Source organism: Nocardia sp. NPDC001965 (assembly GCF_053594175.1).
Genome location: NZ_JBSFDZ010000013.1, coordinates 56351 through 112213, shown reverse-complemented (window position 1 = coordinate 112213; position 55863 = coordinate 56351). Strand labels below are relative to the sequence as shown.

At 67.4% G+C, this 55863-nt stretch carries 56 protein-coding genes, 1 tRNA gene and 1 pseudogene (2 of these 58 only partly in view); 21 read left to right on the top strand and 37 right to left on the bottom strand.

Translation table 11 applies throughout. The features are described 5' to 3' along the window. A protein-coding gene (locus tag ACWCPQ_RS19890) for a HelD family protein (RefSeq protein WP_449900976.1) crosses the window boundary here: on the top strand, positions 1 to 1840 show its 3' portion. Its footprint begins 455 nt before the window's first position; 1840 of the gene's 2295 nt are visible here — the last part of the coding sequence; its start codon lies off the left edge, out of view; it ends in the stop codon at positions 1838 to 1840. Between the two features lie 66 nt (positions 1841 to 1906). Here ACWCPQ_RS19890 and ACWCPQ_RS19885 read toward each other — a convergent pair whose 3' ends face one another. The 3 genes from ACWCPQ_RS19885 to ACWCPQ_RS19875 all read right to left on the bottom strand — a co-directional run bounded on the left by ACWCPQ_RS19885 (position 1907) and on the right by ACWCPQ_RS19875 (position 4121). Next, positions 1907 to 2359 carry a universal stress protein gene (locus ACWCPQ_RS19885; RefSeq protein ID WP_449900821.1) on the bottom strand — a complete coding sequence of 151 codons (453 nt, stop codon included), beginning with the start codon at positions 2357 to 2359 and terminating at the stop codon, positions 1907 to 1909. Between the two features lie 336 nt (positions 2360 to 2695). After that, positions 2696 to 3130 (bottom strand): DoxX family protein, encoded by a 435-nt coding sequence (locus ACWCPQ_RS19880; RefSeq protein WP_449900818.1) that lies wholly within the window; start codon positions 3128 to 3130, stop codon positions 2696 to 2698. A gap of 112 nt (positions 3131 to 3242) precedes the next feature. Next, positions 3243 to 4121: an AraC family transcriptional regulator gene (locus ACWCPQ_RS19875; protein ID WP_449900815.1), complete on the bottom strand. Its 879-nt coding sequence runs from the start codon at positions 4119 to 4121 to the stop codon at positions 3243 to 3245. Positions 4122 to 4189: 68 nt separating this feature from the next. Between ACWCPQ_RS19875 and ACWCPQ_RS19870 the strand changes: the two genes are divergently transcribed. Next, positions 4190 to 4660: a VOC family protein gene (locus ACWCPQ_RS19870; protein ID WP_449900813.1), complete on the top strand. Its 471-nt coding sequence runs from the start codon at positions 4190 to 4192 to the stop codon at positions 4658 to 4660. A 29-nt stretch (positions 4661 to 4689) separates the two neighbouring features. Here ACWCPQ_RS19870 and uvrB read toward each other — a convergent pair whose 3' ends face one another. After that, positions 4690 to 6882 carry an excinuclease ABC subunit UvrB gene (uvrB, locus tag ACWCPQ_RS19865; protein ID WP_449900811.1) on the bottom strand — a complete coding sequence of 731 codons (2193 nt, stop codon included), beginning with the start codon at positions 6880 to 6882 and terminating at the stop codon, positions 4690 to 4692. A 103-nt stretch (positions 6883 to 6985) separates the two neighbouring features. Between uvrB and ACWCPQ_RS19860 the strand changes: the two genes are divergently transcribed. Next, on the top strand, positions 6986 to 7510 hold the full coding sequence (locus ACWCPQ_RS19860) for a DUF402 domain-containing protein (RefSeq protein WP_449900808.1): 525 nt from the start codon (positions 6986 to 6988) through the stop codon (positions 7508 to 7510). A gap of 68 nt (positions 7511 to 7578) precedes the next feature. Here ACWCPQ_RS19860 and coaE read toward each other — a convergent pair whose 3' ends face one another. Beyond that, entirely contained in the window at positions 7579 to 8781 is a 1203-nt protein-coding gene (gene coaE / locus ACWCPQ_RS19855) for a dephospho-CoA kinase (protein WP_449900805.1), read from the bottom strand. 182 nt (positions 8782 to 8963) lie between these two features. Between coaE and ACWCPQ_RS19850 the strand changes: the two genes are divergently transcribed. Beyond that, positions 8964 to 9176, top strand: a complete 213-nt coding sequence (locus ACWCPQ_RS19850; RefSeq protein ID WP_449900803.1) for a hypothetical protein — start codon at positions 8964 to 8966, stop codon at positions 9174 to 9176. 136 nt (positions 9177 to 9312) lie between these two features. Here ACWCPQ_RS19850 and ACWCPQ_RS19845 read toward each other — a convergent pair whose 3' ends face one another. After that, on the bottom strand, positions 9313 to 10014 hold the full coding sequence (locus tag ACWCPQ_RS19845; protein ID WP_449900801.1) for a TetR/AcrR family transcriptional regulator: 702 nt from the start codon (positions 10012 to 10014) through the stop codon (positions 9313 to 9315). Positions 10015 to 10105: 91 nt separating this feature from the next. Here ACWCPQ_RS19845 and ACWCPQ_RS19840 point away from each other — a divergent pair, with 91 nt between their 5' ends. Continuing rightward, entirely contained in the window at positions 10106 to 10783 is a 678-nt protein-coding gene (locus tag ACWCPQ_RS19840; protein WP_449900799.1) for an NAD(P)-dependent oxidoreductase, read from the top strand. 80 nt (positions 10784 to 10863) lie between these two features. On the opposite strand, the gene rpsA is transcribed toward ACWCPQ_RS19840, so the two are convergent. Next, the gene (rpsA, locus tag ACWCPQ_RS19835) at positions 10864 to 12330 is read right to left on the bottom strand and encodes a 30S ribosomal protein S1 (protein WP_449900974.1); all 1467 of its coding nucleotides are present in this window, start codon (positions 12328 to 12330) and stop codon (positions 10864 to 10866) included. 167 nt (positions 12331 to 12497) lie between these two features. On the opposite strand from rpsA, the gene ACWCPQ_RS19830 reads away from it, so the two are divergent. Next, complete coding sequence (locus ACWCPQ_RS19830; RefSeq protein ID WP_449900796.1) at positions 12498 to 13388, top strand: class I SAM-dependent methyltransferase; 891 nt, start codon at positions 12498 to 12500, stop codon at positions 13386 to 13388. A gap of 74 nt (positions 13389 to 13462) precedes the next feature. Here ACWCPQ_RS19830 and ACWCPQ_RS19825 read toward each other — a convergent pair whose 3' ends face one another. Continuing rightward, on the bottom strand, positions 13463 to 13636 hold the full coding sequence (locus tag ACWCPQ_RS19825; RefSeq protein ID WP_449900794.1) for a hypothetical protein: 174 nt from the start codon (positions 13634 to 13636) through the stop codon (positions 13463 to 13465). Continuing rightward, entirely contained in the window at positions 13636 to 14520 is an 885-nt protein-coding gene (locus ACWCPQ_RS19820; protein ID WP_449900792.1) for an SPFH domain-containing protein, read from the bottom strand. The genes ACWCPQ_RS19825 and ACWCPQ_RS19820 overlap by 1 nt, the downstream gene beginning before the upstream one ends. 138 nt (positions 14521 to 14658) lie before the next feature. On the opposite strand from ACWCPQ_RS19820, the gene ACWCPQ_RS19815 reads away from it, so the two are divergent. Further along, positions 14659 to 15744 carry an isocitrate/isopropylmalate dehydrogenase family protein gene (locus ACWCPQ_RS19815; RefSeq protein WP_449900790.1) on the top strand — a complete coding sequence of 362 codons (1086 nt, stop codon included), beginning with the start codon at positions 14659 to 14661 and terminating at the stop codon, positions 15742 to 15744. A gap of 99 nt (positions 15745 to 15843) precedes the next feature. On the opposite strand, the gene ACWCPQ_RS19810 is transcribed toward ACWCPQ_RS19815, so the two are convergent. Genes ACWCPQ_RS19810 through ACWCPQ_RS19800 form a run of 3 tightly spaced genes read right to left on the bottom strand, consistent with a single transcriptional unit; the run spans position 15844 to position 18406 of the window. Next, on the bottom strand, positions 15844 to 16620 hold the full coding sequence (locus ACWCPQ_RS19810) for an amino acid ABC transporter ATP-binding protein (protein WP_449900787.1): 777 nt from the start codon (positions 16618 to 16620) through the stop codon (positions 15844 to 15846). Next, positions 16617 to 17537: an amino acid ABC transporter permease gene (locus ACWCPQ_RS19805; RefSeq protein WP_449900785.1), complete on the bottom strand. Its 921-nt coding sequence runs from the start codon at positions 17535 to 17537 to the stop codon at positions 16617 to 16619. The genes ACWCPQ_RS19810 and ACWCPQ_RS19805 overlap by 4 nt, the downstream gene beginning before the upstream one ends. Then, on the bottom strand, positions 17534 to 18406 hold the full coding sequence (locus ACWCPQ_RS19800) for an ABC transporter substrate-binding protein (protein WP_449900972.1): 873 nt from the start codon (positions 18404 to 18406) through the stop codon (positions 17534 to 17536). The genes ACWCPQ_RS19805 and ACWCPQ_RS19800 overlap by 4 nt, the downstream gene beginning before the upstream one ends. A 213-nt stretch (positions 18407 to 18619) precedes the next feature. On the opposite strand from ACWCPQ_RS19800, the gene ACWCPQ_RS19795 reads away from it, so the two are divergent. Together ACWCPQ_RS19795 and trxA are read left to right on the top strand one after the other, a co-directional pair. Next, positions 18620 to 19150, top strand: coding sequence for a 2'-5' RNA ligase family protein (locus ACWCPQ_RS19795; protein WP_449900783.1), 531 nt, complete (start codon positions 18620 to 18622; stop codon positions 19148 to 19150). Between the two features lie 122 nt (positions 19151 to 19272). Next, complete coding sequence (trxA, locus tag ACWCPQ_RS19790) at positions 19273 to 19656, top strand: thioredoxin (protein ID WP_449900781.1); 384 nt, start codon at positions 19273 to 19275, stop codon at positions 19654 to 19656. 119 nt (positions 19657 to 19775) lie between these two features. Here trxA and ACWCPQ_RS19785 read toward each other — a convergent pair whose 3' ends face one another. Further along, positions 19776 to 20216: an alpha-isopropylmalate synthase regulatory domain-containing protein gene (locus tag ACWCPQ_RS19785; RefSeq protein WP_449900780.1), complete on the bottom strand. Its 441-nt coding sequence runs from the start codon at positions 20214 to 20216 to the stop codon at positions 19776 to 19778. A 255-nt stretch (positions 20217 to 20471) separates the two neighbouring features. Between ACWCPQ_RS19785 and ACWCPQ_RS19780 the strand changes: the two genes are divergently transcribed. After that, complete coding sequence (locus ACWCPQ_RS19780; protein ID WP_449900778.1) at positions 20472 to 20609, top strand: hypothetical protein; 138 nt, start codon at positions 20472 to 20474, stop codon at positions 20607 to 20609. Between the two features lie 294 nt (positions 20610 to 20903). Here the strand turns inward: ACWCPQ_RS19780 and ACWCPQ_RS19775 are convergent, their stop codons facing one another. The 8 genes from ACWCPQ_RS19775 to ACWCPQ_RS19740 form a co-directional block, all read right to left on the bottom strand. Beyond that, positions 20904 to 21638 (bottom strand): MspA family porin, encoded by a 735-nt coding sequence (locus ACWCPQ_RS19775; protein ID WP_449900776.1) that lies wholly within the window; start codon positions 21636 to 21638, stop codon positions 20904 to 20906. Positions 21639 to 22070: 432 nt separating this feature from the next. Next, on the bottom strand, positions 22071 to 24812 hold the full coding sequence (polA, locus tag ACWCPQ_RS19770; protein ID WP_449900774.1) for a DNA polymerase I: 2742 nt from the start codon (positions 24810 to 24812) through the stop codon (positions 22071 to 22073). A gap of 186 nt (positions 24813 to 24998) precedes the next feature. Then, positions 24999 to 25760: an ABC transporter ATP-binding protein gene (locus tag ACWCPQ_RS19765; protein WP_449900772.1), complete on the bottom strand. Its 762-nt coding sequence runs from the start codon at positions 25758 to 25760 to the stop codon at positions 24999 to 25001. Then, positions 25757 to 26803, bottom strand: a complete 1047-nt coding sequence (locus ACWCPQ_RS19760) for an ABC transporter ATP-binding protein (protein WP_449900770.1) — start codon at positions 26801 to 26803, stop codon at positions 25757 to 25759. Before ACWCPQ_RS19760 ends, ACWCPQ_RS19765 begins: the two co-directional genes overlap by 4 nt. Continuing rightward, positions 26800 to 28200, bottom strand: coding sequence for a branched-chain amino acid ABC transporter permease (locus ACWCPQ_RS19755; protein WP_449900768.1), 1401 nt, complete (start codon positions 28198 to 28200; stop codon positions 26800 to 26802). The genes ACWCPQ_RS19760 and ACWCPQ_RS19755 overlap by 4 nt, the downstream gene beginning before the upstream one ends. Further along, on the bottom strand, positions 28197 to 29234 hold the full coding sequence (locus tag ACWCPQ_RS19750) for a branched-chain amino acid ABC transporter permease (protein ID WP_449900766.1): 1038 nt from the start codon (positions 29232 to 29234) through the stop codon (positions 28197 to 28199). Before ACWCPQ_RS19750 ends, ACWCPQ_RS19755 begins: the two co-directional genes overlap by 4 nt. A 92-nt stretch (positions 29235 to 29326) precedes the next feature. Next, on the bottom strand, positions 29327 to 30517 hold the full coding sequence (locus ACWCPQ_RS19745) for a branched-chain amino acid ABC transporter substrate-binding protein (RefSeq protein ID WP_449900970.1): 1191 nt from the start codon (positions 30515 to 30517) through the stop codon (positions 29327 to 29329). A gap of 242 nt (positions 30518 to 30759) precedes the next feature. Continuing rightward, positions 30760 to 31356, bottom strand: a complete 597-nt coding sequence (locus tag ACWCPQ_RS19740; RefSeq protein WP_030523743.1) for an ANTAR domain-containing response regulator — start codon at positions 31354 to 31356, stop codon at positions 30760 to 30762. A gap of 222 nt (positions 31357 to 31578) precedes the next feature. On the opposite strand from ACWCPQ_RS19740, the gene ACWCPQ_RS19735 reads away from it, so the two are divergent. Next, positions 31579 to 31662 (top strand) — tRNA-Leu (locus ACWCPQ_RS19735). 88 nt (positions 31663 to 31750) lie between these two features. Here the strand turns inward: ACWCPQ_RS19735 and ACWCPQ_RS19730 are convergent. The 3 genes from ACWCPQ_RS19730 to ACWCPQ_RS19720 are packed head-to-tail and all read right to left on the bottom strand — an operon-like array spanning position 31751 to position 34116. Then, complete coding sequence (locus ACWCPQ_RS19730; protein WP_449900764.1) at positions 31751 to 32392, bottom strand: hypothetical protein; 642 nt, start codon at positions 32390 to 32392, stop codon at positions 31751 to 31753. Beyond that, positions 32389 to 32703 (bottom strand): PadR family transcriptional regulator, encoded by a 315-nt coding sequence (locus ACWCPQ_RS19725; RefSeq protein WP_449900762.1) that lies wholly within the window; start codon positions 32701 to 32703, stop codon positions 32389 to 32391. Before ACWCPQ_RS19725 ends, ACWCPQ_RS19730 begins: the two co-directional genes overlap by 4 nt. A gap of 48 nt (positions 32704 to 32751) precedes the next feature. Continuing rightward, positions 32752 to 34116 (bottom strand): DUF1254 domain-containing protein, encoded by a 1365-nt coding sequence (locus tag ACWCPQ_RS19720; RefSeq protein ID WP_449900759.1) that lies wholly within the window; start codon positions 34114 to 34116, stop codon positions 32752 to 32754. 367 nt (positions 34117 to 34483) lie between these two features. Between ACWCPQ_RS19720 and ACWCPQ_RS19715 the strand changes: the two genes are divergently transcribed. Both ACWCPQ_RS19715 and ACWCPQ_RS19710 read left to right on the top strand, forming a co-directional pair. Further along, positions 34484 to 35113 carry an arsenate reductase/protein-tyrosine-phosphatase family protein gene (locus tag ACWCPQ_RS19715; RefSeq protein WP_449900756.1) on the top strand — a complete coding sequence of 210 codons (630 nt, stop codon included), beginning with the start codon at positions 34484 to 34486 and terminating at the stop codon, positions 35111 to 35113. 287 nt (positions 35114 to 35400) lie between these two features. Then, entirely contained in the window at positions 35401 to 35769 is a 369-nt protein-coding gene (locus ACWCPQ_RS19710; RefSeq protein WP_449900754.1) for a hypothetical protein, read from the top strand. A 21-nt stretch (positions 35770 to 35790) separates the two neighbouring features. On the opposite strand, the gene ACWCPQ_RS19705 is transcribed toward ACWCPQ_RS19710, so the two are convergent. From ACWCPQ_RS19705 to ACWCPQ_RS19665, 9 genes are all read right to left on the bottom strand, one after another. After that, complete coding sequence (locus tag ACWCPQ_RS19705) at positions 35791 to 36684, bottom strand: acyl-CoA thioesterase (RefSeq protein WP_449900752.1); 894 nt, start codon at positions 36682 to 36684, stop codon at positions 35791 to 35793. A gap of 25 nt (positions 36685 to 36709) precedes the next feature. Further along, on the bottom strand, positions 36710 to 38128 hold the full coding sequence (gene pyk / locus ACWCPQ_RS19700; RefSeq protein ID WP_449900750.1) for a pyruvate kinase: 1419 nt from the start codon (positions 38126 to 38128) through the stop codon (positions 36710 to 36712). Between the two features lie 287 nt (positions 38129 to 38415). Beyond that, a complete protein-coding gene (locus ACWCPQ_RS19695) occupies positions 38416 to 38925 on the bottom strand; it encodes a TM2 domain-containing protein (protein ID WP_449900748.1) in 510 nt (169 codons plus the stop codon). A 105-nt stretch (positions 38926 to 39030) separates the two neighbouring features. Continuing rightward, complete coding sequence (gene lgt / locus ACWCPQ_RS19690) at positions 39031 to 40308, bottom strand: prolipoprotein diacylglyceryl transferase (RefSeq protein WP_449900968.1); 1278 nt, start codon at positions 40306 to 40308, stop codon at positions 39031 to 39033. An 80-nt stretch (positions 40309 to 40388) separates the two neighbouring features. Next, the gene (trpA, locus tag ACWCPQ_RS19685; protein WP_449900746.1) at positions 40389 to 41189 is read right to left on the bottom strand and encodes a tryptophan synthase subunit alpha; all 801 of its coding nucleotides are present in this window, start codon (positions 41187 to 41189) and stop codon (positions 40389 to 40391) included. Beyond that, positions 41186 to 42481: a tryptophan synthase subunit beta gene (trpB, locus tag ACWCPQ_RS19680; RefSeq protein WP_449900743.1), complete on the bottom strand. Its 1296-nt coding sequence runs from the start codon at positions 42479 to 42481 to the stop codon at positions 41186 to 41188. Before trpB ends, trpA begins: the two co-directional genes overlap by 4 nt. Next, positions 42478 to 43296 (bottom strand): indole-3-glycerol phosphate synthase TrpC, encoded by an 819-nt coding sequence (trpC, locus tag ACWCPQ_RS19675; protein WP_449900741.1) that lies wholly within the window; start codon positions 43294 to 43296, stop codon positions 42478 to 42480. The genes trpB and trpC overlap by 4 nt, the downstream gene beginning before the upstream one ends. Before the next feature lie 143 nt (positions 43297 to 43439). After that, positions 43440 to 44354, bottom strand: coding sequence for a TIGR02234 family membrane protein (locus ACWCPQ_RS19670; RefSeq protein WP_449900738.1), 915 nt, complete (start codon positions 44352 to 44354; stop codon positions 43440 to 43442). Beyond that, complete coding sequence (locus ACWCPQ_RS19665) at positions 44351 to 45934, bottom strand: anthranilate synthase component I (RefSeq protein WP_449900966.1); 1584 nt, start codon at positions 45932 to 45934, stop codon at positions 44351 to 44353. The genes ACWCPQ_RS19670 and ACWCPQ_RS19665 overlap by 4 nt, the downstream gene beginning before the upstream one ends. A 78-nt stretch (positions 45935 to 46012) precedes the next feature. Between ACWCPQ_RS19665 and ACWCPQ_RS19660 the strand changes: the two genes are divergently transcribed. Together ACWCPQ_RS19660 and ACWCPQ_RS19655 are read left to right on the top strand one after the other, a co-directional pair. After that, positions 46013 to 46477, top strand: a complete 465-nt coding sequence (locus ACWCPQ_RS19660; RefSeq protein WP_449900736.1) for a peroxiredoxin — start codon at positions 46013 to 46015, stop codon at positions 46475 to 46477. A 142-nt stretch (positions 46478 to 46619) separates the two neighbouring features. After that, positions 46620 to 47111 (top strand): MarR family winged helix-turn-helix transcriptional regulator, encoded by a 492-nt coding sequence (locus ACWCPQ_RS19655; RefSeq protein ID WP_449900733.1) that lies wholly within the window; start codon positions 46620 to 46622, stop codon positions 47109 to 47111. A 106-nt stretch (positions 47112 to 47217) separates the two neighbouring features. On the opposite strand, the gene hisI is transcribed toward ACWCPQ_RS19655, so the two are convergent. The 4 genes from hisI to priA all read right to left on the bottom strand — a co-directional run bounded on the left by hisI (position 47218) and on the right by priA (position 50112). Continuing rightward, a complete protein-coding gene (hisI, locus tag ACWCPQ_RS19650; protein WP_449900731.1) occupies positions 47218 to 47586 on the bottom strand; it encodes a phosphoribosyl-AMP cyclohydrolase in 369 nt (122 codons plus the stop codon). Further along, positions 47586 to 48359 (bottom strand): imidazole glycerol phosphate synthase subunit HisF, encoded by a 774-nt coding sequence (hisF, locus tag ACWCPQ_RS19645; RefSeq protein ID WP_449900729.1) that lies wholly within the window; start codon positions 48357 to 48359, stop codon positions 47586 to 47588. The genes hisI and hisF overlap by 1 nt, the downstream gene beginning before the upstream one ends. Before the next feature lie 132 nt (positions 48360 to 48491). Continuing rightward, on the bottom strand, positions 48492 to 49355 hold the full coding sequence (locus tag ACWCPQ_RS19640; RefSeq protein ID WP_449900727.1) for an inositol monophosphatase family protein: 864 nt from the start codon (positions 49353 to 49355) through the stop codon (positions 48492 to 48494). A gap of 25 nt (positions 49356 to 49380) precedes the next feature. Then, complete coding sequence (gene priA, locus ACWCPQ_RS19635) at positions 49381 to 50112, bottom strand: bifunctional 1-(5-phosphoribosyl)-5-((5-phosphoribosylamino)methylideneamino)imidazole-4-carboxamide isomerase/phosphoribosylanthranilate isomerase PriA (RefSeq protein WP_449900725.1); 732 nt, start codon at positions 50110 to 50112, stop codon at positions 49381 to 49383. A gap of 291 nt (positions 50113 to 50403) precedes the next feature. Here priA and ACWCPQ_RS19630 point away from each other — a divergent pair, with 291 nt between their 5' ends. The 6 genes and pseudogenes from ACWCPQ_RS19630 to hisB form a co-directional block, all read left to right on the top strand. Next, a complete protein-coding gene (locus tag ACWCPQ_RS19630; protein WP_449900723.1) occupies positions 50404 to 51978 on the top strand; it encodes a serine/threonine-protein kinase in 1575 nt (524 codons plus the stop codon). A gap of 140 nt (positions 51979 to 52118) precedes the next feature. Continuing rightward, positions 52119 to 52631: pseudogene (locus ACWCPQ_RS19625) on the top strand (maleylpyruvate isomerase family mycothiol-dependent enzyme); the annotation flags it as partial. A gap of 119 nt (positions 52632 to 52750) precedes the next feature. Then, positions 52751 to 53182, top strand: a complete 432-nt coding sequence (locus ACWCPQ_RS19620) for a hypothetical protein (protein ID WP_449900721.1) — start codon at positions 52751 to 52753, stop codon at positions 53180 to 53182. Positions 53183 to 53279: 97 nt separating this feature from the next. Continuing rightward, entirely contained in the window at positions 53280 to 54617 is a 1338-nt protein-coding gene (hisD, locus tag ACWCPQ_RS19615; protein ID WP_449900719.1) for a histidinol dehydrogenase, read from the top strand. After that, positions 54614 to 55771 (top strand): histidinol-phosphate transaminase, encoded by a 1158-nt coding sequence (locus ACWCPQ_RS19610; RefSeq protein ID WP_449900718.1) that lies wholly within the window; start codon positions 54614 to 54616, stop codon positions 55769 to 55771. The genes hisD and ACWCPQ_RS19610 overlap by 4 nt, the downstream gene beginning before the upstream one ends. A 20-nt stretch (positions 55772 to 55791) precedes the next feature. Next, positions 55792 to 55863, top strand: partial view of an imidazoleglycerol-phosphate dehydratase HisB gene (gene hisB, locus ACWCPQ_RS19605; protein WP_449900716.1) — the 5' end (the start) only. It continues 561 nt past the right edge of the window; only the first 72 of its 633 coding nucleotides appear in the window; it begins with the start codon at positions 55792 to 55794; its stop codon lies beyond the right edge, outside the window.

The window sequence follows — 55863 nt, the reverse complement described above, 5'->3', positions numbered from 1 at the left end:
CGACGAATACCTGGATCTGGAGGTGGCGCGGCAGGCCGGGGTCACCGGCTCGGCGGGCGGGGTCGGCAGCGAGAGTGCGCTGCTGGCGGCGCTGAACGCCGCGCGCACGGGCCAGATGGCCGACATCGTGGAAACGATCCAGAGCGAACAGGACGCGATCATCCGGGCCGAGCACAAGAGCGTGCTCGTGGTGCAGGGCGGCCCGGGCACCGGCAAGACCGCGGTGGCGCTGCACCGCGCGGCCTATCTCCTGTACACCTACCGCCAGCAACTGGCCAAGAGCGGTGTGCTCATCATCGGCCCCAACGCGACCTTCCTGGACTACATCGGCCAGGTGCTGCCGTCGCTCGGTGAGACCGGGGTGCTGTTGTCCACCATCGGTGATCTGTACCCCGGGGTGAAGGCCACGCTCGCCGATTCGCTCCGCGCCGGGGAGATCAAGGGTGCGACGAGCGTGCTGGAGATTCTGAAGAACGCGGTGCGCGACCGCCAGCGGGTACCCACCGAACCGATCACCCTGAGTTTCGACGGATACCCGGTGACACTGGACCGCAAGATCGTCACCCGGGCCCGGGGCCGCGCCCGTTCGTCGCGCCGTCCGCACAATCTGGCGCGTCCCGTCTTCGCGTCGATGGTGATCGAAGCGCTCACCGATCAGCTCGCGCAGACCATGGGCGCCGACCCCGCCGGTAACGGGCGCAGCCTGCTCAGCGCCGCCGATCTGTCCGAGATCAGCGACGAACTGCGCGCCGATCCGAAGGTGCAGCGCGTACTGGCCGAGCTGTGGCCGTTGCTCACCCCGCAGCAGGTACTGGGTGATCTGTTCGCCGACGCCGATCGTCTCGACCGCGCCGCGGGTAAACTGCTCGATCCGGCCGACCGGGCGGAATTGCTGCGCACCGGTACCGGTGAATTCAGTGCCGCAGACGCCCCGCTGCTCGACGAACTCGCCGAACTGCTGGGCACCGACGACGCCGAGGAGCGCGAACGCGCCCGGCGCCGCTGGCGGGCCCAGCTCGCCGAAGCCCAGGACGCCCTGGACATCCTCACCGGATCGGCGCCGCAGGATCTCGAGGACGAACTCGATCCGGAGATCCTGATGGCCTACGACCTCATCGACGCCGGTCAGCTCGCCGAACGCCAGCAGGTGCGCAATCGGCAGACCACAGCCGAACGCGCCGCGGGCGATCGCACCTGGACCTACGGCCACGTGATCGTGGACGAGGCGCAGGAGCTGTCGGAAATGGCCTGGCGCATGGTGATGCGCCGGATCCCGAACCGGTGGATCACCGTCGTCGGCGATATCGCGCAGACCGGCGATCCGGCGGGCGCGAGCTCGTGGTCGGACATGCTGGAGCCGTATGTGGCGAAGCGGTGGAAACGCACCGAGCTCACCGTGAACTACCGGACCCCGTCGGAGATCATGGCGGTGGCCGCCGATGTCCTGGCCGCCATCGATCCCGGTGCCGAGGTGCCGCGCTCGGTTCGCGATTCGGGCCGCCCGCCGCGCGCGCATCGGGTGGCCGCGGCGGAACTGGTGACGACCCTGGCGGGCCTGCTCGCCGCGGAGCAGGGCCCCGGCACCGCCGCTGTCTTGACACCTGCCGAGCTGGTCGCCGAATTCTCCGGTCTGGCAAGTGAATCCGTACGGGTGTTGACGGTGACCGAGGCCAAGGGATTGGAATTCGACGCGGTGTATCTCGTGGAACCGGCCTCGGTGATCGCCGAATCACCGCGTGGGCGCAACGATCTCTACGTCGCGATCACCCGCGCCACCCAGCGGCTCACCGTCGTTCACAGCACGGAGCTGCCGCCGGAACTGCGGCGTCTGGCCGACTGACCCACCGCCGGAACACGTCCGCCCCACCCGGAAGCAATACCGGGCGGGGCGGGCGCGATCGCGGTATCAGCGCACGGTGTGCACGATCAGCACATCGGACTTCGATTTACGCGCCACATCCGAGGGCACCGAACCCAGCAGGCGGCCGGCCAGCGTGTTCAGGCCGCGGTTACCGACCACGAGCAGATCCGCCTGGGTTTCCCGGACCAGATCCAGCAAGGATTCGACCGGTTCGCCGACGATGGCCTTCTCGACGATCTCCTTGGCCCCGGCGGCGGTCGCCCGGTCACGGGCGGTACGCAGGATCTCGTTGGTGGGCGCCGAACCGCGGACCTGGTACGCCTCGTCCTTGAGCATATCGCTCGCGGCGGCGACGTCACGGTCGTCGGTCGGGTAGTAGGCGCAGGCCACGATGAGCGTCGAACCCGCGGCGCCGGCCAGCGAGGCGGCCTTCTCCACGGCGACGTACGACGAGTCCGAGCCGTCGGTACCGACGACAATGGTCCGGTAGGCGGTCATTCTCTCCTCCAACTGTGCGGGGTATAAACGCGGCCGCGCCGGAAGCTCGACGGAAAGTCGGGCAGCGGCGCAGCGACTGCGTAGACCATAGCCGGAAACCCGGGTCCGAATATCCGGATTCGTTGTACATCACATACGAACGCGGCTACGGTGGTGTTTCACATTTCGATCCGGCCGAAGTGCGCAGATGCCGCCGACCTGCTGATTCCTCCCCGGGCCGGGGTAAACCTGTGAGCGATCACAAGGAATTCGAACATCGTTGTCGCTCTGGGATTTTCCTCACAGTACCGGCGCCCGCGCGGGCGGTGGCGGGCACCGGCACCAATTCTCGGGGGATCAGAGCGAGAACAGCGGTCCCGTTATCGTCAGACCCAATTCATCGGTGTGCGCGAAAAACGCGAACAGCATGACGCAGGCGCCCGCGAGCGCGAGGTCCTTGTTGAACTGGATCGTCTCCATCTGGGTCGCCTCGGCGTCTGTCTCCTTCCAGAAACTGTGCATCATGATCATGGTCGGGACGAGCATGATCAGCAGCAGCAGCGCGCCGAGGTCGGCCCAGATCCCGAACAGGATGCTGATACTTCCCAGCAGCATCAGCAGTCCGGACCCCTGGACGGCGAGCTCGGGCATCGGTACGCCCTTGGCCTGCGCATAACCGGCCATCGCCTTGGTCTGGGTGAAATGGCCCAGCGCCGAACTCAGGAACAGAATGACGAACATCACCCGGCCGATCAACACCACGACATCCATGTCCAGCTCCTCAATATTCATTGAGGCATCAGCGAGGGCCCTGCGTGGTCACGCCGCGCTACCGACTCCGGGCCCGACTCGCTCATGCCGACTGTCGCCGACGGTACTGCTCCGATCGAGATGCCATCTTCGATTATGAGGCCGGCAGGACCTTGGAGGTCACCTCATCGCGCGAGCGTAACGAATTCTTGGCATATTCCAGCGGCGCCATTCCGACCTCGGCGGTGAACTCACGAGTGAAATGCGCTTGATCGAAATAGCCGAGTTCGGCGGCGAGCGCCGCCAGATCCGCGATACGACCGCGGGCGAGCAGATCGGCTCCGTCCTGTAATCGATAGCGGCGCAGCACCCATTTCGGGCCGGCGCCTATATAGCGACGGAACAGCCGCTGCAGTGTCCGTACCGGAACCCCGAACCGCGCGGTCACCTGATCGACCCGGGTCAGTTCGGGATCACCGGCCATCGCGGCGGCGATCGTCAGCACGAGCCGGTAGTTCGGGTCCTCCCGGCGCGCACGCCCGCCCAGATGTTCCTCGACCAGTCGACGACGGCCGGAATCGGCGGGCTCGGCGAGGACCCGGGCGACGAGATCGCCGGTATCGGGCAGCACCTCGCCGAGCGGAACCGCGCGATCCCGCAGCGCCCCGACATCGAGCCCGGTGAAGGCCCCGAATCCGCCGGGGCGGAACCGGACACCGAACGTCTCCCCCTGTCCGGTGAGTTCGCGGACGAATTTGCGGGTGCAGACGCCGTTGACGAAACCGCCGTATCGGTCACCGTCGCGTTCGAAGGTGATGTGTACGCACGGATACGGCAGCACCTCCGCCGCATAGGGAGCCCGGCCGCGCATATCCCAGCGCACCGACCAGTACCACTCCACGTAGTCCGATACGGCCGCGCCCGCAGCAAGGCGGTTCAGAGTGCGGAACCGTTCCTGTTCGTGCGGATGCAGAATCGCCTTGCGGTCGCCCGTGGCGGGCACCTCCGGCGCCGGGATCCCCGCATCGCTCACGGCCGTCCTTTCCCGGGTTGTCGCTTTCTTACAAGAATCGGCGGCCGGAACCCGGCAGAGTCGCACATATGAGCGAAACAGTCGATCCCATCCCCGCGGGCTACCACTCCATCACCGTGTTCATCGCGGTATCCGACGGCAACGCCGCCATCGACTTCTATTCGGCGGTGTTCGGCGCGGAGGTGATCTCGCGCAACGATATGCCCGACGGTCAGCCGGCCCACGCCGAGCTGAAGATCGGCGATTCCACCATCCAGCTGGGGCTCCCGGTGGCCGACCAGAATGTGCTCGCCCCCACCGGCGACTGGGTGCACACCTCTCTGGTCCACTACTGCCCCGATGTCGACGCCGTGATCGCCCGCGCCCGCGAGCACGGCGCTACCGTTGCCGAGGATCCGGCCACCTTCGTCACCGGAGACCGCTACGGCGCCCTCAAGGATCCCTTCGGGCACCGATGGGTCGTCATGACCCGGGTCGAGGACGTCTCCCGAGAGGAAGCCGAACGACGCGTGAACGAGTGGATGGCCACCCAGGCCTGACCGGGCAGGGCGGCGTGGAACGGATCCGGTCACTGCAATCCGGCCGCATCCATACCGCGCAGCTCCTTCTTCAGATCGGCGATCTCGTCGCGGAGCCGGCCCGCGAGCTCGAACTGCAGCTCGCGGGCCGCGTTCATCATCTGATCGGTGAGCTCGGAGACCAGATCGGCCAGTTCGGCACGAGGCATGGACTTGATATCGCGACCCTCCACGATTCCCGCGCTGACCGCCCGGCCGGGTTCCCCCTGGGCCCGGCGGCCGCGACTGGCATTGCGGCCCGATCCGCCGACCTCGACCTCGTCGCCCGCCTCGGAATAGACCTGGTCGAGGATATCGGCGATCTTCTTGCGCAACGGCTGCGGATCGATGCCCATCTCCGCGTTGTAGGCGAGCTGCTTGGCACGGCGCCGTTCGGTCTCGCCGATCGCGTCCCGCATCGAATCGGTGATCTTGTCCGCGTACATGTGCACCTCACCGGACACATTGCGGGCGGCGCGGCCGATGGTCTGGATGAGGCTCTTCGTACTGCGCAGGAACCCTTCCTTATCGGCGTCCAGAATCGCGACCAGTGAAACCTCCGGCAGGTCCAGGCCCTCGCGCAGCAGGTTGATACCGACGAGCACGTCGTATTCGCCGAGTCGCAGTTGCCGCAGCAACTCGACCCGGCGCAGCGTATCGATCTCGGAATGCAGATAGCGCACCCGCACACCGAGCCCGAGCAGATAATCGGTGAGATCCTCGGACATCTTCTTGGTGAGCGTGGTGACCAGCACCCGTTCGTCGCGCTCGGTGCGCAGCCGGATCTCGTGCACCAGATCGTCGATCTGCCCCTTGGTGGGTTTCACCTCGACCTTCGGATCGACCAGACCGGTGGGGCGGATGACCTGCTCCACCACCTCACCGTTGACCCGGCCGAGCTCGTAGTCGCCGGGCGTGGCGGACAGATATACCGCCTGACCGATTCGTTCCGCGAATTCCTCCCAGGTGAGCGGCCGGTTGTCCACTGCGGACGGCAGCCGGAAGCCGTATTCCACCAGATTGCGCTTACGCGACATATCCCCTTCGTACATACCGCCGATCTGCGGCACGGTCACATGGGATTCGTCGATAACCAGCAGGAAATCGTCCGGGAAATAATCCAGGAGGGTGGCGGGGGCCGAACCGGCCGGCCGGCCGTCGATATGCCGCGAATAGTTCTCGATACCCGAGCAGAATCCGACCTGCCGGATCATCTCCAGGTCGTACTGGGTGCGCATCCGCAACCGCTGGGCCTCGAGCAATTTTCCTTTGCGCTCGAGTTCGGCGAGACGTTCCTCGAGCTCGGCCTCGATATCGACGACCGCCCGTTCCATCCGCTCCGGGCCCGCCACATAATGCGTGGCGGGGAAGATACGCACCGTATCGACCTTGCGCACGACATCTCCGGTCAGCGGATGCAGATAGTAGAGTTCCTCGATCTCGTCGCCGAAGAATTCGATCCGTACCGCCAGCTCCTCGTACGAGGGAATGATCTCGACGGTATCCCCGCGCACCCGGAACGAACCCCGGGTGAACGACATATCGTTGCGCGTGTACTGCACATCGACCAACATCCGCAGAAATGCGTCGCGGTCGACCTCCGACCCCACCTCGAGCAGTACGGAGCGGTCCAGATAGGACTGCGGCGTACCGAGACCGTAGATACACGACACCGAGGCGACGACGACCACATCCCGCCGGGACAGCAGTGCCGAGGTCGCCGAATGGCGCAGCCGCTCGACATCGTCGTTGATCGAGCTGTCCTTCTCGATATAGGTATCGGTCTGCGCGATATAGGCCTCGGGCTGGTAGTAGTCGTAATAGGAGACGAAATACTCCACCGCGTTGTGCGGGAGCATCTCGCGTAGTTCGTTGGCCAGCTGTGCCGCCAGCGTCTTGTTCGGGGCCATCACCAGCGTCGGACGCTGGAGCCGTTCGATCAACCAGGCCGTTGTCGCGGATTTACCGGTACCCGTGGCGCCCAGCAACACCACATCGGGTTCGCCCGCGTTGATGCGGCGTTCGAGTTCCTCGATCGCGGCGGGCTGGTCACCGGCCGGGCGATGCGGGCTGACCACCTCGAACCGCCCACCCGTGCGTTCGATCTCACCGACCGGGCGGAACTCCGATTTGGCCAGCGGGGTCTCCCCGTCGGCTTCGGTCCCGGTGACGCCGGCCGCACGGAGTTCGGTTGCGAATGCCATGCCCCCAGACTAGGCGCGGTCACCGACAGAATCCCGGCGTCGTCCGGCACCCGGCGAGCGGTGACCCGCCGTTCCACCGGCGGAGTGGGTAGATTCGGCACCTGTGACACAGGTATCCAGCGTGGACGTCCACCGGCCCAAGGTGGAGTACTTCGATATCGCGGAATTGACCAATACCGACCCGAAGGGGTTCATCCGCGAGGTGGAGCGCTATCACCTCGAGCCCTGGGGCCTGTACATGGCCCGCACCGCCGACCACCCGCAATTCCATTATCTGGAATCGTGGCTGCTGCCCACCGTGGGCCTGCGCGCATCGGTGTTCCATTTCAATCCGGCGCATATGCGCGATCAGGACTACTACATCGATATCGGCGAATTCGGCGAATTCGAGCCGAAGAAATGGCGATCGGTCGACCATTACCTGGACCTGGTCGTACGGACGGGCCGGGAGACCGAACTACTGGATGTCGACGAACTGCTCGCCGCCCACACCGCGGGCCTGCTCGATGCCGATACCGCGGAGCAGGCGATCGCGACCGCCGTGCGCGCGATCGACGGCATCGCCGCCCACGATTACGATTTCCAGGCCTGGACGGCATCCCTCGATATGCAGCTGATCTGGATGTGAGGTAGCGGGGATCCGGCGCGGGGGTCCTCCCGTCCACCGCGGTCCGATCCCGTCCGCGCCGGCGGGCGTCACTCCGGATGCGCGGCGCGCCAGTCCAGAACCCGCTGATACACCGAATCGAACCAGGGTTCTTTCACCGCCAGATAGGCGGCGGACGCCTCGTCCCCGGCCGCACCCGACGCCGCGGCGGCGGCCTTTCGCTTCAGTTCGGCGTATTCCGCGCGGGCATCGGGTTCCGCGCGCAACCAGTCCCGGAACGCCGGTGCGAATTCCTGGCCGGGGCTACCGGCGGGCCGCAAGTGGATGTAGGCCGGCCGCCCCGGATCCGCGCTCCCGTGCAACCGTTTCTCCCAGCGCCGGGGATCGGTGTCCGGCTCGGCTCCCGCCTTCGGATTGTCACGAGTCCGGCCGGGGATCGCCGGGAAACCCGCCCCCGCCAGCGCCTCACGGATACCGTCGGCCGCGGCGAGGTCGGCGACGGTGATCTGCAGGTCGACAACGTCCTTCGCAGGCAGTCCCGGGACGGCGGTGGAGCCGATATGGTCGATCCGCAGGGCCGCCGCACCGGCCGCCACGCGCAGGCGCGCGATGAGCCGTTGCGCCTGAGCCGCCCAGTCCGGATCCGATTCCACGAGCCGGGGCACGGGACGCACCGCCGTGGCGGCGCGCATATTCGCTTCGAATGGAACCAGCCGCTCGTCCCAGAGCCGGGCCACGGCCGCGGCTGTCTGTTCGGCGGGCCCGTTGTTGTCCAGCAGCACATCGGCGGCCGCGCGCCGCTGTTCGTCGGTGGCCTGCGCCGCGATCCTGGCCCGGGCATCGGCCTCGGGTACCCCGCGGAAATCGACCAGGCGCCGGATCCGGGTCTCGACGGCGACATCCACGATCAGCACCAGGTTCATGAAGGGCGCCATATGGTTCTCCACCAGCAGCGGCACATCCTGCACCACGATGGCGTCCGGCGCTGCGGCGGTGAAGAGTTCGGCCGTGCGCCGACCGACCAGCGGATGAGTGATGGAGTTCAAGGTGGTGCGCGATTCGTCGTCGCGAAAGGCCTTGGCCGCCAGCGCCGGACGGTCGAGACTGCCATCGGCGGCCAGGATGTCGGTACCGAACGCCTCGGCCAGGGCAGCGAGACCCGGTGTTCCGGGAGCCACTACCTCGCGAGCGATGACATCGGAGTCGATGAGTACCGCGCCGCGCTCGACGAGCGCTTTCGCGACCGTCGATTTGCCCGCTCCCATACCGCCGGTGAGGCCGATTCGTAACATTCGCTCAGTCTCGCATCCACACGTGCACAACCGGCCGCGAGGCCGCCGCCTATACCCTCTCGACACGCCCAGCCACGGCGGAACGACACAAATGTCCTGATTACGCCAGGTATTGGACTAGTGTTCGGCCTGAGTGCACGCCCCGCTTCACAGCTTCTGTCACGGATAGCAAAGGAACGAGCATGCGCATCAGGTACTACCGCACAGGCCGGCACCGGCTGGGGGCGCCGGGCCGGGTGCACTGTCTCGCCATTCCGGCTGTCGCGGCCTCGCTGTCGACGAACCGGCGCCCCTGGTTCCGCGTCTTCGGTCTCACCCCCCGCCACAGTCTCGCTGCTCATCGCCCGCGTCCGTCGATCGTCTGGCCGCGCTGGGTCCCGGTCCCGGCAGGTTAGTTCCCGACGGACAACGGTGGCCCGGTCTTCGGACCGGGCCACTGTTGTATCGATAGGACCGATAGATAGTGCCGGATACCGGATCCATCGACCGCACGGCAGCGTCGCGCCGATCGAACGGCGTCGCTCCGGGCGGTCACAGACCCAGCTCGCGGACCAGCTCGAGCATCTCCGCACGGAACAATTTGCCCGGGTCCGCAGACGGCAGCCGTAGGTGACCGTAGACCTCGAGGGCGACCAGGCCGTGCATCCGGCCCCACATCCGCAGCGCGAGCGCGAGCCCGCCGGGAGGCAGCTCCGGGAAATCCGCTCGAACATGTGCCGTGAGCTCCGGTGCGAAATCGGCCCATTCGAAGCCGGAGTCCACAGCGCGGTCCGGCCGCCGCGACCACACCGCAGCCGCGAGACCGACCAGCCCGGTGCAGGCCCGCAGCTCCGCTTCGGCGGCGGGGCCGCCCGGTGGCGCCTGATAACCGGGAACCGGATCACCGTAGACCAGACGGAATTCCGCCGGACTCGCTACCGCCCATTCACGTACGGCTTCACCCCAGGCGACGATCCGGGCCCCGGGGTCGTCCGCGGCGACTCTGTCCCGCGCCGCCTCCAGACGATCGACCACAGCCGTGTACACCTCGGCGATCAGGGTCGAGATCAACTCGTCGCGGGTCGCGTAGTACCCGTAGACCGCGCCGGCGGTCATCCCCATCTCCCGGGCTATCGCCCGCAACGCGATCGCGTCCGGGCCGCCCCGGGCGAGTAGCCGCAGCGCGGTCGCTTTGATCTCCCGCGTGGTTTCCACCCGCAGACGTTCTCGGCGATTCATCACTCCCTCGGCCACGGCTTGACACTCTACCGCGCGCGATTACGCTTCAGCGTGTAGTTTCTGAACGCCGTGTAGTAAATGCACGCGGCATAGATCGGGAGTGGATATGCATATCGGAGTTTTCGGCGCCACCGGCGTCATCGGTTCCCGGGTGGTCGCGGAAGCGGTCCGTCGCGGGCACCTCGTACGGGGATTCAGCACCCACGAATCCCGCTTTCCCCGCGATCGGGGCGTAGTCGCCTGGCAGGTGGCGGACTGGCGCGACGCGGAGAGCATCGCCGCGACGATCACCGGTCTGGATGTGGTGATCAGCGCAGTCAACGCCGGATACGGAATCGACGATACGATCGCACGCGCAAACGATTTCGTCGTGGGGGCGAAAGCGATGGTGGATGCCCTTTCCCGGCATCCGCAAATTCGGGTTCTCGTGGCCGGGGGCGCGGGCAGCCTGGAAGTGGCACCCGGACGGCAACTCGTGGACGAGCCGGGCTTCGCCGAGAATCTGCCCCGCGACCTCGACGTACCCCGGGAGTATCACCGAGCAGTATCCGCGGGCCGAGACGCGCTGAACGTCTATCGCACGTCGAATCGCCGATGGACCTACCTCAGCCCGTCCTCGGGCCGGATCGAGCCCGGTGAACGGACCGGGCGCTTCCGGGTCGGCGGCGACCAGCTACTCGATACCGGCGGCCGCGATATCTCCGCCGAGGATGTCGCGGTCGCACTACTGGACGAAACAGAGTTTCCGCAGTACATCCAGCGCAGATTCACCGTCGGGTACTGACGGTCGGGTACCGACGCAGAAGACCCCGGCCCAGAAAGGGCCGGGGTCTTCTGTTCGGCTATTCGCTACCGATATCCGCCTCAGGCGTTACCGGACAGCTTCTCCCGCAGAGCCGCGAGCTGAGCATCGCTGGCCAGCGAACCACCGGCCGATTCCGGCTGGCTGGAGGCCGACTGCGCGCCGCTCTCGGAGGAGTAGTTCGACGAACCGCCACCGTTGACGGCCTCGGCCGCGGCGTCGGCCGCCATCTTCTCCATCTGCGCGGTGTGCATCTTGTGCCGGCGCTCCGCCTCGGCGTAGCGGCCTTCCCACTCTTCGCGCTGCTTGTCGAAACCGTCGAGCCATTCGTTGGTCTCGGGATCGAAGCCCTCGGGGAAGATGTAGTTGCCCTGCTCGTCGTAGCTGTCGGCCATGCCGTACTTCGACGGATCGAACTCGGCGCTGTAGTCCTCGTTGGCCTGCTTGAGGCTCAGCGAGATCCGGCGACGCTCGAGGTCGATATCGATGACCTTGACCATCGCGTCGTCGCCCACGACCACGACCTGGTCCGGGACCTCGACGTGACGCTCGGCGAGCTCGGAGATGTGCACCAGGCCCTCGATGCCCTCCTCGACGCGGACGAACGCGCCGAACGGCACCAGCTTGGTGACCTTGCCCGGCACGATCTGGCCGATGGCGTGGGTGCGGGCGAACTGACGCCAGGGATCTTCCTGGGTGGCCTTCAGCGACAGCGAGACGCGCTCGCGGTCCAGGTCGACGTCGAGGACCTCGACGGTGACCTCGTTGCCCACCTCGACCACCTCGGACGGGTGATCGATGTGCTTCCAGGACAGCTCGGAGACGTGCACCAGACCGTCGACACCGCCGAGATCGACGAAGGCGCCGAAGTTGACGATGGAGGAGACCACACCCTTGCGGACCTGGCCCTTCTGCAGCTGGTGCAGGAACTCGCTGCGCACCTCGGACTGGGTCTGCTCCAGCCAGGCACGGCGCGACAGAACCACGTTGTTGCGGTTCTTGTCGAGCTCGATGATCTTGGCCTCGATCTCCTTGCCGACATACGGCTGCAGATCGCGGACGCGGCGCATCTCGACCAGGGAGGCGGGCAGGAAGCCGCGCAGACCGATGTCGAGGATCAGACCGCCCTTGACGACCTCGATCACGGTGCCGCGGACGGCCTCGTCCTTCTCCTTGAGCTCCTCGATCGTGCCCCATGCGCGCTCGTACTGAGCCCGCTTCTTGGACAGGATCAGGCGACCCTCTTTGTCCTCCTTGGTGAGGACAAGAGCCTCCACCTCATCGCCCACGGAAACGACCTCGTTCGGGTCGACATCGTGCTTGATGGAGAGCTCGCGAGACGGGATGACGCCTTCGGTCTTGTAACCGATGTCGAGCAGGACCTCGTCGCGGTCGACTTTGACGATGGTTCCTTCGACGATATCGCCGTCGTTGAAGTACTTGATCGTGGCGTCGATGGCGGCGAGGAAGTCCTCGGCAGAGCCGATGTCGTTGACGGCTACCTGCGGCGAGGTGACGGTGGTGGGCATGTGGCGGTTTGCTCCGGACGGATTGTGATCGGTTGCGGACATTGAGACTTTCGGTACGCTGCGATACACCCAGCTGCTCCGGGTGTGATCACTTGCGCGTTCAGCGTACGCGACCCGGAACCGGGCGGGCAAACGACCCCCCGGAGCGGATCTATAGGCTTCGCGACGTGTCCGACGACCTCGTTCAAGATCGCCACGCTCAGGCCACCGAACTACTGGGCACCGCGGGTGCGGCGCGCCTGCGGGTCGGCTCGGCGGAGAGCGAACGCGCGAACCGGCGCTGGTGGGATGCCGATGCCGGTCAATACCACGATACCCACGGGGAGTTCCTGGGTACCGACAGCACCGGCGGTGAGTTCGTCTGGTGCCCGGAGGGCCTGCACGAAGGCGATATGCGCTTTCTCGGCGACCTCGCCGGCAAACGGATCCTGGAGGTCGGCTGCGGGTCGGCACCCTGCGCCCGCTGGCTGGCCGGCCAGGGCGCCACTCCGGTCGGGCTCGACATCTCGATGGGAATGCTCGCCCGGGGCCGCACGGCCATGGCGCAGGGCGGACCGCGGGTACCGCTGGTCCAGGCCGGCGCCGAGGCGCTGCCGTTCGCGGACGAATCCTTCGATCTCGCCTGCTCGGCATTCGGGGCGGTCCCGTTCGTCGCCGACTCCGCACTGGTGATGCGGGAGGTCGCCCGGGTGCTGCGACCCGGCGGCCGCTGGGTGTTCGCGGTGAACCACCCGATGCGCTGGATCTTCCGCGACGATCCCGGGCCGGACGGCCTCGAAGCGGTGATCCCTTATTTCGACCGCACCCCGTACAGCGAGATCGACGGCGAGGGTCGCTGCACCTATGTGGAACACCACCGGACGATCGGCGACCGGGTCCGGGAAACAGTCGGGGCCGGGCTGGTGCTCGACGATATCGTCGAACCGGAGTGGCCGGAATGGCTGGACCGGGAATGGGGCCAGTGGAGTCCGCTACGGGGACAACTGTTTCCGGGCACGGCCATCTTCGTCACCCACAAACCGTCCGGACCGGGATCGGACGTGGCCGGGCGGGCATGATCACGCGCCGCTGTCGCCCGGACGACGATCTCCCGGCCCGCGGAGTAGCCGCGGGCCGGGAGAGCACGGTCCGATCAGGAGTCGTCGCCGCGCGACTGCCGTGGCGAGCGTCCGGCCTGCTCCAGCGCGCGCCGGAGGGCGAACTCGATCTGCGCGTTGACGCTGCGCAGATCGTCGGCCGCCCATTTCGCGACCGCGTCGTACACCGCCGGGTCGAGCCGGAGCAGGACCTTCTTGCGTTCGGACATCAGTTGTACAGCGATCCCGCATTGACCACGGGCTGCGTCGGCCGGTCACCGCACAGCACCACGAGCAGGTTGGACACCATGGTGGCCTTGCGTTCCTCGTCGAGTTCCACCATGCCCTCGGCGGTCAGCCGGTTGAGCGCCAGCCCGACCATGCCCACCGCTCCCTCGACGATCTGGGTCCGCGCGGCCACCACCTGCGCCGCCTGCTGACGGACCAGCATCGCCTGTGCGATCTCCGGTGCGTACGCGAGATGCGTTATCCGGGCCTCGATCACCTCGATACCCGCGGTTTCGGTGCGGTCGCGCAGTTCCACCGTGAGCTCTTCGGCGACCTCGGCGCCGTCGCGCAGGCTGGTGCGGTCGGCGTCGTGCGCGTCGTAGGGGTGGGTGGTGGCCAGGTGCCGGACCGCGGCTTCGGACTGGGTCTCCACGTATTCTTCGTAGTCGTCCACGGCGAAGGCGGCCTTGAAGCTGTCGACCACCTTGTAGACCACGACAGCCGCGATCTCCACGGGGTTACCGTCGGCATCGTTGACCTTCAGCTTCTGGGTCTCGAAGTTGCGGACCCGCAGCGAGATGCTGCGCCGGTCGGTCAGCGGCAGCACCGAGAAGAAACCGGGTTCGCTGACCGAGCCGATATAGCGGCCGAAGAACTGGACGACCTTGGCCTCGTTCGGGTTCACCACCGTCAGCCCGGTGATACCGAGCAGCACGATCGCCCCCACCACGCATGCGGCGATCGCCCCGGCCAGCGCCACCGCGTTCCGATGCTGGGCGAATGCCGCGAATCCCGCCACCGCCACCGCCACCAGGGCGATCGTGAGCACCAGCCAGATCAGTAACACGACGAACCCGTTGACCCGGGTGGCGTTTCGGAATGTCATGACATCCTCCCTCTATCAAAGTGATATCACCAAGATAGCACCGAGTCGGCGGCGGACGGTAGTTGGACGGCCCAGCCCACCCGGCGGACCGCGCGTGCCCACGACCGGTCCCCGGACAGATCCTGCGACCATGTGCGGATGGAGCAGAAGGCACAGGGTGAACGGCTACGGCTGGGACTGATCGAGGGCGACGGGATCGGCCCGGAAGTGGTGAATTCGGCCCGGCGCGTGGTGGACGAGGCACTGGCCGCCACCGGCGCGCCCGCGATCGACTGGGTCCCGCTGCCGATAGGACACCGGGCGATCGCCGAATTCGGCACCGCCCTACCGGAATCGACGCTCACCGGCCTGCTCGATACCGACGGCTGGCTCCTGGGCCCGCACGACAACGCCTCCTATCCGCCCGAGCACCGCCTCGCGCCCGGCGGCGCGATCCGGCGCCATTTCGGGTTGTACGCGAATATCCGGCCGGTGCAGGCGTTCCCCGGCATCGCAGCGGCCGCGCCGGATATCGATCTGGTGGTGGTCCGCGAGAACAGCGAAGGTTTCTACGCCGACCGGAACATGGCCGTCGGATCCGGCGAGTTCTGCCCCACACCGGATATCGCGCTGTCGGTCGGCCTGGTGACCCGCGCGGCCTCCGAGCGGATCGCGCACGAGGCGTTCCGGCTGGCCGCGAGCCGACGCGGAAAGGTGACCGTCGTGCACAAGGCGAACGTGCTACCGCTGACGATGGGTCTGTTCCGGGAATGCTGCTACACCGTGGCGGCGGAGTATCCCGGAACAACAGTGACCGACGAACACGTCGACGCGGCCGCCGCTCATCTGGTCCGCGCCCCCGGCGATTTCGATGTGCTGGTCACCGAGAATCTGTTCGGCGATATCCTGTCCGACCTCGCCGCCCAACTCGGCGGGTCGCTGGGCACCGCCGCCTCGCTGAACTGCTCCGCCGACCGGGCCATGGCGCAAGCAGTGCACGGCGCGGCGCCCGATCTGGCGGGTCGCAACCGGGCGAATCCGGTGGCTCTGCACCGGTCCGCGGCCATGCTGTTGCGCTGGTTGGCGGACCGGCACGACCGGGCGGTTCTGACTCGGGCCGCCGAGCGGATCGAACACGCGATCGCGGCGACCTTCGCTGCCGGAATCGCCACAGCGGATCTCGGCGGACAGGCGTCGACGAGCGAGTTCACCGAGCAGGTCACCGCGCGGATCCACTTCCGATGAGCCGTTCACCGGAGCACCCGGCGGACGAACTCCCGCAACTCGGTCACCACGCACGACACCGGGAACGGGACAGGCGCATCCGGCAGACACGGACGACCGCTACAGCAGACGGGACAAGAACGCCTTGGTGCGCTCGTGTTCCGGGCGGGTCAGCAGATCATCGGGAGGCCCGGCCTCGACCACCACTCCCCCGTCCATGAACACCAGCTGATCGGCCACCTCACGAGCGAAACCCATCTCATGGGTGACCACCACCATCGTCATCCCGGACGCGGCGAGCTCACGCATCACGGTGAGCACTTCACCGACCAGCTCCGGGTCCAGCGCGGAGGTCGGCTCGTCGAACAGCATGAGTTTCGGATCCATCGCCAGGGCCCGCGCAATCGCCACCCGCTGCTGCTGGCCGCCGGACAGCTGGGCCGGATAGGCGCCTGCCTTGTCGGCCAGCCCGACCCGGTCGAGCAGTTCCTTCGCCCGCGCCACCGCTTCGGTCTTGCGGACCTTTTTCACCTGGGTCGGCGCTTCGATGATATTCGCGAGCACGGTGCGATGCGGGAACAGGTTGAAATGCTGGAAAACCATGCCGATCTCGCGCCGCTGCCGGGCCGCGTCGCGGGGATGCAGTTCGTAGAGCTTGCCGCCTTTCTCGCGGTAACCGACCAGTTCCCCGTCCACGTACAACCGACCCGCGTCGACCTGTTCCAGATGGTTGACGCAGCGCAGAAAAGTGGATTTTCCCGAGCCCGACGGGCCGATCAGGCACAGCACCTGCCCGCGCCGCACCTCGAGCGAGATCCCGTTCAGTACCCGCAGCGCCCCGAAACTCTTACAGACCCGCTCTGCCCGGATCATGGGTTCTCCACTCGTGGCGCTCATTTCGCCGACACCTCCCCGCGCGCGTCGGCCAGTTCCTGGAGTTGTTTCGCGGTCAGCTGCCGGGAGATACCGCGCGAATAGTGTTTCTCCAGGTAGTACTGGCCGACCATCAGCACGCTGGTGATCGCGAGATACCACGTCGCGGTGACCAGCAGCAGCGGAATCGGCAGGAAATTGACCCCGTAGATATCGCGAGCCCGGCCGAACAGATCCGTACTGAGCGGGATCGCGGTGACCAGCGCCGTGGTCTTGAGCATGCTGATGAGTTCGTTCCCGGTCGGCGGGATTATCACCCGCATCGCCTGCGGGAGGATCGTCCGGCGCATGGTCTGCGACCAGGACATCCCGAGAGCGATGGAGGCCTCGCGCTGCCCTTCGCCGACCGAGTTGATACCCGCCCGTACGATCTCGGCCATATACGCGGCCTCGTTCAGTCCCAGCCCGATCACGGCGAACGCGAATCCGGCCTGCAGGCTCTGCACGTCGACCTCGAACAGCCGCGGGCCGAAGGGCACCCCGAACGCGACGTTCTGGTACAGCGACGGCACCAGTCCCCAGAAGACCAGTTGCACATATACCGGAGTGCCGCGGAAAACCCACAGATAGACCCAGGCACTCGACCGCAGCACAGGGTTCGGCGACAACCGCATCACCGCCAGCAGTGCGCCGAGCACGACGGCGATGAGCATCGCGAGCACGGTCAATTCGAGCGTGACCACCGCGCCGGCCGCGATCCGGGTGTCGCGCAGATACTTCCAGTACACGTCCCAGCGATAGGCGGGGTTGGTGGCGGCGCCGTAGACGAAGAGCCCGGCGAGCGCGAGGATCAGCGCGGCGGAGACCCAGCGCCCGGGGCGGCGCAACGGCACCGCGACGATCGGTTCGGGCTCGGCGGTCGTATTCGGATCGGCGGTCATCGTGCGGACTCCCTCGCGCCGTTGATCACAGAGGTGCGCAACGCGCCCTCCTGGACACCCCAGTTCTCGGTGATCCGCCGGTATTGCCCGTTGTCCATCAGGTACTGCACCGCGTCGCGCAGCACCGGCGCCAACGGCGATCCCTTCGCGACCGCCCACCCGTAGGGCGCCGAATCGAAGACCGGGCCGGCCGGTTCGATCTTGCCGTCGGTCTGCTTGATCGCGTACGCGGTGACCGGGGAATCTGCGGACATGGCGTCGACCTGGCCGAGTACCAGTGCATTGGTCACCGCGCTCTGTTCGTCGAAGGCGTCGATGATGATCGGATCCTTACCGGCCGCGACGCAGGCTTCGCTCTTGGCCGGGACCTCGTCGATATGTTCGACGGTGGTGGCCTGGACCGCGACCCGTTTGCCGCAGGCGTTCCCCGGGTCGACGTGCTGACCGGTGCGCTGCGCCCACTGCACTCCGGCGCTGAAATAGGTGACGAAGTCGACCTGCTCCTCCCGTTCCACCGAATCGGTGATCGAGGACATGCCGAGATCGTAGGTACCGGCCTGAACTGCGGGGATGATCTTCTCGAATGCCGATTCGGCATAGCGGGCCCGGATCCCGAGCACCGCCGCGACCGCGTCCATCAGGTCGATATCGAAACCGACGATCGCGCCGTGCCGGTCGCGGTACTCGTTCGGCTGATACGGCACGTTCACACCGACCACCAGCTCACCGGCCGCAGCGATATCCGGCGGTACCCGCGCGGCCAACGCGGTCACCGGCCGCACCGGCACCTTCGGCGGCACCGGGCCGGTGTCCTCGATATTGGTCACACACCCGGCCACCAGCAGGACACCCGCCAGCCCGCCCAGCATCCGCCGCGTCCGAGTCCCGCAACGTTCGAACACACGCCACCACCTGCCGCTCGCGAATCGCCGGCCCTCGACCGATCGTCGATGTTGTCAGGCACAGTAGGCGAGACCGGCGTCCGGAACACCCGGAGTAACCCAAGATTGATCTTCGGGCGCGGCGACTCCCGGCACCCGGCCCGCGATGCTGCGGTGTACGAACCGCTACCGTCTGCAGACATGGTGCAGTCGGTGGAACTACTGCTCGACGAGACAGCGGAGCAGCGAATCCGGCAGCAGTGGGAACTGCTCGCCGAAGCGGGACTACCCGGACTCGGGCGAAGCCGGCACGGCGATACCGAAAGTCACCGGCCGCACATCACCGTGGCGGTCGCCCGGCAGATCTGGCCGCGGATCGAACAGGACCTCGACCGGTTGCCGTTCCGGCCGTTCCCGGTACGCCTCGGCGGGGTTCTCGTGTTCGGCGCCCGGCGGCCGATCCTGGTACGTGCCGTGGTCCCGTCCGAGCAACTGCTGGCCTGGCATCGGCGGATCCATCAGGTGATGGAACCGTGCCCTGACATCCCGGCGAATGTGCGCCCCGACCAGTGGACACCGCATGTCACGCTGGCCCGCCGAATTCTGCCGCAGCGGATCGGCGACGCGGTGGCGGCGGTCGCGGCGGACCGCGACACCACCGCGACCGTGGTGGGGGTCCGGCGCTGGGACGGCGACCAGCGCCGGGCGTGGCAGGTCGCCGGACACGGCTGAACCGAGCGGACGCGGCGCCCGACCACGCCACGTAGGGTGGGTGCCGGTGGCGTACGACACCGCCGTGGAACACCGCGGCCGGGGCCGGCGTTACAGCCTGAAACCGACCACGAGAGGACGTCATGGCCACCCAGACACTGACCCAGCAGAATTTCGATGACGTAGTCACCGGCAACGACGTGGTACTCGTCGATTTCTGGGCTTCCTGGTGCGGACCGTGCCGCAGCTTCGCGCCGACCTACGAAGCGTCGTCGGACAAACATCCCGATGTCGTACACGGCAAGGTCGATACCGAAGCCGAACAGGGCCTGGCCGCGGCCGCCAATATCCAGTCCATTCCGACCATCATGGCTTTCCGCGAAGGTGTGCTCGTCTTCGCACAGCCGGGTGCGCTCCCGCCCGCGGCGCTCGAGGATCTGGTGTCCCAGGTGAAGGATCTGGATATGGACGAGGTTCGTAAGCAACTCGCCGAGCAGCAGGCGGCCAACGGCGAAGCGGCCGAATAGAATCGACGGACGACGGCGGGCTCCACACTTTCCGGGGATGGTGTGGAGCCCGCCGTTGTCGTTGTCGTTGTCGCCGTACGGTCGCCGGTGTATCGCCCCCGCGATGCACCGGCGACGGTTCAGCGCAGTGCGCCGAGCCGGTTGACGCCGGCGATCATCGCCCGCACCGAGGACTCGGCACTGTCGGCGGCGAGGGCGGCACCCCAGCCGCGACGGCCGTCGCTTTCACATTGCACGAAGGTCGCGGTACCCGCCGGTGTCCGGCGCTGGTGGAACCGCAGGATCTCGACGGGATGGCCGGCTTCGTAGAGCGCCGAGGTCATGGCGGCGATCGGACTGCCCGCCGCCACGACCGAACGGGACCACCCGGCGAATTCGAGGGTCGCGGTGAATGCGCCGCCGCGCGCACCGGTGGACGACCAGCCCGCGAGCCGGATCGGACCGGGGCATTCGCCGTAACGGTCGTGGAATTGGGCGGCCGTCAGTTCCGCGCACTCGGTGCGCAGGCTACGCGGGGCGGCCGTGGTCAGGGCGTCGTTTTCCAGAGTCAGTGTGGTCATGAGTACGTAGGTCTTCCCAGAGATGGTCGGCAGGTTTGGGGGACCAGCAAAAGCAGAAAAGGGGGGCCCGCAGCGAGGGGGCCGGTCCGGATCAGACCCCGCTACGGCGGGTTACTACTACGGCAAGTAGCCGACGAGCCGACTCCGCGGTACGCGAGAGGGGCACCGCACCGTCGCGATCTGCGAGCATCGGCGCGGCACACAGGCCGGCGGCAGGAATTTGCACGGGGTCGAGAATAAAGACTCCCCGGGCGTATGGCAACCATATTCGCCCGCCGTTTCTCCTACTGCCGAGTACTGTTCTCCCTGGTCACCGGCACGCAACCCAGAACCCTGCACCCGACCTGCGGTGACGAAGCAGACTCCCCCGTCACCTCCGGGTACCGCCCGTAGCTGCCGATCCGCGAGCCGCGCCCGTCGGAAACGGATACCGCCACGACCCACCAGTCCGAATTCGCCGCGTCCCCGAAGGACACCCCTCGGAGCACCGGCACGCGGGTCCTCCCCGCCCCGTTCGGACCCGCCCGGTGCTGCCAGTGCCCGAACCGGCCGCGCCGGACGCGCTTACCGCCGCCGGTGTGCGGCATCGTCGCCGTGCGCAGCAACCGGGAACAGCCGGGACGGCCCGGGCGTGTCACCCGATGTCCGGAACCTCCGCCGGCCCGGGCGCCCGTGATCCGCTGCTGCTCAGAAGCCGAACGATGCCCCGTACCCCGTCGTCTGCACGCTGCCACCGCTCGAATCGGCGCGGACGGTGACGAACGGCATGGCCGACGCGGGCGACAGGCAACCGTTGACGTTCAACGGGGTGTTGCTGTGCGCGAAGGTGTAGGGGAAGTTCGACTCTTCGTCGAGTTCCGCCGCGCCGATCACGGCAGCCGTCACCGTGCCGGGTGCCAGATTCACCGCGAGTTCGCCCGCGAGCCCGCTCTCCACTCCGACGTTGGTCTGCAGGGCCGTGCCCACCCCGACACCGATGCCGACGGTGGGTGGTGCGTCGATGGCCAGACCGAGGTCGACACCGAAATCGACACCGATCGAGGGCGCGACCCCGACGCCGACAGCGACACTGGGCGAAATGCCGATCGAGATGCCGTTGGCGATATCGATCGCACAGCCGATCAGATAGCCGGCCACGATCTCGCCGCCGCGCAGCCGGGCGTCACCGTCGAGAGTGACGGAGAAGTCGCCGGATACCTTGACCGCATGCGCGAAAGGCACGCCGAGTGCCGTATCGGGAGAAGGCACAACATTATTGGAATTCGCGGACGCGACCATGTGCAGGCCGCCCGAACTTATTTCCCCGGGTGCCGCCCGCGCGGTGTCGACAGCGGAGACGCCGCCGGTCACGGCCGAGATCACCGCGGCGATCGCCGCGAAGGTGTACCAATACTTGCGGTTCATCGTGCTCCAGTCAGTCATGATCGGATCGGAAATTCACACACGAACTCACCCCATACCGCCGGCTGCCGCGAATTCGCGAGTCACCGGATTCGAACGCCGCGAACTCGGCCAATGGCCCGAGACGGTTCTCGTACCGCACCGCAGGATTCGCCGGTGCGGCCGACACGCGGTACTTGCCGTGCATCATAAACACGTCCGCATTCACCGGGTGGCGACCACGCGCCGAATGTCTCGCCGTATCGGCAGCGATTTCGCCGGAACGAAATCCCGGAACGGACATCCGGTGACACGAAACAGACAATCACCCCGGGCGAATCGAGCCGGAGCGCACGGCCCGCCCGGAATCCGCGGTGGGCGAAGATAGACGCACCACCGGGACCATCGGCCGGAAATTCTGTCGAATACGCACCTGTGTGCGAGACCGCCGGGATATTCACCCGGCGACCGATCTCAGTGCGCCGCCGAGTCCCAGCTGCGGCCGACGCCGACCGAAACACTCAGCGGGACCGACAGTTCGATCGCCGAGGCCATCTGCTCCCGGGCCAGCTCCCGCAGTTGTTCCCGTTCACCCGCGGCGACCTCGAAAACGAGTTCGTCGTGGATCTGCAGCAACATCCGCGAACGCAGCCCCGACTCCGCCAGCGCGGTCTGCACATTGATCATCGCAACCTTGATGATATCGGCGGCCGTACCCTGGATCGGGGCGTTGAGCGCCATCCGCTCGGCGGCTTCACGGCGCTGCCGATTGCTGTGGTCCAGGTCGGGCAGATAGCGACGGCGGCCGAAGAGGGTCTGTGTGTAGCCGACCTTGCGGGCCTGTTCCACCACGGCGTGCAGATAGTCGCGGATACCGCCGAACCGGGCGAAGTAGATGTCCATCTGCTCCTTCGCCTCCTGGGTGCTGATCTTCAGCTGCGCCGACAGACCATAGGAGCTCAAACCGTAGGCCAGGCCGTAGGACATGGCCTTGATCCGGCGGCGCACCTCGGGGGAGACCTCCGAGATCGGGATGTCGAATGCCTTGGAGGCGACGAAACTGTGCAGGTCCTCACCCGAGTTGAAAGCTTCGATCAGGCCTTCGTCGCCGGACAGGTGCGCCATGATCCGCATCTCGATCTGGCTGTAGTCGGCGGTCATCAGCGATTCGTAGCCCGGGCCCACCACGAAGGTATCGCGGATCATCCGGCCGGTATCGGTACGGATGGGGATGTTCTGCAGGTTCGGCTCGGTCGAGGACAATCGCCCGGTGGCCGCGATGGTCTGGTTGAAGGTGGTGTGGATCCGGCCGTCGTCGGCCACGGCTTTCAGCAGGCCGTCCACGGTGACCTTGAGACGGGTGGCGTCCCGGTGCGCGAGCAGATGCTGCAGGAAGGGATGCTCGGTCTTCTCGTAGAGGGATTCCAGGGCGTCCGCGTCGGTGGTGTAGCCGGTCTTGGTGCGCTTGGTCTTGGGCATATCGAGTTCGTCGAACAGCACCACCTGCAACTGTTTCGGGGACCCGAGATTGATCTGCTTGCCGATCACGTCGTAGGCGGCGTTCGCGGCCTCGGCGACCTTGTCCGCGAACTGCCGCTGCAGTTCGCCGAGCTGATCGGTATCGACGGCGATTCCGGCGTCCTCCAGCCGGGCGAGCACCTCGAGCAGCGGTAGTTCCATCTCGTCGAGCAGTGGAGTGGACTCGATCTTCGCGAGCTCGGAGTCCAGCGCGTCGGCGAGGTCGGCGACCGCGCGGGCACGCAGCATCTCGTTCTGCGCGAGTTCGGCGTCGACCGCGTCCTCGGCGTCCAGCAGCGACAGCTGCGGTGCCGCTTCGGTTTCGGTGCGCAGTTCCCGGTGCAGGTACCGCAGCGACAGGTCGTCGAGATTGAAACTGCGCTGGCCGGGCCGGACCAGATAGGCGGCCAGCGCGGTATCGCTGCTCAGACCGCCCAACGTCCAGCCGCGACCGCGCAGCGCGTGCAGGGCACTCTTGGCCTCGTGCAGGGCTTTTCGGTACACCGGATCGGCGAGCCAGGCGCCCAGCGCCGATTCGTCCTCTGCGGTGAGACCGGTGATATCGATATAGCCGGATTCGCCGTCCGCCGCCGCGACGGCGAGCGCGCGGACGTCACCGGCGGCCGGTGTCCCGGTACCGGAGAGGGAGAGTCCGTGCCGCGCACCGGATTTCGCATGCTCGGCGAGCCAGTCGCCCACACTGCCCGGTTCCAGTGTCTGCCCGCTGATCTCGAAACCCGATTCGGCTTCCACCGTCGGCGGCGCCAAGGTCTCGAAGAGCCGGTCGCGCAGGACCCGGAATTCGAGATCGTCGAACAGCTGATGGATCCGCTCCCGGTTCCAGGCCCCCTGGGCGAGCTGATCGGGGGTATAGGGCAGCGGGACGTCGCGGACCATCTCGGTGAGCTGCCGGTTGAGGACGACACTGCTGAGATTGGCGCGCAGCGCGTCACCGACCTTGCCGCGGACCTCGTCGACCTTGTCGACGAGAGTGTTCAGGTCCCCGTACTCACGGATCCATTTGGCGGCGGTCTTCTCCCCGACGCCCGGGATTCCCGGGAGGTTGTCGCTCGGGTCGCCGCGCAGCGCGGCGTAATCCGGGTACTGCACGGGGGTGAGGCCGTACTTCTTCTCGACTTCCTCGGGAGTGAACCGGGTGAGATCGGAAACGCCCTTGCGGGGATACAGCACCGTCACGTCGTCGTTGACCAGTTGGATCGAATCGCGGTCCCCGGTGACCACGAGTACCCGGTAGCCCTGCGGGACGGCCTGGGTGGTGATCGTGGCGATGATGTCGTCGGCCTCGTACCCCTCGATCGCCATCACCGGGATACCGAGCGCGCCCAGAACCTCTTTGGTGAGCTCGACCTGGCCGCGGAATTCGTCGGGGGTCTTGGACCGGTTCGCCTTGTACTCCGGGTAGGCCTCGACCCGGAAGGTCTGCCGGGAGACGTCGAAGGCGGCCGCCACATGGGTGGGTTTCTCGTCGCGCAACAGGTTGATGAGCATGGCGGTGAACCCGTACACCGCATTGGTGGTCTGACCGGTGACCGTCTGGAAATTCTCCGCGGGAAGTGCGTAGAAGGCCCGGTAGGCGATCGAATGCCCGTCCAATAGCAGCAGCGTGGGCCGTTCCCCCGAGGCATCGGGAGCGGCGGAGGCGGGGGGCGTCGGCTGCGCACTGGTCGGTGAGGTCACACTCGGAGAGTCTAGGGACCCGCACCGACACCCGCGTACACCGCGTCGGGCCGAACCGTACCGGCACCACGCCGTGCCGAACCGGCCGTAGCCGCCCCACCCACGACCGCGACCGCCGGGCCGCCACCCGGCGACCTCGGCCGATACCGCGGCCCGGCCGCCGCCGGCCGCGGTCCCGGCGGGCCCTCAGCCGACGCCCAGATAGGCGGCCTGCACAGCCGGGTCGTCGAGCAGTTCACGGCCGCGACCGGTTTTGGTGACCTCTCCGGTCTCCATGATGTATGCCCGGTCGCTGCGGGCCAGTGCCTGCCGGGCGTTCTGCTCCACCAGCAGCACGGTGGTCCCGGTCGCGTTGATCTCGGCGATGATCCGGAAGATCTGCTGGATCACCATCGGCGCCAACCCCATGGACGGTTCGTCCAGCAGCAGCAACCGTGGGCGGGCCATCAGCGCCCGGCCGATGGCGAGCATCTGCTGTTCGCCGCCCGAGAGCGTGCCGCCGACCTGTCTGCGCCGCTCCAGCAATCGCGGGAACAGTTCGAAGACGTGGTCCAGCGTGGCCATGTACTCGGTTTTCTTGGCGAAGGGCCGAGCGTAGCACCCCATATCGAGGTTCTCCTGCACCGTCATCCCCGGGAACACCCCACGGCCTTCCGGTGCCTGTATCAGCCCGGCGACAACTCGCTCGTGCGCTTTCGACCGGCTGATGTCACCGCCCTCGAACCGGATCTGCCCACGGGTCAACGGCAGCAACCCCGACAGCGCCCGCATGGTCGTGGTCTTACCGGCGCCGTTCGCGCCCAGCAGGGTCACCAGTTCGCCCGGCGCGACCCGGAGCGAAATACCGTGCAGGGCCTGGATCCGGCCGTAGTTCACGACCATATCGGTGACCTCGAGCAGCGGCTCGCCGCCGGTGTCCTTCGCGAGCCGGTCCGGCGTCGTGCTCATTCCCGATCCTCCGATCCGTCCCCGGCGTCGCGCGCCGCGTCCTGCTCCGCGCGCAACGCCGCGGTGGACGCCGACAGATCCGCCGAGGTGAGTTCGTCGTCCGGTACTCCCAGGTAGGCGGCGATGACGGCCGGATCGGTGCGGATCTGCCCGGGCAGGCCGTCGGCTATCTTGCGTCCGAATTCCAGCACCACGATCCGATCGGTGACCCCCATCACCAGCCGCATATCGTGCTCGATCAACAGCACGGTGAACCCGTCGTCACGGATCTTGCGGATCAGGTCCATGAGCGCGGATTTCTCGCTCGGATTGAATCCGGCGGCCGGTTCGTCGAGGCACAACAGCTTCGGTTCGGTCGCCAGTGCCCGCGCGATCTCGAGACGCCGCTGATCGCCGTAGGAGAGGTTGCGGGCCTTCTCCACCGCACGCGGTGCGATTCCCACGAACTCCAGCAGCGCCATCCCGCGTTCGATCGCGTCGCGTTCCTCCCGGCGATGTCGGCGCGTCCGCAGGATCGCCCCCGGCACCGAGGTCCGATGCCGGGCGTCGGTACCCACGACCACATTCTCCAACGCGGTCATCTCGCCGAAGAGCCGGACGTTCTGGAAAGTCCGCGCGATACCCAGCCGGGTGATCGCATTCCGTTTGCTCTTGGTCAGCGGTGTGCCGTCGAAATAGACCGTGCCCGCCGCGGGCCGGTAGACCCCGGTGATCGCATTGAAACAGGTCGTCTTACCGGCCCCGTTGGGTCCGATGAGCCCCAGGATCTCCCCGCGCCGGATCTCGAAACTCACCGCGTCGAGCGCGGTGAGCCCGCCGAATCGCACGGTGAGGTCCTCGGTGCGCAGCAGCGGCGCACCCACCTCGGTGTGGATCTCCCGATGCGCGGCCACCACCTCGGCGACCGTCGCCGCGTCGGCCAGGGCCGGATCGACGGCGGTCACGTCCACCGCACCGGCCGATTCGACCGTGTGCTCGGCGGCGTATCCGGCCGCCAGATCTTCGTTGTCGAAGAGTGCGTCGCCCGCGTTCGGCCCGGTCACGATGCGACCTCCGGGGTGCGGCGCACGGCCCGCACGATCTGGCGGCCGTAGGCGAGCAGTTTCTGCCGGACGGGGAACAGGCCCTGCGGTCGCAGGATCATCATCACCACCAGTGCGATACCGAAGTACAGATATTTCAGGTCACCGAGGCTCTGCGCACCGCCGGAGTAGACCATGAGCACGCTGCTCAGCAGCAGGACCGCGTACACCGCGGCCAGCACGGTCACCGTGAGATACACCCAGCGCCACGGACCGGTGAGATCGCGGACCCGCAGCCGCCAGCCGACCACCAGTGCCGCGAGGACGACGACCGCGATCGCCAGTTGTACCCAGCCGGTGGCCCCGTCATCGGTGATCTCCACCGACATCAACCGGTTCGGCAGGTACACCACCAGGAACGCCCCGACGATCACGCCGAGCTTGTTGCCCTGGCCGCCGATCACCACCGCGCACAGGAAGAGCATCGAGTTGATGATGTTGAACCCGGTCGGATTGATGAACTGCACCTGCCCCGCGAACAGCGCGCCGGACAGCCCGCCGATCCCGGCGCCGATCATGAAAGCCCACAGTTTGAACTTGAAGGTTGGCACACCCATGATCTCGGCGGCGTCCTCGTCTTCGCGGATCGCCACCCAGGCCCGGCCGACCCGGCTGCGTTCCAGGTTGCCGACCACCAGCAATACCGCCACCACGGCCAGCATGCCCACCCAGTACCACCAGGTTCCGGAGTTGGCGCGGTCGAGCAGGTTCGAACTCTCCGGGGTACCCACGTTGCCCGCGGAGAACACTCCGTTGGGCCGGGTCTCGGATTCCCCGATGTGCGGATAGGCGATCCCGGACAAACCGAGGCTGCCATTGGTCAGCTCACCGAGGTTGTCGGCGAGTAGCCGGACGATCTCACCGAACCCGAGGGTCACGATGGCCAGATAGTCCCCGCGCAGCCGCAAAGTCGGCGAACCGAGGACCAACCCGGATACCGCGGTCACCATGATGGCCAGCGGCACACAGGCCAGCCAGGCCCAGTCGGAATGCAGCCAGCCGCCGTCGGTCTGGTTCCACGGACTGTTCGGGCTGGTCAGCAAGCCGACGGTATAGGCGCCGACCGCATAGAAGCCCACATAACCGAGATCCAGCAGCCCGGCCTGGCCGACAACTACGTTCAGGCCGATGGCGATCAGCGCGTACATGGCGAACTGGGCCATCACCCCACCGAAACTGGTCCCCGGGGTGTCCAGCAGCGGCGGCGGGAACAGCGGCAGCAGCGCCAGCACGGCGAGCACCGGAATACCCACGGCCCATTGCGTGGGCCGGCTCGAGCCGGCCCACCAGGAACGGATCTCGTCGCCCAGCCCGTGCCCGGCGGGTTTCTCGGCGCGTTCGGCTGTCACCGTGGTCATGTGCGGGCCCTCCCGAGACTCTCCCCGAGGATGCCGGTGGGCCGGAAGAACAGCACCAGGACCAGCACCAGGAACGCCACCACATCTCGCCATTCGGTACCGAACAGCATCTGGCCGTAGCTCTCCACCAGTCCGAGCAGCAGGCCGCCGAGCAATGCGCCGCGCAGATTGCCGATACCGCCGAGCACCGCCGCGCTGAACGCCTTGATACCGAGCACGAACCCGCCGGAGAAGATGATGGCGTTGGGGATCTTCATCACGTAGAGCATCGCAGCGGCCCCGGCCAGCAGACCACCGATCAGGAAGGTCAGCATGATGACCCGTTCCCGCGACACCCCCATCAGCGTGGCGGTATCGGGATCCTGGGCCACGGCCCGGATACCGCGCCCGAACCGGGTGCGGTTGATGACCACCTCGGCCAGCACCGCCAGCGTCACCGCCGATATCACGATCACCAGGGTCACATTGGTGACATCGGCACCGCCGACGGTGAACTGCACCGTCGGCTCGACCAGCATGATCGGCTGCTGGGCATTGGTACCGCCCAGATCCGGCCACAGCTTCGGAAGCACGAAGTGCACGAACTCCTGGAGTACGAAAGACATCCCGATCGCGGTGATCAGGAAGGTCAGGGGTTTGGCGCCACGGCGGCGCAGTGGCCGGTAGGCCGCACGCTCCAAACCGACTGCGGCAGCGCCGGATACCGCCATCCCGAAGAGCATCGCCAGGCCCATATAGGTCACCGTCAGGATCACACCCTGGCTGTAGACATTTCCGCTGGGTGCAAATCCCAGCAGCATGAGACCCACATACTGTCCGAACATCCCGAGCATGAACACTTCGGAATGTGCGAAGTTGATCAGCCGCAACACCCCGTAGACCAGGGTATATCCCACGGCGACCAGCGCATATATCGCGCCGTAGGACAATCCGTCGACTGTCAGCCGCCAGAACTGATCGAGCACGCCCTGATAGTTGAAATCTATCGATCCCTGCGCGAGAACGGCCGCGGCGGCCGGCAAGGATGGTGTCATTCGAAATCCGCCCTCATCATCATCGGACCCTCATCCGAGCAGCGGGCGGTACGCGCTCCGGCCCGGCCGGTGCGCGTACCGCTGGCCGTCCGCTACTTGACCTCGTAAACCCAGATGAGCGCGGAGGTCAGTTCGCCGCCGGCAGTCCACTGGTAGTGCCGGGCCAAACCGTCGCCGCTGTATCCGCGAACGAAATCCAGCAGGTCGGGGCGGGTGAGCTTACCGGCGTCGATACCGGCCGCGAGGATGGTGGTCAGGTCGTAACCCTCCACGGAGTACACGCCCGGCGCCTGGCCGTTCAGTTCCTCGTAGGCCGTGGCGAACTCGTCCGGCGCCGGGCCGCACGGGCACGACAGCACCGCGCCTTCCGACGAACCGCCCGCCTGGGAGACGAACTGAGGATCGTTGGTGCCGTCCGCGGAGACGAAGGTGGCGTCCACCCCGCCGGATCGCAACTGCTGCACCAGCGGCGCGGCCTCGGCGTAGTACCCGGAGTAGAAGATCGCGTCCGGTTGCGCACCGGAGATCTTGGTGACGGTGGCGGAGAAGTCCTTGTCGCCCTTCTTGATACTGGCCGCACAGGCCGGATCGGCGGCCGCACCCAGTCCGGCGGTGATGCTCTGGGCCAGGCCGACACCGTAATCGGTGTTGTCCTGGACCACGCAGACCTTCTTGTAACCGGCCGTGCCCACCAGGTACTTCGCCACCGACGGGCCCTGCACGTCGTCATTGGCCAGACCCCGGAAGAAGGTCTTCCAGCCGTTCTTGGTCAGCGTGGCATTGGTGGCCGAAGAGGTGACCGCGACCAGCCCGGCATCACTGAGGATCTGGCCGGTGGCCTTGGTCTCACCGGAGAACGCGGGACCGACCAGGCCGATCACCGACGGATCGTTCACGATCTGCGGAATCACCTGGCTGGCCTTCTGCGGATCGCCTTCGGTGTCGTATTCCTTCAATTTGATCTGGCAACCGGGATTCGCCTTGTTGTGCTGGTCCAGCGCCAGCTTCACCCCGTCGACGATATTGATGCCCAGCGCCGCGTCGGGGCCGGTCAGCGCGCCGGCCATGGCGATGGTGGTGGTGGGCGGACAGGTGGCCGTGCCGGTGCCGGCCGGATCGGCCGCGGCGGCGGCATCGGCGGCCGGGACTTCCTTACCCGCCGCGTCGATCTGCATCAGCGGTTGGATGGACAGTCCCCCCGCACCCGAGGTATCCGCACTCTCGGTGGTCTTGTCACCACACCCGGTCAGGACCAGGGCTGCGGCGGCCCCGATACTCAGTATTCCGCGTACCGTGCGTCCGCGCCGGGGGACACCCGACGGCCATATCGAAGCGAGCACGATCTACCCCTATGTTCCTCATCAACCTCGGCCGGCCGAGGGAGCCGAAGACTCCGACTCGTGAGAAACATAGCTCCGGCATGTTGATCCCGTGTCACATTCGGATCATCTCCGATGATGGCGCCACAAATTATTTCCGGCTTGTGTTTCCGGGCTGTTAAGGCGCGACAGGCTGCCGGAGAAACCTACTGCGGGGTGAGATTCTCCAGCACGACCTCGGCCACCGCCTTCATCGTGGTGCGCCGGTCCATCGCGGTGCGCTGAATCCATTTGAAGGCCTGCGGTTCGCTGAGCCCCTGGGTCTGCATGAGCACGCCCTTGGCCCGTTCGACGAGTTTGCGCGTCTCCAGCCGTTCGGAAAGGCCCGCCACCTCGCTCTCCAGTGCGGTGATCTCGTGGAACCGGCTGGCCGCCAGTTCGATCGCCGGGACCAGATCCGATTTGGTGAACGGCTTCACGAGATAGGCCATGGCACCGGCATCGCGCGCCCGCTCCACCAGATCGCGCTGACTGAACGCGGTCAGGATGACCACGGGCGCCACCCGTTTGGAAGCGATCTCGGCCGCGGCGTCGATCCCGTCACGCCGCGGCATCTTCACATCCATGATCACCAGATCGGGCCGGTGCTCCACCGCGAGATCCACCGCCTGCTGACCGTCGCCGGCCTCCCCCACCACCTGGTATCCCTCTTCGGTCAGCATCTCGACCAGATCCATCCGGATCAACGCCTCGTCCTCGGCGACGACCACGCGCTTCGCCGCGGCGTCCGCACTAGTGCTCATAAACGACCCCTCTGGTTCCGATGCCTCGTCCCGAGAAGCACGGACGGCGGATCTCAGCCGAGGTACGGCCGTCGATCCGCCGTCACGCGATCGGGTGGTGTAGAGACTACCTTTCACAATGATCGGCGGTGCATATACCCTGCGTAACCTGGTTGTGCGGGTATCGCGGCCCCCACGATTCGGTGTTCTCCCCGACCTGCGGCTACTATGTGCATCCGGTGCGCCGAGTTGGCGGAACTGGCAGACGCGACGGTCTCAAAAACCGTTGTCCGAAAGGACGTGTGGGTTCGAGTCCCACACTCGGCACCGAGGTCGGACGGTATTTTTCCGGTTTCCCGGCCACTGCTCTCCCCTTTTTCCGGTTTCCCGGCCACTGCTCTCCCCGGAGTTGTCCTCACCGAGTCCGCAGCTGCTCCGTGGCAATTCCTGTTCCGGGGTTTCCGGCCCGCACCGCCGGTTCCCGGTCGTCCGATTCCCCGGCCGGCCGGGTCACCACCGGCGGTTCCACCCGGGCGGTGAACCGGAGCCGAAGGTCGCGGATATAGCTCTTCCGCCGCCGGGACAGCAGGAGCTGCCGAATCGCGCGCACTCGGTCCCGTCCCGAAGGACGCGTGCCCCGGCGCACCGCACCCACCCGCTGGGCGATCAGGGTGGTGGCTCCGAGATCGACGAACACCATATCGTCGTCGGCGGCGCCGGATTCCTCGATCGCTCGCAGGACTTCCGCGTCCAGGGCGGCGAGCCCGTCCGCGGACAATTGTTCCGCGAACCGCCGGGTCCGCCGGGCGCGGTACCGGAGTGCGGTGCCTTCGTGCAGTGCGGTCTCGAACTGCTCGGCGACCCAGAACGGGCGGACGAGCCGCGGCACCGCGTACAACTCGGCGGGCAGTTCGCGGCGGCGCGGATCATCGGCGGGGTAGATCCGCACCATAATGCGGAGGAGGAAGCCGGGAAAGAACCCGAACATCGCCACCGCGGTCAGAAAGGCGGTGAGGCCCTGCCAGGAGGCCACGATTTCCAGCACGGTCGCCATCATGCCCACCTCAGATCCAGATTCAGAGCCGTGAACCGCCGGTCCGCCTGCGCCGACCGAACCGTACCTGCCAGTTCCAGCTTTCCGCGCTCGGTGAGCTCGTAGTAGCGGCGCGGCGGGCGCCGCTCGGTCAGCGTGGCGGGATCTTCCCAGCCGTCGGTCAGCCAGCCCGCGTCCAGCATTCTGGTGAGCATCGGATAGAGCACGCCGGACCGTATACCGGAGCGTTTACCCAGGTCGTAACCCCAGTGCCGCGCGTCCGGTTCGGCCAGCAGCACCACCGCGACCCGGACCAGTGAATGGGTCTTTCGCACAGCCGTAGTCTACATAGGTAGTAGAAGGCTCGTCTCCACGAACCGCGGTCAGTCCTGCGGCAGGACGGCCGGTGGCTCCCAGCGGCCGTCGACGACCCCGGTTTCCGGCCAGTAGGCGCGGAGATAGAGAGAGAATTCGTCGTTGGGCGCGGGCAGCCAGTTGGCGAGCAACTTCGGATCGCTGGGACCGGCGCCGCCCACGGTCAGGGTCAAGGATCCGTCGTCACCGTAGGTCAGGTCCTGATTCTTGGTGCCCAGCGAATACCGGTCCAGTTCGTTGGAGTGGAAGAAGTGATGCTTGTTGTAGACCGTCAGCGACCAGAATCCACGGACCGGAGGAAGCTGTCCAGCGGGAAAGCGCACGGTGTAGGTACCCGAACCGTGCAGGCGGTCACCGGCATCGTCGAGATCCTGATAGTAGTAGGCGGTTTCGTTCGCGGTATCGACGAAGATATTCGATTTGGCGATCGCGGTCCGCGACAGATAGTCGGTTTCGAACGCGGCGCCGTTGCGCTGGGTGGTCCAGTTGCCGGATACCGGAATGCCGATATTCCGGAACTCGAACAGCTCCCGGACCACCCCTTCGGTGTCCAGCGCCGTCTGCCGGAGAACGTCGGCGATACCGGTGTCGTCTTCGGCGGCGGCGAGAATCGAGCGGAACCAGCTGTACAGCGCCTCCTCGCCCGGTAGCGCCGGTACCTCGTCCAGCACCTCCCCCAGGACTGTGAAGAACTGCTCCGGGTCCACCCATTGTGTTTCGCCCTGATCCCCGGCCACCGTGCCGCCGAAGGAAGGTACCGCCGACCAGTCGACCACTTTCACGGTGCCGTCGAACTCCGACAGCGGATACATACCGATCCGGTCCACCAGCGAAGCGATCGCGGCCCGGTCCCGCGCGGTGTCGTCGAGGAAGACCCGCGGGATCACCACACCGCAGCGGGTGTCGAAGCGGAACACATCGGTGATCCCGGCCGGTACCGTCCCCTCCCAGGATTCGGGAGCCAGCAGGTAGAACCCCGGGGCGGTTCCGTACATCTTGCCGAGCCGGACGAACGAATCGGTGCGTTGATCGACCGCCTGGTAAACCCAGAACCGGTCACCGAATTCGGGCACCTGCACCACCGAGGGCTCCCGGCGCGCGTCCAGAACACCGAATCCGTAGACCACGTCCTGGTTCGGGCACGCGACGACCCGTTCCTCGGGGCGGATGTAGTCGCGCAGCATCCCGATGGTTCCGGGCGGACCGGCGGGTACGATCCCGGCCAGCAGGCCGGGCTGGGGCAACTGCTCCATGAACACCCGCCGGTTGTGCATATTCACCAGCGGCCAGCCCCACAGATACGCCGCTCGGGCCACCACCCGCGCGTATTCCGGAGTCATCCTCGACGCGGCGAAAACGCCAGAACCGGCCATGAGCAGCTACCTTCCCCTCTTCGACGGTCCCTCCTGGCACACTCCGAACGACCGTACGCCGCCGATTCCGGACCGCGGTTCACCCGGCCCGGGTGAACCGGTGGACGCGCTACGGACCCGGCGACCGGAGCACGGTCCGGGCATCCCCGAAGATCCCCTCCGGGAAACCCGGCCGCGGCCGAAAACGGCCGCTCGATGCACCGCAGGAACCAGCGCGACGGTCACGGAAACATTTTCTGTACCACGCGGAAAAAACAGGCCGGATTCGTGTACGGGATGCTACGCACAGATGAATTCACACCCGGGACACTGTGATATTGCGCAGATGGCACTGCTGCGTACAAGGAGCGCGAATTACCGTTGCGCCATGCACATCCTGTTCGTCTGCAATGGAAACGTGTGCCGCTCGGTGATCGCCGAACGGCTCACCCGCTCCATCGCGGTCGAATACCGGCTCGGCGGTATCACCGCCGAAAGTGCCGGTACCCGGGCGCTGGTCGGATTCCCGGCGGAACCGCGCGCGGCCGAGGCCATCATCGGGCTGGGTGGGAACCCCGATGGTTTCCGTGCTCGCAAACTCGAACCCGAGCATATCGATCGCGCGGATCTCGTACTCACCATGAGCGAGAACATTCGCGACGATGTGGGCGAACTGGCGGCCGGCTCGGCCTCACGAACCTTCACACTGCTCGAGGCGTATCGGATCGCCCGCGTCACCGGCGTCCGCACCGTGGCCGATCTGCATCGCTTCCGGCACAACCTGTCCCGGGTCGGACGGGAGAACATCGCCGATCCGGTCGGCTTGTCGGCCAAGGCGTACTGCGAGGTCGGGGACAAGATCGCGGAGGCGCTGGTTCCGCTGCTGGTCGCCCTGGCCCCGGCCGCCACGCCCGAGGATCGGTATCGGGGCCGGCCGCCGCTGGTGGTCGGACCGAGCACGGCCACACCCCGCCTCTCCCCGCTGGTGGCAGCCCAGCACACCGGCTGGTACGCGTGAGGATCCGAGCCCGAATGCGGGTTCGACCGGGGCGGGTCCCGACCGACTCCGGCCGGCCACGACTGCGCGGAGATATCCGGTCCGGTCGGCGGCAGCGCGGCCGCGATACCGCCGCGGTAGGCTCGGCCGGCCACGAATTCCGACGTGCACACTGACTTTCCACGTTCCGGGCACTACACTCGCCATCCGGACCATCGATCCGAAGAATCCGATCCCGTTGCAGGTTCGACACACGACAGGAATCAGGCATGCCGAAACGCATTTCGGATGTTTCGCTTCATGTTTATGTGACACCGGAAAATCTGGAAGATCTCGTCGACACCGTCCGGACGGAACTGGCCGAGCAGCTGGCCGACGGTGACGTCTGCGCGTGGCGTTTCACCCTGCCGATCGCCGAGGACGATTCCCGGCACCGGGATTTCGACAGCCGCTGGCGCGTCGCGAATCCGGGGGTCGAGCCGCGGGAGCGCGCGACATACGAGATCGCGCTGAGCCTGGTCGGCGAACCGGGCGAACTCACCGACAGTTATCTCGCCGCGCTGGAGCACCGCCTGCTCCGGGGCCTGGACAAGTTGGGTCCCGGTGTTCCGTTCACCTTCAGCACCGAACAACGCACCGATCTGGAAATGGAGCCGTTGTTGCCGGAGCGACTCTGATCCGGCAGTCGGCAGTTGTGTTCAGCGGCGGGCCGGGAAGTGCCGGATCACGCCCTCCTGCACGGTGGTGGCCAGCAGATCACCCTCGCGCGAATAGAACCGGCCGGTGGCCAGTCCACGTGATCCCGCGGCGACCGGGGATTCGGTGGAGTACAGGGCCCAGTCGTCGAAGCGGAACGGCCGGTGGAACCAGATGGAATGGTTCACCGTGGCCGCGACGATCCGGTCCAGGCCCCAGGACAGACCGTGCGTGGTGATGATCGAATCGAGCACGGTGGTATCGGAGGAATAGCTCAGCGCCGCGACATGGACGAGCGGATCGTCGGGCAGGGTCCCGTCGGCCCGCATCCACACCCGGTTGTGGTTGAGCTTCTCCCCGGTTCCCTTGAGGATCCAGGCCGGATCGTTCGTGTACCGCATATCGATCGGGTGCGGGGCGTTGACGAACATCTCGAGTTTGTCCTCGAACCCGGCGAAGCTCTCCTGGATCCGCGGCAGCGTCTCCGGATCGGGCACCTCGGGCCGCTCGTGGGCATGCTCGAGCCCTTTACCCCACTCCTGGAACGACGCCAGCATGACGAACAGTTCCTGGCCGTCCTGGGTCGCGGTCACGGTGCGATTGGCGAACGCCCGCCCGTCGCGATGCCGCTCCACGTGGTACTCGATGGGCTTCTTCACATCGCCGCCGCGGACGAAATGAGCGTTGAGCACGTGGATCGGGCGATGTCCCGCGGTACGTCCCGCCGCGATCACCGCCTGGGATACCAGCTGGCCGCCGAAGGTCCGGCTGGACACCTTCGCCGGATGGTGTCCGAGAAAGACATCCTCGGACACCTCTTCGAGGTCCAGCAGTTCCAGCAGTGTGTCGAGATCGGTGTGGTTGTCCGTCACGGTTTCGCCGACCGGCGCGCTCACCGGGCGACTCCGCGGTCCTCGATCATCAGTGGTCCTCCTCGCCGATACGGTGCACGTGGATCAGGTTGGTGGAACCGACGGTACCGGGCGGGGAGCCGGCGACGATGACCACGAGGTCGCCTTTGCGGTATCGATTCATACTCAGCAGGGCTTGGTCGACCTGCTGGATCATGGCGTCGGTGCTGTCCACGGTGGGCACGATGAAGGTTTCGGTGCCCCAGGTGAGCGCCAACTGACTACGCACCTCCGGAAGGGGGGTGAACGCCAGCAGCGGCAGCGGCGTGTGCAGCCGGGCCAGGCGGCGCACCGTATCGCCCGACTGGGTGAACGCGACCAACGCCTTGGCATTGAGCCGCTCGCCGATATCGCGCGCCGCGTAGGAGATGACGCCGCGCTTGGTGCGCGGGGTGTGGGTCAGCGGGGGGACGCTGGTCGATTCGGCCTCCACGGCGTGCACGATCCGGGCCATGGTGCGCACCGTCTCGATCGGATACTTGCCGACCGAGGTCTCCCCGGAAAGCATCACCGCGTCGGCGCCGTCGAGGACCGCGTTCGCCACATCCGAGGCCTCGGCGCGGGTGGGCCGCGAGTTCTCGATCATGGATTCGAGCATCTGGGTGGCCACGATGACCGGTTTCGCATTCTCCCGGGCCATCTGGATCGCACGCTTCTGCACGATCGGCACCTGCTCGAGCGGCAGCTCCACCCCGAGATCGCCGCGGGCCACCATGACCGCGTCGAAGGCGAGAACCACGGCTTCGAGGTTGTCGATCGCTTCCGGCTTCTCCAGTTTGCCGATCACCGGCACCCGGCGGCCCACCCGGTCCATCACGTCGTGGACGAGTTCGATATCCGACGGCGACCGCACAAACGACAGTGCGATGAAATCCACGCCCAGCTCGAGAGCGAATTCCAGATCCTCGATGTCCTTCTCGGAGAGCGCGGGCACCGAGACGTCCATACCCGGCAACGACACACCCTTGTTGTTGCTGACCGGGCCGCCCTCGGTGACCTCGCAGACCACGTCGTTACCTTCGACGCGGATCACTTCCAGGCCGACCTTGCCGTCGTCGACCAGCAGCCGATCGCCGGATTTGGCATCGGCGGCGAGCTGTTTGTAGGTGGTGGAGACCCGGTCGTGGCTGCCGACGATATCGTCGACGGTGATACGCACGGTCTCACCGGTCGCCCAGACCGTCCGGTCCTCGGCGAAGCGGCCCAGCCGGATCTTGGGGCCCTGCAGATCGGCGAGTATGCCGACGGCGCGGCTGAGATCCTCGCAGGCCTGCCGCACCTTCTTGTAGTTTTCGGCATGGTCGGAGTGCTCGCCGTGGCTGAAATTGAGCCGGGCGACATCCATACCACTCTCGACGAGCTCTCGAATACGTTCCTCGGTGGCAGTGGCCGGGCCGAGGGTGCACACAATCTTCGTCCGTCGCATCACGTGTCGAGCCTAATCCTGCCGGGTTGCCCTGTTCCGTCCGCCCCCGGGCGTCCGCCGGACCGCGGCACGCGGCGAATCAGTGGGCAGACCTGCGAAGCTAACTCTGCCATACGCGTTTAACTGCACAGCTACACCGAGATGAACTCCGCGCTACGGCATACGAAATCGGCATAACCGCGGGCCGCGTCCAGAGCGGACGGCAACCGGCCACGCCGCGATCCGCGGACCGTCCGGAAACGGAACAGACCCCCGGGGGCACCGGGGGTCTGCGGAGAGTGGGCGGCGGGTCAGTTCTCGCGCAGGGGCCGACCCTGCGGGTCCTGCACGCTGCCGGTGAGCATCATGATGCCGTCGATGAGCGGCCAGATCCCGCCGAAACCACAGGTGAGCCAGGTGACCGCGATCTGGGCTATCGCGATACCGGTATCGCCGATGTAGAACCGGCCGGCACCGAACGCGCCCAGGAAGATCTGGAGCAGACCGGCAGTCAGCTTCTGTTTGTCCGAATACGGAACACCGTTCATATCGCGGCCGTAGGGCGCCTCGGGATCCATCGGGTTGTACCCGCCGGGCCCCATCGGGGCGCCGTAGCCCGGCTGCGGCTGACCGTAACCGGGAGGGGCACCGTACTGGGGACCCTGCGGGTACTGCTGCGGCTGCGACGGATACGGCTGGGACTGGTACGGCTGCGGTTGCGGTTGCGACGGGTAGCCCGGGGCCCCCGGCGATTTGCTGAGATCCGGGCCGGTTCCGGGCGGGCCGTACTGCGGTCCACCCTGCTGGTACGGATCGGTCATGGATTCCTCCTAGGTCGGTGCCCCCGGGCAGTGGAGGACAACCGGATGTCGCCTCCCCTCCGGCAAGATGCTGCCAGACGACCGCACCGCCCGCCGAACGGAGTCCTATTTACCTCGCGGAGCACCGGATTCGGCGGTGGCGCCGTTCTGCTCCGCCGCGGAATCGTCGGATGATTCGGATTCGGGTTCATCCGATTCCTTCGCGCCCGATGCGGTATCGGAATCGGAATCCTCCGCCATCGCAGCGGACTCCGTCACCGCTTCCGAGGCGGTTGCCGCGGAAGCGGCGGACTTCTCCGGCGTCTCCGGGTTCGCGGCTTCGGAAGACTCATCGGCACTTCCGGATTCGCGGTCCCCGGTCGCCTCATCAGTGGTATCCCCGGAATCCGACGATGCCGCGACGCCGACGGCACCGGCGGCCCCGGCAGCGCGCAAGGCACCCAGTTGCCAAGGCCACGGGCGCGGGCCCGCGTCGGGGCTCAACTGTTCGGGAGTCTCACGCCCCTTGGTCGCGAACAGCACGTAGGCGATAGCGGCCAGGAACACCAGACCGGAGGTGAACGAATTGATCCGGATCCCCGCGATCTGGGTGGCCTCGTCGTCCCGCATGAGTTCGACGAAGAATCGGCCGAAGCAGTAGCCCGCCACGTACAAGGCGAACAGCCGGCCGTGCCCGATCCGGAAACGCCGGTCGATCAGCACCAGCGCGATCACGACCAGCACATTCCAGATCAGTTCGTAGAGAAAGGTGGGGTGCACGATCGAATGCACCTCGCCGGAGGACACACCGTTCATCATGTCGAGCCGGCCGGAATCGTCGAACCGGAGATAGATCTCCAGCCCCCAGGGCAGATCGGTTTCGCGACCGTAGAGTTCCTGGTTGAAGTAATTGCCGAGGCGCCCGATGGCCTGGGCCAGCAGAATCGCCGGAGCGATCGCGTCGCCGAGTGCGGGCAGTGGAATCTTGTAGATACGGCAGGCGATCCACGCGCCGATCGCGCCGAAGAAGACCGCACCCCAGATCCCGAGACCGCCCTGATAGATCTTCAGCGCGTCCATCGGGTTGCCGTCGGCACCGAAATATTTCTGCCAGTCGGTGGCGACATGGTAGAGCCGCCCGCCGACCAGCCCGAACGGCACCGCGAAAACCGCGACGTCCAGCACGGTGCCGGCCTCGCCGCCCCGGTCCTGCCAGCGTTTCTCACCCCACCAGATGGCGACGATGATGCCGATGATGATGCAGATCGCATACGCCCGCAGCGGGAACGGCCCGATTTCCCAGACGCCCTGCGGCGGACTGGGCAGATAGGCCAGCAGATCGACTGCGTGCGGGACGGCGCCGCCGGGAGCTCCGGCAGGCGCGACGGTATCCGGTGCGGCGATAACGGTCACGGGGCAACCGTAGTCGAGCGGATTATCAGAGCAAGTACGGGCTCCGCCCGTGTGTCATCGTCCGGTACGGATCAGGAGGCGACAGCGGCGGCGCGGACCCCGCCGGCCAGTTCGCCGGTGAGCGCGCGGACCGCGTCCAGACCCTCGGCTGCGGCGGAAACCAGCGCCGAACCCACGATCACACCGTCGGCATAGGCGGCGATCTCGGCGGCCTGGGCACCCGAACGCACCCCCAGGCCCACCCCGATCGGGATATCGCTGTGCTCGCGGATCCGGGCACACAGCGCGGGCGCCATGGTCGAGACCGCGTCCCGGGCGCCGGTCACCCCCATCGTGGATGCCGCGTAGACGAAACCGGAGCTGGCATCGAGAGTGGCGGCCAGGCGTTCCTCGGTGGAGGACGGGGCGACCAGGAAGACGCGATCGAGTGAATGGGCGTCCGAGGCGGCGAACCAGTCGCCGGCTTCGTCCGGAATGAGGTTCGGGGTGATGATCCCGGCGCCACCCGCGGCGGCCAGATCCCGGGCGAAACGGTCGACGCCGTATTTGAGCACCGGATTCCAGTAACTCATCACCACGGCCTGCGCACCCGCCTCGGTGACCGCTTCGACCACGGAGAACACGTCACGCACCCGGACCCCGCCGCGCAACGCCTGCTCGGCCGCGGCCTGGATGGTGGGTCCGTCCATCACCGGATCGGAGTAGGCGACGCCGACTTCGACGATATCGCAACCTGATTCCACCATCGCGCGCACGACCCGGCGCGACCCCTCGAGATCCGGATAGCCGGCGGGCAGGTATCCGATTAGCGCGGCCCGGTTCTCGGCCCGGCAGGCGGCGAAGGTGGCACCCAGGCGGGACTCGGAACTCACTGACCGTTCTCCTTGCCGGTGTCCGGATCGTCGAAGAGCCCGAACCAGCGGGCGGCGGTATCCATATCCTTGTCCCCGCGCCCGGACAAGTTCACCAGGATGATCGCGCCCTCACCGAGTTCGCGGCCCAGTTCCACCGCGCCCGCGACGGCGTGCGCGGATTCGATGGCCGGAATGATGCCCTCGGCGCGGCTCAGCAGCAGCAGGGCGTCCATGGCGGCGGAATCGGTCACCGGCAGGTACTCGGCGCGGCCGGTATCGCGGAGGAAGGCGTGTTCGGGGCCGACACCCGGGTAGTCGAGGCCGGCGGAGATCGAATGCGAGTCGATCGTCTGACCGTCCTCGTCCTGCAGGAGGTACGAGTAGGCGCCCTGGAAGGCACCCGGCGAGCCTCCGGTGAAGGTGGCGGCGTGCCGGCCGGTGTCCACTCCGTCGCCGGCCGCCTCGTAGCCGATCAACCGGACGCCGGGATCGTCGATGAAGGCGTGGAAGATGCCGATCGCGTTGGACCCGCCGCCCACACACGCGGTGACCGCGTCGGGCAGCCGGCCGGTGAGGGCCTGCACCTGGGCGCGGGCCTCCAATCCGACGACCCGCTGGAAATCGCGGACCATCACCGGGAACGGGTGGGGTCCGGCGGCGGTGCCGAAACAGTAGTAGGTGTCGTCGGCGTTGGTCACCCAGTCGCGCAGCGCCTCGTTGATCGCGTCCTTGAGGGTCTGCGAACCCAGCGTCACCGAGACGACCTCGGCGCCGAGCAGCCGCATCCGGGCCACGTTCAGCGCCTGCCGCGCGGTATCGACCGCACCCATGTAGACGATGCACTGCAGCCCGAGCAGCGCGCACGCGGTGGCGGTGGCGACGCCGTGCTGGCCCGCGCCCGTTTCCGCGATGATGCGGGTCTTGCCCATCCGCTTGGCGAGCAGCGCCTGGCCCAGCACATTGTTGATCTTGTGCGAACCGGTGTGGTTCAGATCCTCGCGCTTGAGCAGGATCCGTGCGCCACCGGCGTGCTCGGCCAGATTCACGCATTCGAAGACCGGGGACGGGCGGCCGGTGTAGTCACGCTGCAACCGGTCCAGTTCGCCCAGGAAGTCCGGGTCCAGCCGGGCCTTGTCGTATTCGGCCGTGACCTCCTCGATCACGGCCATCAACGCCTCGGGCACATGCCGGCCGCCGTATACGCCGAAATGACCGCCCTCGTCGGGTTCGTGGTCGCTGCGCTGCGCGACCCCCCGGCTGGCGGCGGGCAGCGGGACGCTGGTGGAGGACGGACCGCCCCCGGTCATCATCGACCCCGCCGGGCCGGCTTGGGGCAGGACGGGTGCGTGCCCGCGGTGACCAGTTCGGAAACGGCCGCGCGGGGATCACCACTGGTGACCAGTCCCTCGCCGACCAGTACCGCATCCGCGCCGGCACCGGCGTAGGCGAGCAGATCGGCAGTGCCGCGCACCCCGGACTCGGCGATCCGGATCACCTCGGTGGGTAGACCCGGCGCGATCCTGGAGAAGCAGTCCCGGTCGACCTCGAGGGTTTTGAGATTGCGGGCATTGACCCCGATGACCGTGGCACCCGCGGTGAGTGCCCGATCGGCCTCCTCCTCGGTGTGCACCTCGACCAGCGCGGTCATGCCGAGCGATTCGGTGCGATCGATGAGCGAGGACAGGGTGTCCTGTTCCAGCGCCGCGACGATCAGCAGGATCACATCGGCGCCGTGGGCCCGGGCCTCGTGGATCTGGTACGGGCCGACGACGAAGTCCTTACGGAGCACGGGAATGTTCACCGTGGCGCGGACCGCGTCGAGATCGTCCAGCGATCCGTGGAAGCGGCGCCCCTCCGTGAGCACGCTGATCACCCGCGCGCCACCGTCCTCGTAGGACTTGGCGAGGCTGGCCGGATCGATGATCTCGGCGAGTGCCCCCTTGGAGGGGCTGGCCCGCTTGACCTCGGCGATAACGCCGATACCGTCTTCGAGAAGCGCTGCCTTCGCATCGAGCGGCGGCGTAGCGGCGGCGGCCGCTGCCTTCACCGCCGGGAAGTCCAGCACCGCTTCCCGAGCGGCTACATCCGAGCGGACCCCGTCGAGAATCGAGTCGAGTACCGTCATCTGGCTCGAATCCTTTCTGGGGAGACGCGAGTTATTGCCTGAAGGATTCCCCCAGGCGATGTCTCACCGATGCTGAACAAGAGTAAATGGCAGGGCGGGGCGTTGTGACGCCGGGGGCGGGTCACCCCGCCCCGGCCGACCTGCTAGGGCGCGTCACCGGTTTCCTCCGAACCGGCTTTTCCGGCCGTATCCGGCGGGTTCTCGGCCACACTTCGCCCCTCGGAGAGGTTTCCCGATTTGCCGGAACGGGTACTCGGCGTGTCCGATACGCCGCCGGGCGTGTCCCCCGACCGGACGGCCGGCTCCGGACCGGACTCCGCGGGGTCGGTCGGATCGGCGCCGGCATCCAGTGCGTCCCACAGCACCCGCTCCGGAAGCGGGCCGGCCGCCGGTCCCTCCTGGACCGCGCGGGTCGCGGCCGCCTTACGGGTGGCCGGGGCGTCGTACTTCCCGGAGAGCGGTTTCGTCCCGGCCGGCATCCGGGCCAGCAGCAGCCCGGCGCCGAAGGCCGCCAGGGCCCCGGCCAGTGCGAGCACGGCCGGGGCGGATGCCGTCACCAGCTCCTGGACGTCGGCCCGGCCGGGCAGTTCGGCCAGGGTGGCCGCGCGTTCCTCGGTCGCGCCGGACCCGGTGAGCAGCGCGAGCGCCGGCACCGCGGTCACCGCCGCGATCAGGGCGACCAGGACGCCCACCAACCGGCGGACCCAGCCCCGGGTCGCGAGGACGGCGGCGATCGCGGCCAGCAGAACCAGCGCCAGCGGGGTGAGCGCGCCGAACCACACACCGCCGTTCAACTCGTCGGTACGGGGCTCGGTGAGGCCGTCGGCCGAAGTCACGGTCACCCAGGTCAACCGGGACGACCCCCACAGCGCCGCGGCGGCGACAGCGAGCAATGCGATCGCGGCAACCGGATACCGGTGGCGGGGCGCGGGCTCGGTGGCGGGTAGGTCTTCATCGCCCCAATCGACCGGACCCGGGCGCGGAGCGCCGGACGTCGCGCCGTCTTCTGGACCCGAACCGCGCACCGGATCGGCAGCAGCGTCGTCCGACGCCGTCATGCGCCGCCACCGGGGACGGAAGCGGCCGCTTCCGGTTCCGCATCACCGGCGCCCTCGTCGAAGGCGCGCACGGTTTCGGCGGCGGCCACCGCGCGGAGCACCGCCATCGCCTTGTTACGCGATTCGGTGTCCTCGTACTCGGCTTCGGAATCGGCCACCACTCCGGCACCGGCCTGCACATAGGCGATCCCGTCCTTCAGGAGGGCGGTCCGGATGGCGATCGCGGTATCGGCGTCACCGGCGAAATCGAGATAGCCGACCACACCGCCGTACACCCCGCGCCGGGTGGGTTCGAGTTCCTCGATCAACTGCATGGCCCGGACCTTGGGCGCACCGGAGAGGGTGCCCGCCGGGAAACAGGCGCGCACGGCATCGAGTGCGATCTTGCCGGGGGCGAGCCGCCCGGTGACCGTGGAAACCAGGTGCATCACATGGCTGTACCGCTCGACGTGCCGGTATTCGGTGACCCGCACCGTACCCGGTACACAGACCCGGCCCAGATCGTTGCGGCCGAGATCGACCAGCATCAGATGCTCGGCATTTTCCTTCTCGTCGGCCAGCAGGCCTTTCTCGAGCAGCAGATCGTCCTCCTCGGTGGCACCGCGCCACCGGGTGCCCGCGATCGGATGGGTCGTCGCCACTCCGTCCTGAACCGCCACCAGCGCCTCCGGGCTGGACCCGACGATCGAGAACGCGGTGTTCCCCGCTCCGTCGGGAATGTGCAGCAGGAACATGTACGGGCTCGGGTTGGCCGCCCGCAACATGCGATAGAGGTCGATGGGCGCGCCACCGTAATCCATCTCGAACCGCTGCGAGAGCACCACCTGGAATGCCTCGCCCGCCTCGATCTCCGAGACCAGGCGGCGCACACCGGCGCCGAACTCGCCGGGGGTGCGGGCCCGCCGGAACTGCGGTTCGGGCTGATCGAAGACCGATACGGTCGAGGGGGCGGGCGCGGCCAGCGCGGCGGTCATCCGATCCAGCCGGGCCACCGCGTCGTCATAGGCGGCGTCGACGTTCTCGGAGGTGCCGTTCCAGTTCACCGCATTGGCGATCAGCGTGATCGCACCCTCGTGATGGTCGAAGGCGGCCAGGTCGGTGGCCAGCAGCAGCACCATCTCCGGCAACCGCAGATCGTCGAGGGCCTGTTCGGGGAGCCGTTCCATCCGGCGAACCGCGTCGTAGCCGAGGTACCCGACCATGCCGCCGGTGAGCGGCGGCAGACCGGGCAGCCGTTCGGTGCGCAGCAGTTCCAGGGTGTCGTGCAACGCGTCGAGCGGGTCGCCGCCCGAGGGCGCGCCGGCGGGGGTGGCGCCGAGCCAGGTGGCGGCACCGTCCACCGCGGTGAGCGCGGACGGGCTGCCCGCGCCGATGAACGACCAGCGCGACCACGATCGGCCGTTCTCCGCCGATTCGAACAGGAAGGTACCCGCGCGGTCACCGGCCAGTTTGCGGTAGGCCGACAGCGGGGTCTCCGAATCCGCCAGCACCTTCCGGGTCACGGGGACGACCCGGTGTTCGGCGGCGAGTTCGAGGAACCGTTCGCGGGAAGTGGTCGCGGGAGTGGGCACGCCGTGCATTCGCATCATCTTTCCAGCTCCGTCCCGCGCGCTCGCGACGCACCCCGCGCGACCCGCCGTCACAGGTACTGTCCGGGTATGCAGATCGGCCAGCTCGCGCCCGCGTTCGAACTCCCGGATCAATCCGGCACACTCCGCACCCTCGATTCCCTGGTGGCCGACGGGCCCCTCGTCCTGTTCTTCTATCCCGCCGCCAACACGCCGGTGTGCACCGCCGAGGCATGCCATTTCCGCGACCTCACCGCGGAATTCGCCGCGCTCGGCGCCGGTTGCGCGGGAATCAGCGCCGATGCGGTGGATGTGCAGGCCGGGTTCGCGGGATCGCAGCGGCTGGAATACCCGCTGCTCTCCGACAGCGACGGCACAGTCGCCGAGCAATACGGCGTGAAACGCGGCCTGCTGGGCAAACTCATGCCGGTGAAACGGCATACCTTCGTGATCGGCACCGACCGACGGGTTCTCACCGTGATCAGCAGTGAACTACGGGCGAATGTGCACGCGGACAAGGCGCTGGAGTTCCTGCGCGAACGCGCCCGCGCCTGATCCGCCGGCCACGCCGCCGGTCCTGTGAGTGAACTCACCTTCGTTTCCGAGATGCCACACGGCCGAGCGAAATCGTGGCAAACTCTCCATAGCCGAGCGACCGCTGCCGCAATCGTCGCCGGGGTGGAGAGAAGGCGGACTAGTGACGGATTGGCTGAACCCGGTCGAAGGACGCGCCTGGCGCGCGGTGGTAGCACTGCTGAACCGCTTGCCGGGCGCCTTGGACACAGATCTGCAGCGCGAATCCGGTGTCACACATTTCGAGTACTGGGTACTCACCCTGCTGTCGGAAGCACCGGACCGGCGACTGCAGATGAGCGAACTCGCCCAGAGAGCTAACTCATCGCTATCCAGACTTTCGCATGTGGTGTCGAAACTGGAACGCATGGGCTGGGCGACCCGCACGGCCGCCACCGGCCGGCGCGGGGTGCTGGCCCTGCTCACCGACGAGGGCCACCAGAAGGTCGTGGAGGCCGCGCCCGGCTATCTGGATGTGGTTCGGCGCCTGGTCTTCGACGGATTGGATGCCGAGCAGACCGCGGCCCTGGCCGATCTCGGCGAAACGCTGACCACCCATCTGGGGGTTGTTCTCGGACGATCCGGGCAGACCACGACCTCGGACACCCGGCCGTAACCCGGTACCACTCGGCGGATGTTCCGCACCGATTCCGGTCGTCCGCCCGGGCTCGACCGCACGGCCGGCAACCCGAAACATCGGAGCCCCTGCGGATCCGGCGGCCTCAGTCGGTACCGGGCACCGGCTCCGCTGCCAGCAGCACATCGGTATCGAAGCAGGTGTGCGTACCGGTGTGACAGGCCGCGCCCTCTTGATCCACGACGAGCAGCACGGTGTCCCCGTCACAGTCCAGCCGGACCTCGTGCACGTACTGCGTATGCCCGGAGGTCTCGCCCTTCACCCAGTACTGCTGCCGGGATCGCGAATAGTAGGTGGCCCGTCGGGTGGCCAGGGTACGGGCCAGTGCCTCGTCGTCCATCCAGGCCATCATCAGTACCTCGCCGGTCGATCTCTCCTGAGCGACGGCGGCCACCAGACCTGCCTCGTTGTGCTTGAGCCGGGACGCGATCGCCGGATCGAGGGTCCGATCCATCACCGCACCACCAGATCAGCCGCGCGCATGGCGTCCTTGACCTGCGCAATGGTCAGATCTCCGAAGTGGAACACGCTGGCGGCCAGCACGGCGTCGGCACCCGCCCGCACGGCCGGGGCGAAATGGTCCACCGCACCGGCACCACCCGAGGCGATCACCGGAATCGAGACGGCGGCCCGCACCGCCTCGATCATCCGGAGATCGAACCCGGTTTTGGTGCCGTCGGCGTCCATCGAGTTGAGCAGGATCTCGCCCACTCCGAGTTCGGCGCCGCGGATCGCCCATTCGACCGCGTCGATTCCGGTGCCGCGGCGACCGCCGTGGGTGGTGACCTCCCAGCCGGAGGGGGTCGGCGGCTCCCCGGCCGGCACGGTGCGGGCATCGACGGACAACACGATGCATTGGGAGCCGAACCGCTGTGACATCTCGTGCAGTACCTCGGGCCGGGCGATGGCGGCGGTGTTGACCGAGACCTTGTCCGCGCCCGCGCGCAGCAGCCGGTCCACATCGTCGACGGTGCGCACCCCGCCGCCGACGGTGAGTGGGATGAAGATCTGTTCGGCGGTGCGGGTCACCACATCGAGCATGGTGCCGCGATCGCCGCTGGAGGCGGTGACGTCGAGAAAGGTGAGCTCGTCGGCGCCCTGGGCGTCGTAGGCCGCGGCGAGCTGCACGGGATCACCGGCGTCGCGCAGATTCTGGAAGTTCACGCCCTTGACCACGCGCCCCGAATCGACATCCAGGCACGGAATCACCCGAGTAGCAAGCGTCATCATGTCTCCATCGAAGCGGGAAGGCGCGGACCGCGGACACCGCAGCGAAGGCGGAGGTACCGCATCATCGATTCTCCATCGAAGCGGGATGATGCGGACCGCGGAGACCGCAGCGGAGGCGGAGGTACCGCATCATCGATTCTGTTCCCCTCCCCGGACTGTATCCATCCGGTCGGAAACGGCGGTGTACCCGCTGCCCCGGGTCGCGGCGATCATATCGAGCAGTTCGGCGTGCACACCCGGCGCGGCCGCCAGTACCGAACCGGATTCGATGGTCCAGTCGATACCCTCGAGATCGGTCACGATCCCGCCCGCACAGCGCACCATGAGCGCGCCGGCGGCGTTGTCCCACGGGTGGTGGCCGAAGACGATGGCCCCGCCGAGGGTGCCCTCCGCGGTGAAGGCCAGATCTATTCCGGTGGACCCGTGCATCCGCACCCGCGACGACAGCGCACTGAGCGCGCCGAGGACCCGATGCCGGAACAGTCCGGGCACCCGGCCGGTGGATTCGATGTTGAAGGCGCCGAAACCGATCATCGCCTCGTCCAGCACGGCCGGTTCCAGCGGCGGCTGCGGTTTACCGTCGAGCAGCAGTGGACCACCCGTCACGGCGGCGTACCGGCGGTCCAGCGGCGGGAACCAGGCCAGGCCGATCACCGGTTCGCCGTCGCGGACCAGCGCCAGCAGCGTGCCGGTGAGCGGGTGCCCGTTCGAATAGTTGAAGGTGCCGTCGATGGGGTCCAGTACCCAGGCGGTACCGCCGGTGAGGGCGGGGCCACCGAATTCCTCGCCGTGCACTTCGATACCGGTCCGGTCGAGAAGCTGACCGGAGATGGTGCGTTCGAGTTCGAGGTCCAGTTCGGTCGCGAAATCCCGGGACCCCTTGGCCACCGCGCTGGGTGCGCCCCGGCCCTCGATGAACCGTTCGCTCACACCGTCGAGGATCTCGGCGGCGGTGGCCATCAGCGTGGTCAGCTCGGTCCCTGCCCCGGTCATCGCCTCGGGCCCCGATCGTCGCGGTTCAACGGACAGCAGCCAGAGCCTCGGGGAGGGTGAACCGGCCCGCGTAGAGGGCCTTGCCCACGATCGCGCCCTCCACCCCGTCGGGCACCAGTTCGGCGATCGCGGTGAGATCGGCCAGCGCCGAGACCCCGCCGGAGGCGATCACCGGCGCGTCGGTGGCCATGCACACTTCGCGCAGCAGATCCAGATTCGGCCCGGTGAGGGTGCCGTCCTTGGTGACATCGGTGACGACGTACCGGGAGCAGCCGTCACGCTCCAGGCGTTCGAGTACTTCCCACAGGTCACCGCCGTCGCTCACCCAGCCGCGTCCGCGTAGCCGGTACTCCCCGTCTACCTTCTGTACGTCCAGTCCGACCGCGACCCGCTCGCCGTACTCCGCGATGGCCCGGGCGCACCACTGCGGATCCTCCAGCGCGGCCGTACCGAGGTTGACGCGGGCGCAGCCCGTGGCCATGGCGGCCTTCAGCGATTCGTCGTCGCGGATACCGCCGGAGAGTTCGACGGCCACGTCCAGTTCACCGACGACGGCGGCGAGCAGTTCGCGATTGGACCCGCGGCCGAACGCCGCGTCCAGATCGACCAGATGTACCCATTGCGCCCCCGACTCCTGCCAGGCGAGCGCCGCGTCGCGGGGCGAACCGTAACTGGTTTCACTGCCCGCCGCGCCCTGTACCAGGCGGACGGCCTCTCCATTGGCGACATCGACAGCGGGCAGCAGCACAAGACTCACTCGGAAGAGCCTAGTAGGTGCGCCCGGTCCGGGCCCATCCGCAGTCCGCCCCGGGCCGAGTCGGCCGCGGCGGCGCGCCCGGTTGCCCGTTGTTCGCCCGTGACATGCGCTCCCGGCCGGCCCCGATCACCCGGCCGCCGTGCCCCGCCCCCTGGGCGCCCGTTAAGGTGACATCACCCACTGGGGCGGTCGAGGTGCCCGCTACACTCGTCCCGAACGCGTGAGTGGTCAAGGACGCGTCATGTCACGATTTCGAGAAGGTTCGGAGTAGGCGCCATCGATACCGGTCAGTTGATCGCGGATCACTACCGCCTGGTCGAGCAGATTGGTAGCGGCGGCACAGGCGTGGTCTGGCGTGCCGTCGACGAGCGTCTGCAACGGTCGGTGGCGATCAAACAGATCCACATCAAACCCAGTCTGCCGCCCGCCGAGCGCGATGTGCTCCGCCAGCGCGCGACCCGGGAAGCCCGTAACGCGGCCCGGTTCCAGCACCCCAATGCCATCGTGGTCTTCGATATCACCGAACACGGCGGCGATCCGTGCCTGGTGATGGAGTACATGAAGTCCCGCAGTCTGGCGCAGGTGCTCTCGGCGCAGGGCCCGCTGCCGCTCGCGCAGGTGGCCCGTATCGGCGAACAGGTGGCTTCGGCGCTCATCGCGGCGCATCAGGCCGGCATCGTGCACCGTGATGTGAAGCCTGGCAATGTCCTGCTCGACGATCACGGCACGGTCAAGATCACCGATTTCGGTATCTCCCGGGCCACCGGCGATGTCACGCTCACCGAGACCGGCCTGATCTGCGGTACGGCCGCGTATCTGGCGCCGGAGGTGGCGCGCGGTGCCGATCCGACCCCCGCCGCGGACGTATTCGCCCTCGGCGCCACTCTTTTCCACGCTCTCGAAGGTGAACCGCCCTTCGGCTCCGGTAATCCGCTCAAGGTGCTCTACGCGGCGGCCAACGGCCAGGTGAGCGAACCGCAGAACGCCGGGCCCGCTACCGATTTCGTACTGGACCTGCTCAGCTCCGATCCGCGGGACCGGCCGAGTATGCGTGAGGCCCGGGAAGCGCTGGCCCGTTTCGCGGGCTACGACAGTGCGGCGTCCGAGCACGCCGGTTTCGTTCCGGCCCGCGAGGCCTTCGACCGCAACGGCCACGATCGCAACGGCCACGGCGGCGCCGCGGTCAGCACCATGGAATCCCCGGCGCCCGGCCGGTACGGCAGCCCGGCCGAGGACGCTCCGCCGCGGCGCCGGCCCGAACCGCGGTCGGCGGGCCGCAACGGCCAGGACACCCGGCCGCCGCGCCGGCCGGCGAACCATCCGCCGACGAGCACCCAGCCGGTCGCCCGCAGATCCGACGGCAACGGCGGGGTCAAACGGGCCGTGATCATCGGCGGTATCGCCGGGGTCGCGGTCGTCGGCGGAGTGCTGTTCTTCAACTCCTCCGATTCCGGAGACAGCGGGTCGGCGCAGGCGGATACCTCGACCAGCGCCACCGTCTCGAACTCCCCCGATACCCCCGCCGCGAACAGCCCGGCGCTCGGATCCACACCCAGTACCGGCTCGGTCGAATGGGTACAGGCCGGTCAGCTGATCGAACAGTTCTATCTCGACCCCACCGGTTCGTGGTCGCTGCTGACCCCGGCCGCGCAGCAGGCCTACGGCAGCCAGCAGGAGTTCCAGCAGTACTGGTCGACCCGGACCGTACAGAACTTCAGTCGTATCGAGGCATACAAGGGCAACAACCCCGACGGCTCGGTGGATATGCGGGTGAACAACCTCAGCTACGGAGGCCAGACGAGCAATCCGACGCTGCGGATCATCAGCTCCGGCGGCACCCTGCTGATCGACAGCGATACCCACTGAGACCACCGGCCGGCTCCCGGACACCGGAGCACGACCGGGTTATGGTGTGCGGCATGGACATCCGGGGGATGTTCGCCGCCGAACGCGCCGAAATGACCGCCCTGCTGCAGGAGCTGACCGAGGTGTAATGGGATGCGCCCACGCTGTGCACCGGCTGGCAGGTCCGGGAACTGGTCGCGCATCTGCGCTACGACAGCATCCCGCTGACCGCGTACGCGCGGATCACCTTCGGTAACCGCTTCTCGATCGACGGTGTCAACAACGCCATGGCGGCGGTCGGGGCGCAACGCACATCGCAGCAGTTGCTGGCCGAGTTCAGCGCGGCACCGGGTTCGGTATCGCGCTGGTGGCCCCGCCTCGGCCTGGCCGATCTGCTCGTCCACCAGCAGGACATCCGCCGCCCGCTCGGCCGGGCCAGGGAGATTCCCGCCGAGCGGCTGCGCGCCGTCCTCGACGAGGTGAGCGCCGGGTGGCGGTCTGGACGGAGGGGTCGGTATGTGGACGCGCACGGCCGGAGCGAAGGCGGAGGTACGCCCGGCCCGACCCGTTCGCCCGCCCGTGGCGGTATACGAAGGGGTTACAGTTCGCCGCGACAGATTTCGACTGGGTCAAAGGGTCCGGTCCTGCGGTGCGGGGCCGGGGCGAGGCGCTAGCGTTGGCGATGGTAGGCCGTCCGGTGGTCCTCGACGAACTCGAGGGCGAGGGGGTGGCGGACCTGCGTCGCCGCTGCAGCTGAACACCAGAGTTCGCTCCACCGATGGGAGACGCGAACATGACCGAGTCCGCACTGTCCGCGATGGGCACGATGACCGGTGAATGGAAGACGACCACGACCCTGTACCCCGATATCACCGGGCATACGACGATCGAGTGGATGCCCGACGCGCGGTTCTTGACGGTCCGCTACACGGTCCCCGATCCCGGGGTCAGCTGGACGTGGCTCGTCGGCGCGGACGATCTCTACCAGGAGCGCCTCGTCATCCTGCACTACGACCAGTTCGGTGAGCACCGCGTCTACCAGGGTTCCTTCGACGGACCGCTGTGGCGGGTGTGGCGCGATGCGCCCGGTCATTCCCAGCGGTTCACCGGGAACCTGGATGAGACGGGGACCACATTCCGCGCCACCTGGGAGCGCTCGGACTCCGAACTGGATCCGCGCAGCTGGGAGCACTGGCTCGATTTCGTCTACACGCGGATCTCCTGATCACCGACCACGCGGATATTCGGTGGTAGCGGCCCGTTAGGCTTGAACCGCACCCAGTGCTGATGTACCCAGGCCGGAGACAAGGACCGAAACCACCATGACATCCCGTATCGAGCTCGCCCGCGTGGATCTGCGCGGTCGCACTCCCACGACCGCGCAACTGCGCACCGCGCTGCCGCGCGGTGGTGTCGATGTGGACTCGGTACTGCATCAGGTGCGACCTGTGGTGGAGGCCGTCCGCGACCGCGGCGCGGCCGCGGCACTGGAATTCGGTGCGAAATTCGACGGGGTCACCCCGGACGCGGTACGCGTGCCGGCGCAGCGGCTCGCCGCCGCCCTGGACGAACTGGATCCCAAGGTCCGCGCCGCGCTCGAGGTCGCGATCGAGCGCACCCGCGCGGTCCACGCCGATCAGCGGCGCACCGACACCACCACCGAAGTGGTCCCGGGCGGGACGGTGACCGAGCGCTGGGTCCCGGTGGAGCGGGTCGGGCTGTACGTACCCGGCGGTAATGCGGTCTATCCGTCCAGTGTCGTGATGAACGTGGTCCCGGCCCAGGCCGCCGGGGTGGAATCGCTGGTGGTGGCCTCGCCGCCGCAGCAGCAGTTCGGCGGGCTCCCCCATCCCACCGTCCTGGCCGCCGCCCGGTTGCTCGGCGTCGACGAGGTGTGGGCGGTCGGCGGGGCCCAGGCGGTGGCGCTGCTGTCCTACGGCGGGACCGATACCGACGGCGCCGAACTCCTGCCGGTCGATCTGATCACCGGTCCGGGCAATATCTACGTGACTGCCGCCAAACGGCTCTGCCGCGGCCTGGTCGGGATCGACGCCGAGGCCGGTCCCACCGAGATCGCCGTACTGGCCGACGCCACCGCCGATCCGGTGCACGTGGCCGCCGACCTCATCAGCCAGGCCGAACACGATGTGCTCGCCGCCAGCGTGCTGGTCACCGACAGCCCCGAGCTCGCCGATGCGGTGGACGCGGCGCTGACCGCGCAGCTGAGGGTGGTGAAACACGCCGACCGGGTCACCACCGCGCTGACGGGGACGCAATCGGGCACCGTGCTGGTCGACGATATCGAGCAAGGCCTGCGGGTGGTCAACGCCTACGCCGCCGAACACCTCGAGATCCAGACCGTCGATGCTGCCGCCGTGGCCGCGCGGGTACGCAGCGCGGGCGCGATCTTCGTCGGCCCCTACGCCCCGGTCAGTCTCGGCGACTACTGCGCCGGCTCCAACCACGTCCTGCCCACGGCCGGATGCGCCCGGCATTCGTCCGGGCTCAGCGTGCAGACCTTCCTGCGCGGGATACACGTGGTGGAGTACAGCGAAACGGCCCTGAAAGATGTGGCCGGACATGTGGTCGCCCTCGCCGATGCCGAAGATCTGCCCGCCCACGGGCAGGCGGTCCGCGCGCGTTTCGAGGCACTGTCGTGAGCGATCCCGATTCCGAGGCGAGCACCGCGATCACTGTTCCCGGATCCGCCATCGGACTGGACGCGCTGCCGCTGCGGGAGAATCTGCGGGGCAAATCCCCGTACGGCGCACCGCAGCTCAGCGTCCCGGTCCAGCTCAACACCAACGAGAACCCGCATCCACCGAGCCGCGCGCTGGTCGACGATGTGGCCGAGGCCGTCCGAGCCGCGGCCGCCGACCTGCACCGCTACCCGGACCGCGACGCTGTCGCCCTGCGGACCGATCTCGCCGGATACCTCACCCGGCAGACCGGTTTCCCGGTCGATACGGCCAATGTGTGGGCGGCCAACGGTTCCAACGAGATCCTGCAGCAATTGCTCCAGGCGTTCGGTGGGCCCGGCCGGCGGGCGCTGGGTTTCGTACCGTCGTATTCGATGCATCCGATCATCTCCGAGGGCATCGACACCGAATGGGTGGAAGCGAAACGGGGCGCCGATTTCGCGATCGATATCGACGCCGCACTGGCCGCCATGGCCGAGCGCCGGCCGGATGTGGTGTTCGTGACCAGCCCGAACAATCCCACCGGGCACAGTATCGCGCCCGCCGATCTGGCGCGGATCCTCGACGCGGCACCCGGAATCGTCATCGTCGACGAGGCCTACGCCGAGTTCTCCGCCGCACCCAGCGCCATCGGTCTCATCGATCGCTACCCGGCGAAACTCGTCGTCAGCCGGACGATGAGCAAAGCATTCGCCTTCGCCGGCGGCCGGCTCGGATACCTCGTCGCCGCCCCCGCGGTCATCGACGCGTTACTGCTGGTGCGGCTGCCCTACCACCTCTCGGTGGTGACCCAGGCGGCGGCGCGGGCCGCGCTGCGGCATGCCGACGAAACCCTGGGCAGTGTCGCCGAACTGGCCGCCCAGCGCGATCGGGTGGCCCGGGCACTGACCGGGGTGGGATATGAAGTCGTCCCCAGCGACGCGAATTTCCTGCTGTTCGGCAAGTTCGAGAACGCCGCGCGCGCCTGGCAGCACTATCTGGACGAGGGCGTACTGATCCGCGATGTCGGCATCGGCGGATATCTGCGCGCCACCATCGGATTGGCCGCCGAGAACGACGAATTCCTGCGGGTCAGCGCGAAACTGGCCGCCACCGAACCGACAGCGCAGAGCTGATCACCGAGACGGAAGAGAGTATGAACCGAACCGCGCGGGTGGAGCGCACCACCTCCGAATCCAGCATCGTGGTGGATCTGAACCTGGACGGC

What these genes read in the sequence shown, in the direction of transcription:
- ACWCPQ_RS19885 (WP_449900821.1), bottom strand. Translation starts at nt 2,359, where the DNA reads ATGACCGCCTACCGGACCATTGTCGTCGGTACCGACGGCTCGGACTCG.
- ACWCPQ_RS19880 (WP_449900818.1), bottom strand. Translation starts at nt 3,130, where the DNA reads ATGAATATTGAGGAGCTGGACATGGATGTCGTGGTGTTGATCGGCCGG.
- ACWCPQ_RS19870 (WP_449900813.1), top strand. Translation starts at nt 4,190, where the DNA reads ATGAGCGAAACAGTCGATCCCATCCCCGCGGGCTACCACTCCATCACC.
- uvrB (WP_449900811.1), bottom strand. Translation starts at nt 6,882, where the DNA reads ATGGCATTCGCAACCGAACTCCGTGCGGCCGGCGTCACCGGGACCGAA.
- coaE (WP_449900805.1), bottom strand. Translation starts at nt 8,781, where the DNA reads ATGTTACGAATCGGCCTCACCGGCGGTATGGGAGCGGGCAAATCGACG.
- ACWCPQ_RS19850 (WP_449900803.1), top strand. Translation starts at nt 8,964, where the DNA reads ATGCGCATCAGGTACTACCGCACAGGCCGGCACCGGCTGGGGGCGCCG.
- ACWCPQ_RS19840 (WP_449900799.1), top strand. Translation starts at nt 10,106, where the DNA reads ATGCATATCGGAGTTTTCGGCGCCACCGGCGTCATCGGTTCCCGGGTG.
- rpsA (WP_449900974.1), bottom strand. Translation starts at nt 12,330, where the DNA reads ATGCCCACCACCGTCACCTCGCCGCAGGTAGCCGTCAACGACATCGGC.
- ACWCPQ_RS19825 (WP_449900794.1), bottom strand. Translation starts at nt 13,636, where the DNA reads ATGTCCGAACGCAAGAAGGTCCTGCTCCGGCTCGACCCGGCGGTGTAC.
- ACWCPQ_RS19820 (WP_449900792.1), bottom strand. Translation starts at nt 14,520, where the DNA reads ATGACATTCCGAAACGCCACCCGGGTCAACGGGTTCGTCGTGTTACTG.
- ACWCPQ_RS19815 (WP_449900790.1), top strand. Translation starts at nt 14,659, where the DNA reads ATGGAGCAGAAGGCACAGGGTGAACGGCTACGGCTGGGACTGATCGAG.
- ACWCPQ_RS19810 (WP_449900787.1), bottom strand. Translation starts at nt 16,620, where the DNA reads ATGAGCGCCACGAGTGGAGAACCCATGATCCGGGCAGAGCGGGTCTGT.
- ACWCPQ_RS19805 (WP_449900785.1), bottom strand. Translation starts at nt 17,537, where the DNA reads ATGACCGCCGATCCGAATACGACCGCCGAGCCCGAACCGATCGTCGCG.
- ACWCPQ_RS19800 (WP_449900972.1), bottom strand. Translation starts at nt 18,406, where the DNA reads ATGCTGGGCGGGCTGGCGGGTGTCCTGCTGGTGGCCGGGTGTGTGACC.
- ACWCPQ_RS19795 (WP_449900783.1), top strand. Translation starts at nt 18,620, where the DNA reads ATGGTGCAGTCGGTGGAACTACTGCTCGACGAGACAGCGGAGCAGCGA.
- trxA (WP_449900781.1), top strand. Translation starts at nt 19,273, where the DNA reads ATGGCCACCCAGACACTGACCCAGCAGAATTTCGATGACGTAGTCACC.
- ACWCPQ_RS19785 (WP_449900780.1), bottom strand. Translation starts at nt 20,216, where the DNA reads ATGACCACACTGACTCTGGAAAACGACGCCCTGACCACGGCCGCCCCG.
- ACWCPQ_RS19780 (WP_449900778.1), top strand. Translation starts at nt 20,472, where the DNA reads ATGGCAACCATATTCGCCCGCCGTTTCTCCTACTGCCGAGTACTGTTC.
- ACWCPQ_RS19775 (WP_449900776.1), bottom strand. Translation starts at nt 21,638, where the DNA reads ATGACTGACTGGAGCACGATGAACCGCAAGTATTGGTACACCTTCGCG.
- ACWCPQ_RS19765 (WP_449900772.1), bottom strand. Translation starts at nt 25,760, where the DNA reads ATGAGCACGACGCCGGACCGGCTCGCGAAGGACACCGGCGGCGAGCCG.
- ACWCPQ_RS19755 (WP_449900768.1), bottom strand. Translation starts at nt 28,200, where the DNA reads ATGACCACGGTGACAGCCGAACGCGCCGAGAAACCCGCCGGGCACGGG.
- ACWCPQ_RS19750 (WP_449900766.1), bottom strand. Translation starts at nt 29,234, where the DNA reads ATGACACCATCCTTGCCGGCCGCCGCGGCCGTTCTCGCGCAGGGATCG.
- ACWCPQ_RS19740 (WP_030523743.1), bottom strand. Translation starts at nt 31,356, where the DNA reads ATGAGCACTAGTGCGGACGCCGCGGCGAAGCGCGTGGTCGTCGCCGAG.
- ACWCPQ_RS19730 (WP_449900764.1), bottom strand. Translation starts at nt 32,392, where the DNA reads ATGATGGCGACCGTGCTGGAAATCGTGGCCTCCTGGCAGGGCCTCACC.
- ACWCPQ_RS19720 (WP_449900759.1), bottom strand. Translation starts at nt 34,116, where the DNA reads ATGGCCGGTTCTGGCGTTTTCGCCGCGTCGAGGATGACTCCGGAATAC.
- ACWCPQ_RS19715 (WP_449900756.1), top strand. Translation starts at nt 34,484, where the DNA reads ATGCACATCCTGTTCGTCTGCAATGGAAACGTGTGCCGCTCGGTGATC.
- ACWCPQ_RS19695 (WP_449900748.1), bottom strand. Translation starts at nt 38,925, where the DNA reads ATGACCGATCCGTACCAGCAGGGTGGACCGCAGTACGGCCCGCCCGGA.
- trpB (WP_449900743.1), bottom strand. Translation starts at nt 42,481, where the DNA reads ATGATGACCGGGGGCGGTCCGTCCTCCACCAGCGTCCCGCTGCCCGCC.
- trpC (WP_449900741.1), bottom strand. Translation starts at nt 43,296, where the DNA reads ATGACGGTACTCGACTCGATTCTCGACGGGGTCCGCTCGGATGTAGCC.
- ACWCPQ_RS19670 (WP_449900738.1), bottom strand. Translation starts at nt 44,354, where the DNA reads ATGACGGCGTCGGACGACGCTGCTGCCGATCCGGTGCGCGGTTCGGGT.
- ACWCPQ_RS19665 (WP_449900966.1), bottom strand. Translation starts at nt 45,934, where the DNA reads ATGCACGGCGTGCCCACTCCCGCGACCACTTCCCGCGAACGGTTCCTC.
- ACWCPQ_RS19660 (WP_449900736.1), top strand. Translation starts at nt 46,013, where the DNA reads ATGCAGATCGGCCAGCTCGCGCCCGCGTTCGAACTCCCGGATCAATCC.
- hisI (WP_449900731.1), bottom strand. Translation starts at nt 47,586, where the DNA reads ATGGATCGGACCCTCGATCCGGCGATCGCGTCCCGGCTCAAGCACAAC.
- hisF (WP_449900729.1), bottom strand. Translation starts at nt 48,359, where the DNA reads ATGACGCTTGCTACTCGGGTGATTCCGTGCCTGGATGTCGATTCGGGG.
- ACWCPQ_RS19640 (WP_449900727.1), bottom strand. Translation starts at nt 49,355, where the DNA reads ATGACCGGGGCAGGGACCGAGCTGACCACGCTGATGGCCACCGCCGCC.
- ACWCPQ_RS19620 (WP_449900721.1), top strand. Translation starts at nt 52,751, where the DNA reads ATGACCGAGTCCGCACTGTCCGCGATGGGCACGATGACCGGTGAATGG.
- hisD (WP_449900719.1), top strand. Translation starts at nt 53,280, where the DNA reads ATGACATCCCGTATCGAGCTCGCCCGCGTGGATCTGCGCGGTCGCACT.